Source organism: Campylobacter hyointestinalis subsp. lawsonii, assembly GCF_013372165.1.
Lineage (GTDB): Bacteria > Campylobacterota > Campylobacteria > Campylobacterales > Campylobacteraceae > Campylobacter > Campylobacter lawsonii.
Map to the genome: position 1 here is coordinate 1,726,960 of NZ_CP053828.1, position 57,671 is coordinate 1,784,630.

The 57,671-nt window shown below is 34.6% G+C and carries 56 protein-coding genes and 7 tRNA genes (2 of these 63 only partly in view); 30 read left to right on the forward strand and 33 right to left on the reverse strand.

What is annotated here, in order from left to right:
* The 5 genes from CHLWT_RS08930 to CHLWT_RS08950 all read left to right on the forward strand — a co-directional run.
* On the forward strand, window positions 1–403 hold the 3' portion of the coding sequence (locus tag CHLWT_RS08930; RefSeq protein ID WP_112000429.1) for a D-2-hydroxyacid dehydrogenase. It extends 545 nt beyond the left edge of the window; only the last 403 of its 948 coding nucleotides appear in the window; its start codon lies beyond the left edge, outside the window; the stop codon is at window positions 401–403.
* 3 nt (window positions 404–406) lie between these two features.
* Window positions 407–904 (forward strand): YajQ family cyclic di-GMP-binding protein, encoded by a 498-nt coding sequence (locus tag CHLWT_RS08935; RefSeq protein WP_059432994.1) that lies wholly within the window; start codon window positions 407–409, stop codon window positions 902–904.
* 9 nt (window positions 905–913) lie between these two features.
* A complete protein-coding gene (locus CHLWT_RS08940) occupies window positions 914–1,585 on the forward strand; it encodes a thioredoxin domain-containing protein (protein ID WP_111971041.1) in 672 nt (223 codons plus the stop codon).
* Window positions 1,586–1,665: 80 nt separating this feature from the next.
* The gene (locus tag CHLWT_RS08945; protein WP_112000430.1) at window positions 1,666–2,970 is read left to right on the forward strand and encodes a coproporphyrinogen III oxidase family protein; all 1,305 of its coding nucleotides are present in this window, start codon (window positions 1,666–1,668) and stop codon (window positions 2,968–2,970) included.
* A gap of 73 nt (window positions 2,971–3,043) precedes the next feature.
* Window positions 3,044–3,247 (forward strand): hypothetical protein, encoded by a 204-nt coding sequence (locus tag CHLWT_RS08950; protein WP_112000431.1) that lies wholly within the window; start codon window positions 3,044–3,046, stop codon window positions 3,245–3,247.
* Between the two features lie 87 nt (window positions 3,248–3,334).
* Here CHLWT_RS08950 and CHLWT_RS08955 read toward each other — a convergent pair whose 3' ends face one another.
* Genes CHLWT_RS08955 through CHLWT_RS08975 form a run of 5 tightly spaced genes read right to left on the reverse strand, consistent with a single transcriptional unit; the run spans window position 3,335 to window position 9,189 of the window.
* Window positions 3,335–5,044: an ATP-binding protein gene (locus CHLWT_RS08955; RefSeq protein ID WP_112000432.1), complete on the reverse strand. Its 1,710-nt coding sequence runs from the start codon at window positions 5,042–5,044 to the stop codon at window positions 3,335–3,337.
* Window positions 5,041–6,591, reverse strand: a complete 1,551-nt coding sequence (locus CHLWT_RS08960) for a fatty acid--CoA ligase (RefSeq protein WP_112000433.1) — start codon at window positions 6,589–6,591, stop codon at window positions 5,041–5,043. The genes CHLWT_RS08955 and CHLWT_RS08960 overlap by 4 nt, the downstream gene beginning before the upstream one ends.
* A 2-nt stretch (window positions 6,592–6,593) precedes the next feature.
* Window positions 6,594–7,871 (reverse strand): OmpP1/FadL family transporter, encoded by a 1,278-nt coding sequence (locus CHLWT_RS08965; RefSeq protein WP_112000434.1) that lies wholly within the window; start codon window positions 7,869–7,871, stop codon window positions 6,594–6,596.
* On the reverse strand, window positions 7,868–8,719 hold the full coding sequence (gene nfo / locus CHLWT_RS08970; RefSeq protein ID WP_111949283.1) for a deoxyribonuclease IV: 852 nt from the start codon (window positions 8,717–8,719) through the stop codon (window positions 7,868–7,870). The genes CHLWT_RS08965 and nfo overlap by 4 nt, the downstream gene beginning before the upstream one ends.
* The gene (locus CHLWT_RS08975; RefSeq protein ID WP_112000435.1) at window positions 8,716–9,189 is read right to left on the reverse strand and encodes a hypothetical protein; all 474 of its coding nucleotides are present in this window, start codon (window positions 9,187–9,189) and stop codon (window positions 8,716–8,718) included. The genes nfo and CHLWT_RS08975 overlap by 4 nt, the downstream gene beginning before the upstream one ends.
* Before the next feature lie 120 nt (window positions 9,190–9,309).
* Here CHLWT_RS08975 and CHLWT_RS08980 point away from each other — a divergent pair.
* Window positions 9,310–9,384, forward strand: a tRNA-Glu gene (locus CHLWT_RS08980).
* 50 nt (window positions 9,385–9,434) lie between these two features.
* On the opposite strand, the gene CHLWT_RS08985 is transcribed toward CHLWT_RS08980, so the two are convergent.
* The gene (locus CHLWT_RS08985) at window positions 9,435–10,211 is read right to left on the reverse strand and encodes a sulfite exporter TauE/SafE family protein (protein ID WP_111971049.1); all 777 of its coding nucleotides are present in this window, start codon (window positions 10,209–10,211) and stop codon (window positions 9,435–9,437) included.
* 174 nt (window positions 10,212–10,385) lie between these two features.
* On the opposite strand from CHLWT_RS08985, the gene CHLWT_RS08990 reads away from it, so the two are divergent.
* A complete protein-coding gene (locus CHLWT_RS08990; protein ID WP_063998860.1) occupies window positions 10,386–11,396 on the forward strand; it encodes an AI-2E family transporter in 1,011 nt (336 codons plus the stop codon).
* Between the two features lie 95 nt (window positions 11,397–11,491).
* Here the strand turns inward: CHLWT_RS08990 and CHLWT_RS08995 are convergent, their stop codons facing one another.
* A complete protein-coding gene (locus CHLWT_RS08995) occupies window positions 11,492–13,615 on the reverse strand; it encodes an autotransporter domain-containing protein (RefSeq protein ID WP_112000783.1) in 2,124 nt (707 codons plus the stop codon).
* Window positions 13,616–13,658: 43 nt separating this feature from the next.
* Window positions 13,659–15,029, reverse strand: a complete 1,371-nt coding sequence (locus tag CHLWT_RS09000; protein WP_112000782.1) for a S8 family peptidase — start codon at window positions 15,027–15,029, stop codon at window positions 13,659–13,661.
* A 194-nt stretch (window positions 15,030–15,223) separates the two neighbouring features.
* On the opposite strand from CHLWT_RS09000, the gene aspA reads away from it, so the two are divergent.
* The 9 genes from aspA (at window position 15,224) to CHLWT_RS09045 (ending at window position 28,764) form a co-directional block, all read left to right on the forward strand.
* On the forward strand, window positions 15,224–16,648 hold the full coding sequence (gene aspA, locus CHLWT_RS09005; RefSeq protein ID WP_112000781.1) for an aspartate ammonia-lyase: 1,425 nt from the start codon (window positions 15,224–15,226) through the stop codon (window positions 16,646–16,648).
* Between the two features lie 380 nt (window positions 16,649–17,028).
* Window positions 17,029–17,715: a hypothetical protein gene (locus CHLWT_RS09010; protein WP_111985363.1), complete on the forward strand. Its 687-nt coding sequence runs from the start codon at window positions 17,029–17,031 to the stop codon at window positions 17,713–17,715.
* Window positions 17,716–17,756: 41 nt separating this feature from the next.
* A complete protein-coding gene (locus CHLWT_RS09015) occupies window positions 17,757–19,742 on the forward strand; it encodes a motility associated factor glycosyltransferase family protein (RefSeq protein ID WP_112000043.1) in 1,986 nt (661 codons plus the stop codon).
* 424 nt (window positions 19,743–20,166) lie between these two features.
* Window positions 20,167–21,840: a dihydroxy-acid dehydratase gene (gene ilvD / locus CHLWT_RS09020; protein ID WP_112000044.1), complete on the forward strand. Its 1,674-nt coding sequence runs from the start codon at window positions 20,167–20,169 to the stop codon at window positions 21,838–21,840.
* A 73-nt stretch (window positions 21,841–21,913) separates the two neighbouring features.
* Window positions 21,914–23,389, forward strand: coding sequence for a hypothetical protein (locus CHLWT_RS09025; protein ID WP_112000045.1), 1,476 nt, complete (start codon window positions 21,914–21,916; stop codon window positions 23,387–23,389).
* Between the two features lie 127 nt (window positions 23,390–23,516).
* Window positions 23,517–25,193, forward strand: coding sequence for a CTP synthase (locus tag CHLWT_RS09030; RefSeq protein ID WP_112000046.1), 1,677 nt, complete (start codon window positions 23,517–23,519; stop codon window positions 25,191–25,193).
* The gene (recJ, locus tag CHLWT_RS09035; protein WP_176320886.1) at window positions 25,177–26,757 is read left to right on the forward strand and encodes a single-stranded-DNA-specific exonuclease RecJ; all 1,581 of its coding nucleotides are present in this window, start codon (window positions 25,177–25,179) and stop codon (window positions 26,755–26,757) included. Before CHLWT_RS09030 ends, recJ begins: the two co-directional genes overlap by 17 nt.
* A gap of 348 nt (window positions 26,758–27,105) precedes the next feature.
* Window positions 27,106–28,263 carry a Na+/H+ antiporter NhaA gene (nhaA, locus tag CHLWT_RS09040; RefSeq protein ID WP_112000047.1) on the forward strand — a complete coding sequence of 386 codons (1,158 nt, stop codon included), beginning with the start codon at window positions 27,106–27,108 and terminating at the stop codon, window positions 28,261–28,263.
* A gap of 9 nt (window positions 28,264–28,272) precedes the next feature.
* Window positions 28,273–28,764: a pyridoxamine 5'-phosphate oxidase family protein gene (locus CHLWT_RS09045; RefSeq protein ID WP_112000048.1), complete on the forward strand. Its 492-nt coding sequence runs from the start codon at window positions 28,273–28,275 to the stop codon at window positions 28,762–28,764.
* A gap of 57 nt (window positions 28,765–28,821) precedes the next feature.
* Here the strand turns inward: CHLWT_RS09045 and CHLWT_RS09050 are convergent.
* Window positions 28,822–28,898, reverse strand: a tRNA-Met gene (locus tag CHLWT_RS09050).
* 110 nt (window positions 28,899–29,008) lie between these two features.
* Between CHLWT_RS09050 and CHLWT_RS09055 the strand changes: the two genes are divergently transcribed.
* Window positions 29,009–29,770, forward strand: a complete 762-nt coding sequence (locus CHLWT_RS09055; protein ID WP_111985358.1) for a hypothetical protein — start codon at window positions 29,009–29,011, stop codon at window positions 29,768–29,770.
* Window positions 29,771–30,012: 242 nt separating this feature from the next.
* Here the strand turns inward: CHLWT_RS09055 and flgE are convergent, their stop codons facing one another.
* Entirely contained in the window at window positions 30,013–32,340 is a 2,328-nt protein-coding gene (gene flgE / locus CHLWT_RS09060) for a flagellar hook protein FlgE (protein WP_112000049.1), read from the reverse strand.
* A gap of 205 nt (window positions 32,341–32,545) precedes the next feature.
* On the opposite strand from flgE, the gene CHLWT_RS09065 reads away from it, so the two are divergent.
* Complete coding sequence (locus CHLWT_RS09065; RefSeq protein ID WP_111949687.1) at window positions 32,546–32,773, forward strand: hypothetical protein; 228 nt, start codon at window positions 32,546–32,548, stop codon at window positions 32,771–32,773.
* Window positions 32,774–33,055: 282 nt separating this feature from the next.
* Here CHLWT_RS09065 and CHLWT_RS09070 read toward each other — a convergent pair whose 3' ends face one another.
* The 4 genes from CHLWT_RS09070 to CHLWT_RS09085 are packed head-to-tail and all read right to left on the reverse strand — an operon-like array spanning window position 33,056 to window position 35,431.
* Complete coding sequence (locus CHLWT_RS09070; protein WP_244948776.1) at window positions 33,056–33,766, reverse strand: glucosaminidase domain-containing protein; 711 nt, start codon at window positions 33,764–33,766, stop codon at window positions 33,056–33,058.
* Window positions 33,747–34,487 carry a diaminopimelate epimerase gene (gene dapF / locus CHLWT_RS09075; RefSeq protein WP_111949689.1) on the reverse strand — a complete coding sequence of 247 codons (741 nt, stop codon included), beginning with the start codon at window positions 34,485–34,487 and terminating at the stop codon, window positions 33,747–33,749. Before dapF ends, CHLWT_RS09070 begins: the two co-directional genes overlap by 20 nt.
* Window positions 34,468–35,082 carry a dephospho-CoA kinase gene (gene coaE / locus CHLWT_RS09080; RefSeq protein WP_112000050.1) on the reverse strand — a complete coding sequence of 205 codons (615 nt, stop codon included), beginning with the start codon at window positions 35,080–35,082 and terminating at the stop codon, window positions 34,468–34,470. Before coaE ends, dapF begins: the two co-directional genes overlap by 20 nt.
* Complete coding sequence (locus CHLWT_RS09085) at window positions 35,072–35,431, reverse strand: Rid family detoxifying hydrolase (protein WP_112000051.1); 360 nt, start codon at window positions 35,429–35,431, stop codon at window positions 35,072–35,074. The genes coaE and CHLWT_RS09085 overlap by 11 nt, the downstream gene beginning before the upstream one ends.
* Before the next feature lie 92 nt (window positions 35,432–35,523).
* Here CHLWT_RS09085 and CHLWT_RS09090 point away from each other — a divergent pair, with 92 nt between their 5' ends.
* Both CHLWT_RS09090 and purM read left to right on the forward strand, forming a co-directional pair.
* Window positions 35,524–38,328, forward strand: coding sequence for an FAD-binding and (Fe-S)-binding domain-containing protein (locus CHLWT_RS09090; RefSeq protein ID WP_112000052.1), 2,805 nt, complete (start codon window positions 35,524–35,526; stop codon window positions 38,326–38,328).
* A gap of 42 nt (window positions 38,329–38,370) precedes the next feature.
* Entirely contained in the window at window positions 38,371–39,354 is a 984-nt protein-coding gene (purM, locus tag CHLWT_RS09095; protein WP_112000053.1) for a phosphoribosylformylglycinamidine cyclo-ligase, read from the forward strand.
* Window positions 39,355–39,561: 207 nt separating this feature from the next.
* Here the strand turns inward: purM and CHLWT_RS09100 are convergent, their stop codons facing one another.
* The 9 genes from CHLWT_RS09100 to CHLWT_RS09140 all read right to left on the reverse strand — a co-directional run bounded on the left by CHLWT_RS09100 (window position 39,562) and on the right by CHLWT_RS09140 (window position 46,002).
* Window positions 39,562–40,740, reverse strand: coding sequence for a replication-associated recombination protein A (locus CHLWT_RS09100; RefSeq protein WP_112000054.1), 1,179 nt, complete (start codon window positions 40,738–40,740; stop codon window positions 39,562–39,564).
* Between the two features lies 1 nt (window position 40,741).
* On the reverse strand, window positions 40,742–41,632 hold the full coding sequence (locus CHLWT_RS09105) for a DMT family transporter (protein WP_111971213.1): 891 nt from the start codon (window positions 41,630–41,632) through the stop codon (window positions 40,742–40,744).
* Between the two features lie 50 nt (window positions 41,633–41,682).
* Complete coding sequence (tpx, locus tag CHLWT_RS09110; protein ID WP_112000055.1) at window positions 41,683–42,207, reverse strand: thiol peroxidase; 525 nt, start codon at window positions 42,205–42,207, stop codon at window positions 41,683–41,685.
* Between the two features lie 115 nt (window positions 42,208–42,322).
* Entirely contained in the window at window positions 42,323–42,739 is a 417-nt protein-coding gene (locus CHLWT_RS09115; RefSeq protein ID WP_112000087.1) for an RDD family protein, read from the reverse strand.
* Between the two features lie 30 nt (window positions 42,740–42,769).
* On the reverse strand, window positions 42,770–43,378 hold the full coding sequence (gene pyrE, locus CHLWT_RS09120; RefSeq protein WP_111971214.1) for an orotate phosphoribosyltransferase: 609 nt from the start codon (window positions 43,376–43,378) through the stop codon (window positions 42,770–42,772).
* 2 nt (window positions 43,379–43,380) lie between these two features.
* Window positions 43,381–43,938, reverse strand: coding sequence for a ribosome recycling factor (gene frr, locus CHLWT_RS09125; RefSeq protein ID WP_063998915.1), 558 nt, complete (start codon window positions 43,936–43,938; stop codon window positions 43,381–43,383).
* A gap of 2 nt (window positions 43,939–43,940) precedes the next feature.
* A complete protein-coding gene (locus tag CHLWT_RS09130; RefSeq protein WP_112000056.1) occupies window positions 43,941–44,849 on the reverse strand; it encodes a polysaccharide deacetylase family protein in 909 nt (302 codons plus the stop codon).
* Between the two features lie 38 nt (window positions 44,850–44,887).
* Window positions 44,888–45,223, reverse strand: coding sequence for a preprotein translocase subunit SecG (gene secG, locus CHLWT_RS09135; RefSeq protein WP_063998917.1), 336 nt, complete (start codon window positions 45,221–45,223; stop codon window positions 44,888–44,890).
* A 98-nt stretch (window positions 45,224–45,321) separates the two neighbouring features.
* Complete coding sequence (locus tag CHLWT_RS09140) at window positions 45,322–46,002, reverse strand: Bax inhibitor-1/YccA family protein (protein WP_111949709.1); 681 nt, start codon at window positions 46,000–46,002, stop codon at window positions 45,322–45,324.
* A gap of 185 nt (window positions 46,003–46,187) precedes the next feature.
* Between CHLWT_RS09140 and CHLWT_RS09145 the strand changes: the two genes are divergently transcribed.
* Genes CHLWT_RS09145 through CHLWT_RS09160 form a run of 4 tightly spaced genes read left to right on the forward strand, consistent with a single transcriptional unit; the run spans window position 46,188 to window position 48,855 of the window.
* Window positions 46,188–46,862 carry an NAD(P)H-dependent oxidoreductase gene (locus CHLWT_RS09145; protein ID WP_211360605.1) on the forward strand — a complete coding sequence of 225 codons (675 nt, stop codon included), beginning with the start codon at window positions 46,188–46,190 and terminating at the stop codon, window positions 46,860–46,862.
* A 31-nt stretch (window positions 46,863–46,893) separates the two neighbouring features.
* Window positions 46,894–47,778 (forward strand): carboxymuconolactone decarboxylase family protein, encoded by an 885-nt coding sequence (locus CHLWT_RS09150; RefSeq protein ID WP_244948777.1) that lies wholly within the window; start codon window positions 46,894–46,896, stop codon window positions 47,776–47,778.
* A gap of 9 nt (window positions 47,779–47,787) precedes the next feature.
* The gene (locus CHLWT_RS09155) at window positions 47,788–48,282 is read left to right on the forward strand and encodes a cupin domain-containing protein (RefSeq protein ID WP_112000057.1); all 495 of its coding nucleotides are present in this window, start codon (window positions 47,788–47,790) and stop codon (window positions 48,280–48,282) included.
* 9 nt (window positions 48,283–48,291) lie between these two features.
* The gene (locus CHLWT_RS09160; protein WP_112000058.1) at window positions 48,292–48,855 is read left to right on the forward strand and encodes an NAD(P)H-dependent oxidoreductase; all 564 of its coding nucleotides are present in this window, start codon (window positions 48,292–48,294) and stop codon (window positions 48,853–48,855) included.
* A 199-nt stretch (window positions 48,856–49,054) separates the two neighbouring features.
* Here the strand turns inward: CHLWT_RS09160 and CHLWT_RS09165 are convergent.
* Window positions 49,055–49,130, reverse strand: a tRNA-Ala gene (locus CHLWT_RS09165).
* 140 nt (window positions 49,131–49,270) lie between these two features.
* Between CHLWT_RS09165 and CHLWT_RS09170 the strand changes: the two genes are divergently transcribed.
* From CHLWT_RS09170 to CHLWT_RS09190, 6 genes are all read left to right on the forward strand, one after another.
* Window positions 49,271–49,345, forward strand: a tRNA-Gly gene (locus CHLWT_RS09170).
* A 10-nt stretch (window positions 49,346–49,355) separates the two neighbouring features.
* Window positions 49,356–49,442 (forward strand) — tRNA-Leu (locus tag CHLWT_RS09175).
* Window positions 49,443–49,466: 24 nt separating this feature from the next.
* Window positions 49,467–49,540 (forward strand) — tRNA-Cys (locus CHLWT_RS09180).
* A gap of 18 nt (window positions 49,541–49,558) precedes the next feature.
* Entirely contained in the window at window positions 49,559–49,690 is a 132-nt protein-coding gene (locus tag CHLWT_RS09615; protein ID WP_256365423.1) for a hypothetical protein, read from the forward strand.
* 17 nt (window positions 49,691–49,707) lie between these two features.
* A tRNA-Ser gene (locus CHLWT_RS09185) sits at window positions 49,708–49,795 on the forward strand.
* Window positions 49,796–50,062: 267 nt separating this feature from the next.
* The gene (locus tag CHLWT_RS09190) at window positions 50,063–50,644 is read left to right on the forward strand and encodes an NAD(P)H-dependent oxidoreductase (RefSeq protein WP_112000059.1); all 582 of its coding nucleotides are present in this window, start codon (window positions 50,063–50,065) and stop codon (window positions 50,642–50,644) included.
* A gap of 53 nt (window positions 50,645–50,697) precedes the next feature.
* Here the strand turns inward: CHLWT_RS09190 and CHLWT_RS09195 are convergent, their stop codons facing one another.
* The 9 genes from CHLWT_RS09195 to CHLWT_RS09235 form a co-directional block, all read right to left on the reverse strand.
* On the reverse strand, window positions 50,698–51,174 hold the full coding sequence (locus CHLWT_RS09195; protein ID WP_112000060.1) for a flavodoxin: 477 nt from the start codon (window positions 51,172–51,174) through the stop codon (window positions 50,698–50,700).
* 9 nt (window positions 51,175–51,183) lie between these two features.
* On the reverse strand, window positions 51,184–52,191 hold the full coding sequence (locus CHLWT_RS09200; protein WP_112000061.1) for an SDR family oxidoreductase: 1,008 nt from the start codon (window positions 52,189–52,191) through the stop codon (window positions 51,184–51,186).
* Window positions 52,192–52,270: 79 nt separating this feature from the next.
* A complete protein-coding gene (locus CHLWT_RS09205; RefSeq protein WP_112000062.1) occupies window positions 52,271–53,569 on the reverse strand; it encodes an NTP/NDP exchange transporter in 1,299 nt (432 codons plus the stop codon).
* Window positions 53,566–54,411 carry an aldo/keto reductase gene (locus CHLWT_RS09210; protein WP_112000063.1) on the reverse strand — a complete coding sequence of 282 codons (846 nt, stop codon included), beginning with the start codon at window positions 54,409–54,411 and terminating at the stop codon, window positions 53,566–53,568. The genes CHLWT_RS09205 and CHLWT_RS09210 overlap by 4 nt, the downstream gene beginning before the upstream one ends.
* Window positions 54,412–54,642: 231 nt before the next feature.
* Window positions 54,643–55,077: a MerR family transcriptional regulator gene (locus tag CHLWT_RS09215; RefSeq protein WP_112000064.1), complete on the reverse strand. Its 435-nt coding sequence runs from the start codon at window positions 55,075–55,077 to the stop codon at window positions 54,643–54,645.
* A gap of 10 nt (window positions 55,078–55,087) precedes the next feature.
* The gene (gene thyX / locus CHLWT_RS09220; RefSeq protein WP_111950011.1) at window positions 55,088–55,708 is read right to left on the reverse strand and encodes an FAD-dependent thymidylate synthase; all 621 of its coding nucleotides are present in this window, start codon (window positions 55,706–55,708) and stop codon (window positions 55,088–55,090) included.
* 31 nt (window positions 55,709–55,739) lie between these two features.
* The gene (locus tag CHLWT_RS09225) at window positions 55,740–56,339 is read right to left on the reverse strand and encodes a nitroreductase family protein (protein ID WP_059432522.1); all 600 of its coding nucleotides are present in this window, start codon (window positions 56,337–56,339) and stop codon (window positions 55,740–55,742) included.
* 12 nt (window positions 56,340–56,351) lie between these two features.
* Window positions 56,352–56,867 carry a pyridoxamine 5'-phosphate oxidase family protein gene (locus CHLWT_RS09230; RefSeq protein WP_112000065.1) on the reverse strand — a complete coding sequence of 172 codons (516 nt, stop codon included), beginning with the start codon at window positions 56,865–56,867 and terminating at the stop codon, window positions 56,352–56,354.
* An 80-nt stretch (window positions 56,868–56,947) separates the two neighbouring features.
* Window positions 56,948–57,671, reverse strand: partial view of a DNA cytosine methyltransferase gene (locus tag CHLWT_RS09235; RefSeq protein WP_112000090.1) — the 3' portion only. 233 nt of this gene lie beyond the right edge of the window; 724 of the gene's 957 nt are visible here — the last part of the coding sequence; its start codon lies off the right edge, out of view; it ends in the stop codon at window positions 56,948–56,950.

Here is a 57,671-nt window from a genome sequence, read left to right on the forward strand (position 1 = left end):
AACTAGCGGTTTAAATCAAAATAATGAATTCAAACAAGTAAGCTTTGATGAAGCTTTAAAATCAGATATCATAAGCATACATTCCCCATTAAATGAAAACACAAAGGGACTTTTTGATGAAAAAGCCTTATCAAATTTAAAAGATGGTGCTACTCTTATGAACTATGGCAGAGGCGGGATAGTAGATGAAACAGCAGTGGCAAAACTCATCGATGAGCGTGAAATTTACTTTGCAAGTGATGTTTTAGAAACTGAACCTATGAAAAAAAATCATCCATTTTTGAATGTCAAAAACAGACACAGACTTCTCATCACGCCTCATATCGCTTGGGCTAGTGTAGAGGCTAGGAAAAGACTATTAAATTTAATAGTAAAAAATATCAAAGATTTTATAAAAGGATGATTTATGGCTGACGAACATAGTTTTGATATAAGTGCAAGTGTTGATCTTATGGAGGTCAAAAACGCTTTGGAAATCGCTAAAAAAGAGGTTGGTTCTAGATTTGACTTTAAAGGACTAAAAGCTGAGATAGAGTTAAATGAAAAAGACAAAACCATAACTTTACTTAGCTCAAGCGACAACAAGATCGATGCTTTAAAAGATATAGTTTTAAGCAAACTCATAAAGCGTGATATTCCGCCTGTAGCCATTAGTGAAGAAAAAAGAGAGAGTGCAAGTGGAGCAAATACAAAATGCACTTTAAAGCTCAATGATACGATAGATAAAGAGAGTGCAAAGACCATAACAAAGGCGATAAAAGATTCAAAGATTAAAGTGAGCGCTAGTATCAGAGGCGAAGAGATAAGAGTTGTAAGTAAGAGCATAGATGATCTTCAAGCAACTATAAAACTTGTAAAAGAGCTTGGGTTAAATTTACCACTTAGCTTTAAAAACTTAAAATAAAGGATTAAAATGCTTAAATTTAAAAAATTAGTAGTCGTAAGTTTGCTTACTCTTAGCACTACTTTAAGTGCGATCACAGAGGGCGTAGAATATACAAAATTAAAAGGTAGTGAGATTATACAAGGTGCTGATGATAAAATCATAGAGCTTTTTAGCTACGCTTGTATTCACTGCTATAACCATTTTAAAATTGGTACATTAAAGTTTGTATCAGAGTTTTTGCCAGAGTTTAAATACGAAGAGTGGCAAGTAAAGCAGATGGGAGAATTTGGCTATCAAATAGCTGAGGTTTTAGCGTATGCAAAAATGATCGATGAGAAAAATTTTATAAACAACTCGCTAAATGAAAAGTCGGCTTATCATCAAGTTATGAAAGCGTATTTTGAAGGATATTTTAAATATAGACAAAGATGGGGCACTCAAGAAGCATTTTATGAAGTTGGTGCAAACGCCATAAAAGAAGCTACTAAAACAGATGTGAGCGTACAAGATATACTAGACTATGCTAGTAGTGAAAAAGGCAAGAGCTTTGTAAAAAGATTTGATGATGGGTTAGCTATAGCTAAGATCAGCGGAACTCCTGCTTTTGTAGTAAAAGGAAAATATTTAGTAAATTTAGAAAAAGTAAATAGTCAAGAAGAATTAGTCGAAATCATAAAAGCTTTGGTAAAGTTAGACTAAATTTTCTCAATTTTCATCTTATTAATTCTAATATGATATTATTAAAATTTATATTTAATAATAGATAAAGGATTAATGAGATGAGTTTTTTAAGTTTTATTCAAAACTCAAGCGTAAAATACGCTGCTCTTTCCATGCAAAAATCATTATATAATGAGCTTAATATCGACATTTTAACTAACGATTTTCAAAAAATTCCAAATCCGGATAAAAAATATATGCTATACGCGCATATCCCCTTTTGCCATACTTTTTGTCCGTATTGTTCATTTCATAAATACGCTTATGATGAGGAAGCGGCTAAAAAATACTTTGCAAGCTTAAGGCTTGAAATGACTGCGATGAAAGACGCAGGATATGACTTTGGCTCTATGTATGTTGGTGGCGGAACTACTTTGATAAACGAAGACGAGCTTATAAAAACACTTGAGCACGCTAAAAATCTTTTTAATATAAAAGATATCTCTGCAGAAACAGATCCAAATCACATAGCAGCTGAAAATCTCACTCGTTTTAAAGGACTCATTGATAGGCTTAGTATCGGTGTTCAGAGTTTTAACGATGATATCTTAAAAAAGGTTGCAAGATATGATAAATTCGGTTCATCAAAAGAGCTACAAGAAAAACTAAGCGCAGCCATAGGCATACTTCCAGTTACTAGTTTGGATCTTATTTTTAATTTCCCTTTTCAAACCAAGGAGCTTCTTTTAAACGATATTACTATTGCAAAAAGCTTGGATCCTGAGCAGATCACATTTTATCCTTTGATGAAATCAAATTTAACAAAAGATAAGATAGCCGCCAGTCTTGGTGTAAGCAATAACGACTTTGAACGTGAATTTTACGAGCTGATACGTGCTGAGTTTAAAGAGTATTGTCCTAATAACGCTTGGTCTTTTTCAAAAAATAGCCTAAGTCTAAAAGATGAATATGTAAGTAGCAACCACGAATATGTCGGTGTTGGAAGTGGAGCTTTTAGCTTTTTAGATGGCGAGCTAGTTATAAATGCTTTCAACCTTGATGATTATAGTGAGCGTATTAACGCAAAAGCAAGTGCTACGATAGCTAAATGTAAATTTAAATATAAAGAAAGACTAAAATATCTATTTTTAACCGAACTTTTTGACGGAAAGATAGATGTGGATAAATTTAATGCGGCTTGCGGTGCGAATTTAAAAACTGCATTATTTAAAGAAATTCTACTTTTGAAGCTTACAAATGCTATCAAAATAAACGGAAATTTTATAGAATTAACCGAGTTTGGACGTTATATCTTTGTTGTTTTGATGAAAGAGTTTTATATCGGTATGGACACCGTTAGAGCTATTTTTAGAGATGAAGCGAAACTAAAAAAATCTAAAAAATTAAGAGTTATGGCTAGCTGATCGGTCTGTTTTGTTTGAGATAAATTTAACAAAATAAAGTATAAAATATAAATAATATCACAAAGGTTTAAATTTGAAAAAAGCTACTTTGATCTGTCTGCTTGGGATAGTTATGGCGTTTGGCGGTGATTATGAAGATGGTTTTGTAGCCTTTGAAAATAACGACTATAAAAAAGCAGCTAAGCACTTTAAACTTGCTTGTGATGGTGGAGATGTGATAAGCTGCAACGAACTCGGCGTTATGAATAGAATAAAGCATAGAATATCCTATCTATAGGCAAATTTACCGCCACCTTTTTAAGTCATACATAAAGAGCTTGTCATATAAATAAGATAAGTAAATGATACTAAGGTCGCTTAATTTTTATAAAAGTCCGACTTTTTTATCTTCTCCAAAAGATGAGCTTAGCTCTCTTTTTATCTCTTTTTCAAAAGCTTCCATAGTAAAGATTCCCTCATCATCGCAAGCCACTTTAAGAGCAGTATTTTTTAGCACAAGAACTATTTGGGCTCCGCTTAGTTCAAATTTAGCCAACTCTTCTAAACTAAAATCTTCTTCAAAACTAGCATTTTGCGGGATGATCTTTTGCCAAATTTTTAGCCTTGCTGCTAGATCTGGTTTTTTAAATTCTATCTTATAATCAAATCTTCTCGAAAATGCGTGATCCAAACTTTGCATAAAATTCGTAGTCGCGACAAGAACACCTTCAAATTTTTCTATCTGTTCTAAAAAAATATTTTGCATTTGGTTATGCATTTTATCGCTTCCACTACTAGAGTCCGTGCGCGTTGATAAAAATTGATCGGCTTCATTTAGCAGTAAGACCGGTTCTGTTTTTGTTTTTGCGCAGATTTCTTTATATGTATCAAAGATCTTACGGACGTTTTGCTCACTTTCGCCTACGTATTTGCTTAGTATTTTTGAGCAGTCAAAGCTAAGAATTTGTTTTTTGAGACTTTTTGCAAGACTTAAGGCGCTCATTGTTTTGCCAGTTCCAGGACTTCCGTAAAATATGACTTTAACCGATACGCTTTTTTGACTCTTTATGCCCCAACTATTTAGCCTATTTATTACTTTTTTATCCGTTTGTTTTAGGATATTATCTAATAGCTCTTTGGTTTGATCGTTTAAAACTACGTCGTTTAAGTCGCTGCTTGGCTCGATAAGTTCGAATATATCGCTCTTGCTTACCATCGTTTCTAGCTTAAGTTTTCTTCTTTTTTTAGAGTTTTGAGGATGCATGATTAGTTGTAATATATCTTCATTTATAAAAAAACTCCTGCTTACGCTTCCAAAAGCATTTAAAACTTCGTCATAATCGATAAGCGCGTTTTCAAGTAAATTTGAGCCTTCTTCAAGCAAGCTTCTGTTTTTCATCCGCTCCATATCGTCTTTGCTGACTAAGCTTACTAGCGTATTTAGATCTCTTAGCGTTTCAAACTCACCACTATACTCCTCTTTTAAAAGCGCTAGAAATATTATCTGCTCTTTTTCATTGAGACTATTTTCTTTAAAAATTTGCTCACAGGCTAGATGAATTTTACTGATCTTTAGGCGATCTTCGATGATACTTTCTAAATTTTTTATTTTTTTATCTAGTTTTGATTTGGCGTTTTGGCTGTGATTATTTAACCTTTTTTGATAAAGCTCTACTCGTAAAAACTCATCTTTTAGGTATTCTAAGTGATCATTATATGGCTCATTAGCAGGCATTAAATTTATAGTTTTTCCATCTTCAAGTAGTCTTAAAAATTGTTCGCTTAACTCTATTTCGTTATAAAGCATACTTAGCTTAGATGATTTTTGTTTGACGTTTTCTTTTAAAAATGAAAAATTATGTACCAAATAGCCCATATCGATCAGATTTTTTATCTGAGATATGTATTCTAAATATTTTAAATTTTCTTCTTTAAAAATAGCATTAAGCACGTCAAATACAGTAGCTGAGCTAACTCCATTTATGTAGTGATTTGTCATGTACTGCAAGATTTTGATCTCATCTTTATCGCATTCTAAAATCGTGAAAATCTCCGAATTTGTATTATTTTCTAAAAAATCTTTTAGATATTTCAATTTATTTTGCCTTTGATATTTTCTTTCAGAACTCTTTTTAAAACTTTGCCAGCTGCATTTTTTGGTAATTCATCTGCGAAATAAACATGTTTTGGTATCTTGAAATTTGCAAGATGATTTTTTAAAAAAGCCTTGACTTTAGCTTCGCTTAAGACCATATCTTCTTTTAGCTGTATAAACGCAACCACGTCTTCATCTTCGTTTTCGTCTTTTATGCCGATCACCGCACACGCCTGAACTTCTTCTATTTTGTAGATGAGCTCTTCGATCTCTCTAGGATATATATTTTGTCCTTTAGAGATGATGAGATCTTTTAAGCGATCTACTATATATAAAAATCCATCGCTATCTACTTTTCCAAGATCTCCTGTCCTTAGCCAGCCATTTATGATCACTTCATCAGTAGCCGTAGGATTATTTAAATATCCTTGCATGACGTTATCACCTTTTACGATGATCTCTCCAACTTCCCCTGTTTTTACTTCTATCATTTCATCATCTACTATTTTTACGTCAAATTTTGGAAGCGGAAGCCCTACACTTGAGACTTTTTTATTTTCGGGACGATTTACACTTACTAGCGGTGAGCACTCGCTAAGCCCGTATCCTTCAAGAAGTTTGGCACGTGGAAAAATTCGCTCAAAATCTTCTATGGTTTGACGAGCCAGCGGAGCTGAGCCACATACAAAATATCTTATGGCGTTAAACCATTTAAAATACCACGGAATTTTGGCTTTTGCCATAGCGCTGTAAATAGCAGGAACTCCTAAAAATACGGTTACTCTTTTGAGCAAAGTCTGTTTTAAAACATTTGGAAATGGAAATACGGATTTAACGATAACTTCACCACTTGCACTATATATAGGCATTATAACCATAACAGTAAGCGTAAAGCTATGAAACATAGGAAGATAAACGATAAACCTATCTTTGTGAGTTATGCTAAATATCTCATTTATGCCAAGTATGTTTGAAAATACGTTTTTATAGCTGATAACTGCACCTTTTGGATGGCCAGTAGTTCCTGAAGTATAGATGATGCTAGCAGTGTCTTCAAGCTTGACGGGTGAAACAAAATCTTTATCTATGGCTTTATAAAAAGCGTCTTTGAAACTTTGATAAGCACTATTTTTAAATTCACTATTTTTAAATTCACCGATCACAACTACTTTTAAAGATGACATCTCTAAGCCATCTATCTCTTTTAAATGAGAGTTTGAGACTATCAGCATTTTAGCTTGACAATCATTTAGTATATATCTAAATTCATCTTTTTTTAAAAAAGTGTTTATGGGAACGGGGATCGCTCCTATGGCTGTGATGGCAAAAAACGATATGACAAATTCTTCGCAGTTTGTCACTATCATAGCTACTTTGTCATTTTTAGCTATTTGATTATCTCGTAAAAAAGTTATGGTTTGATCTACTTTTAATTTTAATTCTTTATAAGATAGTTTTGCTTTTTCTGAGAAAATCGCTATATTTTTAGGATGTAAAGAAGCTGAGCTATTAAGCATCTCATAGTAGTTGTTAAATTTATATTCCATAATCAAAACCTATATTTTATGCCTAAATTTACTAGTTGAGCATCGCCGTTTTTCATATTTCCAACGACATTGTTAAACGAATTTGCTAGATCGCTTTTGTCTATATGTCTATCTTTTCTATCTTGATATAAGTAACCAAAAGCAAGCTCGATATCTTCATTAAATTTATAATTAAATCCAAGCGAATACACATAAGCAGAAGTATCAGGAAGCTCAAATCCTATCAATTTTGGATCGCTTGGACTTTCATCATAAGCAAAACCGCCCATTAATCTAAATTTGGTATTTATATCCCAAACTACGCCAAATCTGTAGGTGTTTGAGTCTTTCCAGTTTTTTTCCACGGGACGATCAAATACGGCTGAAGCTGGGATAGTAGTTCCACCGTAATTAAAATCAAATCTTTCTAGTTTTGACCAGTATGTTCTCTCATAAGCAGTAAGTAAAGTCACATCTTTAATCTTATATGAAAGTGCTAAGATCAAAGTAGCAGGAAGCGGTATGCTGACATCTACGTGTCCATCGTACGAGCCATTAAACGGCGGTATAGCAGGAGTTGATTTTGAAGTTATCTTTGCGTTGCCTTCTAAATTTAGATCTACTTTTGAGCGGTAAGTAGCTGCTAGACTAAGCTCGTCAGTAGGTTTATAAGTTATGGCGGCGTTCCAACCAAAATTTATATCATCGCCATCAATCTCTCTATGAGCATCTAAGTTTATGACTCCACCGCCTATACTGCCATTTGGATTTGTTTCTGCTTTGCCAGTCGCATAAATGACTCTAAATCCACCGCCTATGCTAATCTCATCAGTAACTCTATAGGCTACGCTAGGATTTAGTTCAAAAACCTTGAGCGAAAAAAGCTTTGCGGTTGATGCGGGGTATTTATCATTCCAGCTTATGGATAGTCCAGCAGGTACTACAAAACTAAGTCCAAAGCGCCAGTTTGTAATGTATTCAGGCGATACGAAATGAAAGGTAGGAACTAAAAAGTCTGAGCTTTTAGAAGTTGTATGGTAGTTGTTAGCATTTAAAACATCAGGACTAAATGAGTGCTTTGCTAAATGGATATACGTAAATGAGTTTTCAAAATAATGTCTAATATCCTCAACATACATCATATTTGCTGGGTTGTAATAAGCAGCATCTGGGCCAAAGCTAGAAGCGATGTTTGATGCTCCTAAAGCTACAGCATCACTACTTTGCTCTGGTATCTTATAGCCTGCTGCTTGCAAGTAGCAAACCACGCCTACTAGAACAGCTATTTTTTTATAAATCATCTATATCCTTTTATCAAATTTCTTAAATGCTCTATCTCATCTTTCCATATGCTATCATCTATAGTTTCTAAGATAAGTGGTATCTCATCTATCCTATCATCGTTCATAATATTTTCAAAACTGCTCCACCCAAGATATCCTTTTCCTAGGCTTTCGTGACGATCTTTTTTTGAGCCAAGATCGCATTTGCTATCATTTATATGCATTCCTTTTAGATACTCAAAACCTATCAAGTTTTCAAACTCGCCCATAGTTTTTGCATAGCTTTGTTTATCTTTGATGTCGTATCCTGCGGCAAAAAGATGACAAGTATCTATGCAAACGCCTATTCTATTTTTATCAGCCGTGTTTTTTATGAGGTAGGCGAGATGTTCGAATTTATACCCCATATTTGAGCCTTGACCAGCTGTATTTTCTATGACTAAAGTGATATTTTGCGAATGCTCTAAGATATAGTTTATGGAATTTGCTATGTTCTTTAAACATTGTATTTCACTTATCAAATTTAGATGAGAGCCGGGGTGAAAGTTTATCATCTCAAGTCCTAGAGCCCCCAAGCGTTCTATCTCATCTAAAAATGCATCTATGCTTTTTTGTCTTTGCTGAGTCTCTGGATGACCTAGATTTATAAGATAACTATTGTGCGGAAGTATGTGTTTGGTATTGATATTTGATATTTTTAAATTTAGTTTAAATGCTTCTATATCTTCATTTGCTAGTGGTTTTGCACTCCATTGCCTTTGATTTTTTACAAATAACGCAAACGCATCAGCACCAATTTTTGCGGCGTTTAACGGAGCATTTTGCACTCCGCCACTAGCACTTACGTGCGCTCCGATTTTCTTCAATTAAGCTCTTTCATTACTATTTTTATACCATTTTTTTGGTCTGTGAAACGGACTTCGCCACCACAAATTTTGTATTCTACTGAAATATTTCTTAGATTTTGTTCAAAGCCGCAGTCTGTTTTTACTAAGTTTTTGCCATCATATATCGCTCTAGCTTCTAAAATATCTTCTAGCAAATCCTCATAATGAGCATTTAAAAAGAACTTTTTATTAAATTCGGTTTTATTTTCACAAGCGTTATTTATGCAAATTTTATCTTTGATATTTAAATTTAAAATGCTTTTTCCGCTATTATAAATTTGTATGTTTGTGTAATTTTTGTAAAAATGTATAAATCCAGCGTCATTTACCTTTAAAATCTTTGATTTTATGAGTAAAGATATGCTTTTTGAATGATCTACCTTAGGCGTAGCACAGCTAGTAAAAAATCCTATAATAAATATGAAAAACAATGATTTAAATTTAAACAACATTCAGCCTTTTTAAATTTTTGCAGAATTATACAGCAAAATGTTAAATTTTATGTATTTTTAAGTATTTATTAAGTGAATAAGAAGTATAATCACACTTCCAAAAAACAAACCGCAAGTGGCCCCTTCGTCTAGCGGTTAGGACATCGCCCTTTCACGGCGGTAACACGAGTTCGAGTCTCGTAGGGGTCACCAAGATTTATTCTTTTTATTTTTATCCTAAAACACTTTATATTTTACTTTAATTAAAAACTTAGAATTTCTAGTTTTCTTAATAACCCTATAAATGTAAGTATTATTGATAGTAGATAAACTCCAAGAAGTACTTTTTTGTGAGCTTTTACTTGCATTTTTTCTATGATTTTTATACCTATAATGACTCCTATCATAGATGATATGCCAACGCTAATGCCTGCATTTACTATATCTTTATTTATAACACCAGAACTTATGAAAGAAATGGTACCAGAAAGCGATGCGAATATCACAAAAAATAGAGATATCGGTACGACTTTTTTACTATCAAACCCTAGAGTATATCCCAAAATAGGAGCTATAAGCAATCCACCGCCGATACCTAAAGATATGGCAAAAACACCAGTTAAAGTTCCTGCGCCTATCAAAATAAGGCGTTTTTGTAGTTCATTTCTTTTGGTTTGAATAACTACGTTTTTTATGCCAAATGCGTATTTTAAGAAAAATATTATACTCAAACATAAAAATACACTAGTCAATGCTACATCTGAAAATAGCCTTACTATAGTTCCGCTAAAACTAGCACCTACTAATCCTCCTAGCCCTACTAATATACCATCATTTATATTTAAATTTCTCTTTTTGTAGTTCATAAAAGAGCCAAATACCGACGAAAACATCATCTGAAAAACAGAAATCGCTATGGCATTATGAGAGCTCATACCTACACTTAACATAAATGGCACGATGATCATACCTCCGCCGATCCCAAAAAGCCCAGAAAAGATACCAGCAACAATTCCGATGAATATATAAGAAAATTCCATTATTTTTCACTTTTTTAAATTTAAAAAGCTGATTTTACAGCATAAATACAAATTGTTTGCTTAGATTTTATGAAAATATTTTATAATACTAGAATTGTTTTTAAATTTATAATTTTAGGTTTTGGCTTATTAAGTCAAATATAGAGCATTTTTAGAATTTCTCAAGGATTAAATTTGAAATATCAGCTTATTTTGATTTCCATAGCTAGTTTTGTCATCATTGTAGCGGGACTTAGCGCAGCATCATCTATAGTTGTGCCTTTTTTATTGGCGGTTTTTATCGCTATTATCGTATCTCCTATGCTTGATTTTATGGCTAGACTAAAAATAGGGCGAACTTTGGCCTTTGTGGTGATTATCCTAGCTTTTGTTCTTGTGTTATGGTTTTTAGGAAATGTTATCGCCACTGCGTTAAATGGTTTTAGCGCCGCACTTCCTGAATATCAAGTAAAACTCTCAAACTTCATCGATGAGACTATAGCTTGGCTAAATTCCTATGAGATTATTAAGATAAATAGTTTTGTGATAGATAGCATAGATACAAACAAGATCTTTTCTACCACAAGCACTATTTTAAGGCAAACTAGTGAGATAGTTACAAAGTCATTTTTGGTGTTCTTACTAGTGATTTTTATGCTTGTTGAAACTCAGGTTTTTAAAGACAAAGTAGAGTATTTTTCTAAAAAACATAGTCTAACACATAATATAGTAAATAATTTTATATCAAATTTAAAAAGATATCTAGCTATAAAAACCATATCTTCTATCGCTACTGGTCTTATTTTATGGGGTTTTTTGGTTTATTTTAATATTCCTTACGCGCCACTTTGGGTCACTCTTGCTTTTATACTAAATTATATACCTACTATAGGTTCTATCATAGCTGCAGTTCCTGCTATTTTGATATCGCTTTTGGTAAATGATTTTGGCGATACGCTGTGGCTAAGCCTGGTTTATCTAGTCGTAAATATCGCTATAGGCAACTTCATAGAGCCTAAATTTCTAGGTTCTGGGCTTGGAATTTCGACACTTGTTGTCATACTTAGCCTACTTTTTTGGGGATTTGTGCTTGGGATCGGCGGAATGTTTTTAGCCGTTCCTCTTACTATGAGTATCAAAATAGCCCTAAATGAAAATCCAAAAACCAAATTCCTAGCAATACTACTTAGCAACAAAGCGGATTAGCAAAATATTTACAATCATTCATAAGCTATAATATTTTAGATTATGAATGATTTTATAGATTACCAACTAAACAATATATCTCTTTAAAATAGATTTTAAAATCTTTTTCCAAACATAGTCATTAAATTTATATTATTAGCATCTTCTATATATTCAGATAGTATCCCAACGCTAATGAAATATCCATTTTTAAATGATGTTTTTGAATTTATACCTACGCTAATAACATCTTTATTTAGTTTTTGATCGCTACTTATTTTTGCAAGCGATGGAAAATCCACAAAACTATAGCTGTTTTTGAGCTTTTTACCGCTAATTCTACGCTCATACAAACTATATAACGATATATCAGTCGTATTTTCGCTATGCTTTAGCTTGTAAGTGCCGTATAGCCCTCCTGTTATGCTGGTGCTAAAATGAGATATTTTTTCATATTCTGTGGCAAATAAAGAGCCTGATTCTCTAAATTTATCTTGAAACATGTATGAACCACTAGTATAAACTAGCGGTGTTAGTGTAAAGTTATCACTAACTACAAAATCTTTAGATAAGCCTAGTTGAAGTGAGGCTGTTTTTGTATCGTAATCACTTGATAAATTTGAGTTAGTTCCTATTATTTGTCTATTGATTTTGTTATCACCAAAACCAAAACCAGCTCCACTTAAAAACTTAGCAATTCCAAAATCATAAATATAATTGGCTCCTAAATTTATATATTTGCTTTCAAAATTTCCTGGGTTATCATTAAAATTTAATTTAGTCTTAACGAAATTTATATTGAATATAGCTTGGGAATTTGGGGTTGGATTACCTCCAAATGCTAGGTCAAACCCATAAGCATCGCCTTTATAATTATCAGCTTTAATTTTTTTATATTTAGGAGATAGATACCAAATAAACGATTTTGCTTCTTCGATTAGTCCCATATCATAGACAAAATCAGATGAAGTAATGCCGTTATAAGCAAGGTATGTAGGGGACTGTTTAAAGTGGGCAATATTATCTATAGTATTAAACATAACCGGATTGATAGCTAGCATCATATTTGATTGGTTAAAAGACTCTTGTTGAGAAAAAACGTGTGGGGCAATATCTGCGATTAAATTTGAATCTATCGATTTTACTGCTTGATTGAAAGTTGTTTGATCGCCATTTTCTATCTTAGTAAAGAAGTCTTGATAAGCAGAGTTAAGATCTCCTTCTCTTATATCTGATAAAGCGCCATTATATACACCTTTTTTAATGGTAGGAGTAACCACAATATAATCTTTGCTGTTTTGATCAGGATTGCTAGGATTTGTTTGAGTATTTAATTCATCTTTTTTGCTATTTTCTTCACTATTATCATAATTTTTAGTTTCATCTTGTTTTTCTGTTTGATCATCGCTAATAGGTTGTTTTTCTGTTTGATCATCAATATAACCTTTGCTGTTTTGATCAGGATTACTAGGATTTGTTTGAGTATTTAAATCATCTTTTTTGCTATTTTCTTCACTACTATCATAATTTCCAGCATTATCTTGTTTTTCTGTTTGATCATCGCTAACAGGAGACGTTGTAATGGTTTTATTTATAGTTTGTTTATCTAAATTATTAAGAGATATTTTAAAAGAAATTGCATTATTTTCTTTTACTTCTATGCTTGTAAAATTATTTATATAATTAGCCAAATCTCCCAAATCTATCTTATATTCTTTATCTATGGTATAGTATTTTTCTAATGGGTTGTATTGAAGTGTTCCGCCTTGTATATCGTAATTATTAGCTATAAGCTTTGAGTTATCATCATTACCAAAGTCTAAGATAAGCTTTGCACTCCCTGTTTGAGTATATTTTCCGCTTACTACTAAATCGCTTAAATCCTCATTTCCAGGACGAATGATTGAGTTATCGTTGGTTAAATTTTGTTTAATCACTCCATTACCGCTTAGAATTGAGCCGTTATTGACATAGACACTTCCAGCGATTTGTGCTGTTTTGCTATCTTTGCTTAGTAGTCTTATACCACCAGCATTTATAATAGTAGCACCCTCATAGCTATTAGTACCACTTAGGGTTAAAACCCCACTGCCTGATTTGATAAGTCCTACATTTAGATTATCTAATTTTTTAGGCAAATTATCAGCTTCAAGGTTATGAGTATTAGCTTCCCATTTTCTTTGGCTTATATCATTGCTAAACTCAGCATCATTTCCCTTAGTATCTAGCGAATAATACACCGCAGTTTCGCCATACTGACTACTTACATCTGCATCGCTTAATCTATTTGCGTCTAAGATTCCTATACCTTATTAAAGCCTTATCAATATCCAAAATTCCTTGACCAAATAGATCCTCTTTCGTAACCTTTTGAACCCATGGATAGTCATCATCATCGATAGCAGCCATACCGCTCATACGATCATATTTCCAATTTATACCAAAATATCCGGAATTTAATAAATCCTTCTCAACGGCTTTTTGATCTATACTACCATCTTCTTTTTTTGGAATTTCGCTATCTACATAAAATATTGTGTATCTCTTTGAGCTAGAGCAAAGAACTTTACCATCACAAAGAGTTTTTCCGGTAGTAGTCTCTTTTAAAACAATTTTAGGTCCTATATAGTCTTTATTAGCAGTAGAGAGCAAGGTATCGGCTATCTGTTTGCCGCTCATAAATGGAAATTTTTGAGCTACTAAGGCAGCAGCACCAGTCACCACAGGGGCTGCCATAGATGTACCGCTAGAGACTCTATATAGATTTTTATCTGAACGATTAGTTAGAGGATCAGTCACATCATAACTAGCATTTACGCTATTGATGTTTGTCCCGGGTGCTGCTAAACTAAAGTTATAAACACCTTTTAATCCATTAGAATATGTAGTAGGAGCACTCAAATAATCAAATTTATCATCTCTTTTTGTGGTTACTATAAATTTACCATCACTATCCTTGCTAACTTGTGCGCTATCTAGGGCTGTTACTACTATTATAGATCTAATATCTTCATCATAATATGGAGCTAAAGCCATGATACCAGGAGATATGATCCCCTCATTACCAGAGGCAAAAACGCTAAGAATTTGCTTCTCTTTAGATAGCTTTATAAGATCACTTGCAGTTGAATCTCTTTGAATTAACGGGATATAATCATTTGGATTATTAGCATTTTTTAGAAATAAAATCGATGAACTAGTGAGCGAATTTAATCCAGATAGCGGATAAACCGTAGCATTCCAACTATTATTAATAGCTGCGATATTTTTATCCTTAAAATACTCATATACATTTGGGGCTGTAAATTTAGATGAACCAGTATTATGCCCTGTTATCTGAACGCCATAAGCCTTGGCGTCTGTAGCGATTCCGCCTATTTTGCCATCGGGCTTAGCTAGTATAATCCCAGCTACATGGCTACCATGAGTATCAACTGAAAAATCCGGCTCATAATCACTACCTCTATACTCAGAATAAATTTGATCCACAATCCGCCCAGATAAGTTAGGGTGATCTTTATTTATCGCACTATCTATAACCCCAACAAATACGCCATCACCAGTTACGCTCTTGTCATTATAATTAATAAGCTCAAAATCTGTAACACCAAACAGATATATAGGAATAATAAGTAATAATTTAATGGATTTCATAAATTTGCCTTAATTGCTTTATATTAATTATTATATAATAATTAATTTTATAAAAATATAAAAAATAATTATAATCTTTAAGCAGAAGCTCTTAATATTTAATTAGATAAAACAAAATATTTTTAAGTTGGATTTAATAGTTCATAGCTACAATTTTAATTAAATTTATTCATTTTAATAGTTAAGGAGACTTTATGAATACTAGAAAAGAGCACGATTTTATCGGTGAATTAGAAATTGCCGATAATGTTTATTATGGAGTTCAAACATTTAGAGCAGTTGAAAATTTCAACATTACTCACGAACGTATTTGCAATTTTCCAAATTTTATAGTAGCACTTGCTCAAGTTAAAAAAGCAGCGGCACTTGCAAATTTCGATCTTGGCTTGCTTGATGCAAAGATCAAAAATGCTATTTGTGAAGCTTGCGATCAAGTAATGAGCGGTAAATATAACGATCAATTCGTTGTAGATATGATACAAGGTGGCGCAGGAACAAGTACAAATATGAACGCAAACGAAGTTATAGCAAACATCGCGCTTGAGATTATGGGACACAAAAAAGGCGAGTATGAGTACTGCCATCCAAACGATCACGTAAATCTAAGCCAAAGCACAAACGACGCTTATCCTACAGCTTTAAGAGTTGCTATTTATGAAAGACTTTGTGAGCTAACTGAAGCTATGCATATCTTAAAAGATAGCTTTGATAAAAAAGCAGAGGAGTTTAAAGACGTTTTAAAAATGGGTAGAACTCAACTTCAAGACGCAGTTCCTATGACTTTGGGTCAAGAGTTTAAAACTTTTGCTATCATGCTTGGCGAAGACATCGACCGCGTAAGAGAAGCTAGAAACTTAGTACGCGAGATAAACCTAGGCGGAACAGCTATCGGTACAGGTATCAACTCTCATCCTGACTATCCAAAAGTAGTCGAGACAAAACTTCAAGAAGTAACAAAACGTCCATTTATCACTGCTGGTAACCTTATAGAAGCTACTCAAGACACAGGCGCTTATGTTCAAATTTCAGGTGTTTTAAAAAGAGTTAGTACAAAACTAAGTAAAATTTGTAACGACTTAAGACTTCTAAGCAGTGGTCCAAGATGCGGACTAAATGAGATAAACTTACCAAAAATGCAACCAGGCTCAAGCATTATGCCAGGTAAAGTAAATCCTGTTATCCCTGAAGTAGTAAATCAAGTTTGTTTTGCAGTCATCGGCAATGACGTAACTGTAACTCTAGCTAGTGAAGGCGGACAACTTCAACTAAACGTATTTGAACCAGTTATCGCCTATAGCCTGTTTAACTCTATCGCAATGCTTAAAAAAGCTTGTCGTACTTTGGCTACAAAATGCGTTGATGGCATCACTGCAAATGAGAAAATTTGTTCTGATTTCGTTTATAACTCAATCGGTATCGTTACAGCATTTAACCCATATATCGGCTATGAAAACAGCGCTAGCATAGCAAAAGAAGCTTTAAGCACAGGAAAAAGCGTAGCAACTATCGCACTTGAAAGAGGACTTTTAACAGAGGATCAAATAAATGATATTTTACGTCCGGAAAATATGCTAAATCCTCACATGACAAATGAAGATAAAAACAAATTTAAAAAATAAAATTTTCGCAAAAATAACCTCAAATGGTTATTTTTCGGCGAAAATTTGGAGTGGCAAACAAAAACCTAAATTTAATCCGCGATAGATAACTTTAGTGCGTTTCCAAAACCAGCGAATGCGACGGCTTTAGCCGAGGTTTCTGTGAAAGTGCCAAACTTTGGTCGCAAAGACCGGTTTTACCGGTCTGCGAAGTCAAAAATTTAATCCGCTTTAGCCGGATAGATAACTTTAGTATTTGGTTCTTTAGGGGCGACTTGTTGCCCCGCTAAAAGAACATAAAAAAGGGCTTTGCTTTAGCAAAGTCAAAAATATTTACTATACCGTTAAAAGTAGATTAAATTATGCCGATTTCACATTTAAATTTAATTCAAGGTAAGAATATGAAAATCTTAAGCTTAGCAAGTATGCTATCAATCCAGTCCCCAAATTTATCAGACAAATTCAAAAATGACGATATCTTAGTCATCAGTCCTTTAAAAGACACGCTTTTAAATGCAGAGTTTATCAAGTGCGAAATAGGAAGTGTAAGCTATGCTCTAGCTCTGATATGCCAAAATTTACTTAATGATGAGTTTTTTGATGAGCTTGACACAGGGTATTTAAGCGGTGAGAGCAACATAGGCGAAGAAGAAATTTCTAGCATTTGCGAATTTATTAAAGATATCAAATTTTGCATAGTAAGCGATGAGATATTTGCGAAAAATCCTAGCCAAACTAAAGAGATGTTAAATTTACTAAGCACCAAATTTGGTTTTGATCTTCTAAATTTAAACGGCGAGAAAATCACGCTTAAGGGTGAGCTTGATGAGCTTGATGAGCTTGATAGTTTTGATGGCGCAGTTGTATTTACTCACTCTAAATTTGACGAGTTTAGAGGCGGTAAGTTTTTTGCTATGGCTTCAAAACTTCGTGATGGCTCAGAAGTAGTCTTAAAAACAAAACAAAAAGAGATAAAAACTAAATTTAATTTAGATAACGATATGCAAGGCACTATCGCTATGCTTGGAAGTAGCGGTTTAGAGTATGGATTTGAGATAGTTTCATATATAGATTTAAAGAAAATTTAGTTTTATACCGATATAAAAACAATTTATTCTAGGAGTGGTTTATGAATATTCAAGAAAAAAATGCAAAAGAATTCGACAAATTACAAAAAATTCTAGCAAAAAAGATAACTTCAGATCAAGATATAAACATTTTTACAAAAAATATAACAGCCATTATGAGTATAAACGCCAAGTTAGCAAAGTTGCTTTTAAATTTTAAAGAAAACACAGAATTTGGTGCATTTATGGGAAAAGATCCCCTTGATCTAAATATCATAAATCAAAAAAATCTAAACTATATGTTCGAACACCCAAAAGATGATGTAACAAATCAGATAAAAGAATTTGAAGATAAGTATGCACGTTATCAAACTCTATTTTTTTATGGACTTGGTAATGGTATATTTTATCGCTCTATTTTGGCAAATCCTAGCCATCAGCGTATCGTCGTATTTGAACCTGAGCTTGAAATTATATTTATCGTACTAAATTTGCTTGATTTTTCAAAAGAAATTTATAACGAAACTTTTATCTTATTCTATACAAAGATTATTAAGCCTACAGAAATTTACGTCGTATCTCATTACGATAATGTTTTTTTAAATATTAGAAATTACGAATACCACATTTACAACAAATTTTACGAACAAGATATCTACAAAAAAGACGTTATACGCATAAACAAACTTATAACCCAAAATATGAAACAATGTCTTTTAGAGTGCGGAAATGACTCCTCAGATAGTTTAATAGGCATTAAACATGTCTTGCATAATATACCAGAAATTTACTCAAACTACTCATTAAGAACTATAGCTATTAAAAGACGTAAAAAAAACAGATACGCAATCATAGTCTCAACAGGCCCATCTCTTTATAAACAGCTTGATCTGCTTAAAAAAATAGAGCCTTATGCTCTTATCATAAGCATAGACGCCTCATATCCGATCTTAAAAAAACACGGCATAAAGCCTGATTATGTTGTCTCATTAGAAAGAGTCGAGCCTACTTCAAAATTCTTTGAAGAAAAGGTTAGTAAATTTGATGATGACATTATATTTATCACCTCTTCGCTCACTCATCAAAAAACCATTGAAAACTTACAAGGCAGACGGACTTGCTACCCTTTTAGACCTTTATCTTTTGAGCAATCCTTACAAGATAGGGTAGTAGGATATGCAGGAAGCGGTCCAAGTGCCGCACACTTAGGTGTAGATCTTGCTTTTTGGCTACAAGCTAGAGATATAATATTCATAGGTCAAGACCTTGCATTTGGTAAAGACGGCACTAGCCATTCAAAAGGTCATATATATAAATCAACTGAAATCGATCCAGAAACTAGCGATATTATCGAGACGGCTAAGGCTTATGGCGGTAAAGGCGATGTAAAAACTACTAAGGTATGGAATTTATTTAGAAATTATTTTGAGCATCAGTTTGCTATGACAAAAAGAGATGGCACTTGGTGTGTCTATAACTGCACCGAGGGCGGCGCTAGGATAGAGGGCACCATAGAAAAGCCATTTAAAGATCTAGCAGATGAAATTTTAAGCAATAATCAATTAAAAATCATTACGCCAGTTGATAAAATTTCGCCTAAAATCACAGAAAAAAACATTCAAAAAGTTAGCAATAAAGTAAAGAAATTTATTAAAGTGGGCTTAAAAATTCAAAAACAATGCGAAAAGATTTTTAAAGTTTTGGCAAAAGAAGTAGAAAAAGCTAAAAAGCTTAAAACTTTAGGCAAAGAAGACAAGATAAATTATGACAAACTTCAAGAGATATCTTTTAAAGTAGATGAGTTTAAATTAAATTTAAATGATCCTATATTTTTAGATGTATATTATGGCTATTGCGGACAATTTCTCATTCATCAAGAGATGGAATTTGCGCAGATTGCAGTAAGGAATGTAAAAACCGAGCAAGAAAAAGATGACAAACTACTTGAGTGGGTTAGTGTTCAAGGATATTGGCTATTTAGCCTAGCTGGTAGTATTGATACTCTGATAAATGCCATAAAAGACTCATCAAAAGAGTGGTTAAAGTAAAGTAGATATTTTTGATGTCATAGCTGAGCATAAGCAGCCAACATTATTTGATGAATAAAATATAATATATTTTTCTATTTAATCACAAAAGAGAATTATTTGAATTTTAATATAAAATTATATTAATTTTATCGTTTTTTGCACGTTATGTTTTTTAAGGTATCAGCGGCATTATTTACTAGATTTGTTGTGTTTTTAGATATAGCTTCTAATTCTTGCTTTGTAGTGTTGGCCGTTTGTATTATGAAAAAAGCGTTAAGCGTAGTATAAAAATTCAAAAAATAAATTTAAATTTATAAGAAATATTTAATATAGAATTTTTACATATCGTTTTATCGCCTAGACAAAGCTTGTGTATTTTTAATTTTTTTAAATAAATTTTGGCTACAATGCAGACAAAAATACAAAAGTAAAAGGATGCAATATGCGAAGTGATATCATAAAAGACGGCTACACAAGGACTCCACACCGCTCACTTTTAAGAGCGACTGGGCTTAAAGATGAGGATTTTGATAAGCCTTTTATAGGCGTGGCAAATAGCTTTATAGAGATAATTCCGGGGCATTTTTTCTTAGATAAATACTCCAAAATCCTAAAAGATGAAATTCGCAAAAACGGCTGCGTGCCTTTTGAGTTTAACTGCATCGGCGTAGATGATGGTATCGCTATGGGGCATGGCGGTATGCTCTACTCACTTCCTAGCCGTGAGATAATAGCAAATTCAGTTGAAACCGTGATGAATGCTCACGCACTTGACGCACTAGTGTGTATGCCAAACTGCGATAAGATCGTTCCTGGAATGCTTATGGGGGCTTTAAGAGTAAATGTCCCAACTATATTCATAAGCGGTGGGCCAATGGCTGCTGGAGTTGGGCTTAGAGGTGAGGCCTTGGATCTAAATTCAGCTTTTGAAGCTGTTGGGGCGTATGAGACAAAGCAAATAGATGAAAAAGAGCTTAAACATATAGAGTGTAACGCCTGTCCTGGTGGGGGTAGCTGTTCTGGGATGTTTACTGCAAACTCTATGAATACCCTTTGTGAAGCGATGGGCGTGGCATTAGAGGGCAATGGCACTATTTTGGCTCTTACCAAAGAACGAGAAGAACTCATCAGAAAAGCAGCGCGCAGGATCTGTGAGATCGCCCTTGATGAGCGCTATAAAATCAAAAATATCATCAACGAAAAAACGATAAAAAACGCAATGGTAGTAGATATGGCAATGGGTGGTAGCTCAAATACAATTTTACATATGTTAGCTATTAGCCGTGAAGCTGGCGCACCACTAGATATAGCAAAATTAAATGATATTAGTCGCAGTGTCCCACATATAGCCAAAATCGCCCCGAGCCTACCTAGCGTACATATGGAAGATATTGCTAAAGCTGGTGGGCTAAGTGCGGTTATAAATGAGATAGCTAAATTCGATGATAAACTGCTAAATTTAGATGCCCTTACCATAAGTGGTGAGAGCTTAGGCGATAGGGTCAAAAATGCTGAAATTTTGGATCAAAATATCATTCACACAGTCAAAAATGCCTACTCAAAAGTCGGCGGACTAGCTATTTTATTTGGCAATTTAGCCGAGCAAGGTTGCGTGATAAAAACTGCTGGTATCATCGGCGGCAGACAATTTAGCGGAAAAGCGGTCTGCTTTAACTCTCAAGATGAAGCCATAAATGGCATTTCAAGCGGAAAAGTTCAAAAAGGCGATGTGGTTGTTTTAAGATACGAAGGGCCAAAAGGAGGCCCTGGAATGCAAGAGATGCTAAGCCCAACTAGCCTTATAGTGGGGCGTGGGCTTGGGGCTGATGTAGCCTTAATCACTGATGGCAGATTTAGCGGAGCGACAAGGGGACTTAGCATAGGGCATGTAAGCCCTGAAGCAGCTGAGGGCGGTATGATAGGGCTATTAAAAGATGGCGATATCATCGATATTGATGTAGATAAATACAGCATAAATGTTCGCTTAAGCGACGATGAGATCAACGCTAGAAAAAAAGAGTGGAAATACGCTGGCAAAAAGGTAGATAGTCGCTGGTTAAGACAATACCAAAAGCTAGTTACAAATGCAAGTAATGGAGCGATTTTGGAAGCGTGAAAACTAAAAATTTCATAAAAAATAATGATTTTTTATGGCTCTAAAATTTAGCTAAGCCGCACAAGGAAAAATAATGACTGATTTAGAACTAATAAATAAAGAAATTTTAGATTTAAATAATGTTTTAGATGCTGTTTGTAATCTAAGCAAAAGAATAGATGAAAATATTGATTTATTTAATAAATTTGAAAAATCTAAATTTAAAACTTCTAAAATTTTAAAAAATAATATTACAAGTGGAATCAAGGAAATTCTACTTGTAATAGATGAGTATAAAATCGATTTTCTGAGTCCAGAAGCCTTAGACCAAAAGAAAAAAGAACTACTAAGACAAATAGAACTTTTAAAAAATCAGCAAAATTTATTAGAACAAAAAGAAAAAGTAAATAGTTTTCAAGAGTCAAAAAGGCTAAAAAATACCTTTTTAGAAAATGAAGTTTTGCTTTATGAAAAAAGCAATTTTTATACAAAAGAAAGCGCAAGTTTTCATTTGACAAATATTTTTTTACTTTACTTATTGAATCTTTGGAATTTTATACATAAAAATCTTTTAAGCTCTTCTGCTATTTTTATTTTCATCGGATTTGCAAGCGTTTTGCCATATTTCATAGAAGAAAATTTACCAATAGCAGAAGTAAGCAATATTTATTTAGTCTATGCCGGAATTTGGGGAGCTATTATATTTATATATCTATTTTTATTTTTAATGCCTTATTTGTATTCCAATTTTTATCTTTACAAAATAAATGTCAAAAAAACTATTTCAGTAAAAATAATATTATCCTTAGTAATACTTTCAATGATGATATTTTTTTTGGTATTAAATAATTTGTCATCTTTACCAAAAAATTTTAGCGAATTTTTAGAACAAAATATAGAAATCATAAAAATCATCTCAGATAAAATTATTAATTTGCTATATATATACATGATCGCCCATGTAATTATTGCTATTATGTTTTTAGCTAAAAAAGAAATTACAGCTAGTCCTTTAATTTGTATAGCTTTTGTATTTGAGCTTTTATATTTAATGATTTTTATAAAAAATCCAACTTTTCTTGTATTTTTGAGTTTTGTAATAATTTTGTTATTAAGCCTTGCTTTTGCAAATTATAAATTTGATTATAAAATTGCTATAACTATAGGATTATTTTTTACTGGATTATCTTTTTTTATTATAGCGCCAAATATCGCACGCATTGCTCATATAGCAAACTATCACGATGATTTCTGGATAGAAAATAAATTTATAATCGATCTAAATATCACGACTGATAAATATATGTGCAACAATGAAGAACAAACCAAAAAACAAACACAAAACAAAGATAAAAACGAGACTAAAAAAGAGCAAAATATAGAGCAAGAAGATATATTTGATAAACAAATCTACAGTTGCATAAAATACGTTGATGAAAATGAAACCAAATTTAAAAATTTACTTGTTCGCACAAAAACCGACGATAGGTATTATTTAAGAGCTATTTTTAAAGAAAATAATAAAAGCATCAAATCAGTTGATTTTAGCATTCCTAGAAATAAAAACTAAAAAAATTTAAAATAAATGGTCTAATAATTTATAAATTTTTTATTAAATTATTAGACAAAACCAAATTTACCATACCATAAAAAAACTTTTGATATAATCCCCAGATTAAAATCAATAGGAAAAAGTAATGGATCAATCGAAACAAAATCATTCGCAAGACGATGTTTCTTCAAAGCAAACAAAGTATATTTTTGTAACCGGTGGCGTTTTATCAAGCCTTGGAAAAGGTATCGCCGCTGCTAGTATCGCCACGCTCTTAAAAAACGTAGGATTGAAAGTCAGCATACTAAAAGCTGATCCGTATATAAACGTAGATCCTGGCACAATGAGTCCGCTTGAACACGGCGAAGTTTTTGTTACTGATGATGGAGCCGAAACCGATCTAGACCTAGGACATTACGAAAGATTTTTAGATGAGAGTTTAAGCCAAAAAAACAACTTCACAACAGGAAGAGTTTATAGCTCAGTTATAGAAAAAGAACGCCGCGGCGACTACCTTGGTAAAACTATTCAAGTCATACCACATATCGTCGGTGAGATAGTTGAGCGCATAAAAAAAGCTGGAGAGGGAAAAGATATCCTTATAGTCGAGATCGGAGGGACGGTAGGAGATATAGAAGGGCTTCCGTTTTTAGAGGCAATTCGTGCTCTAAGAAGTGAAGTAGGACGCAAAAACGGGATGTTTATACACTTGACTTTGGTGCCTTACATAAAAGTTGCAGGTGAGTTAAAAACAAAACCTACTCAGCATAGTGTCGGCGAACTACGTCGCATAGGCATCAGTCCTGATATGATAATATGTCGTTCAGAAATTCCGCTTAATCGTGAGCTAAAAGATAAAATAGCAAGTAGTTGTGGAGTTGAGCGAAACTCTGTTATAGAAAGCCCAGATCTTAGTAGCATTTATCAAGTCCCACTTAGCTTTTTAAAACAAGATATTTTAACACCTATCGCAGAAGTTTTAGATCTTGGAGAGCTTAAACCTGATATGGAAAAATGGGATAATCTAGTAAAAAGAGTCATAGCACCTAGCGATAGCGTAACCATAGCATTTGTCGGAAAGTACATAGATTTAAAAGAGAGCTACAAAAGCCTTACTGAAAGCATTATCCACGCCGGAGCAAATTTAGATGCTAGAGTAAATATAAAATGGTGCGATAGTGAAAAAATCGATGAAAACAACGTAAATGAGACGCTAAAAGACGTAGATGCAGTGCTAGTTGCTGGTGGATTTGGCCCACGTGGCGTACTTGGTAAGATGCAAGCTATCAAATACGCTAGAGAAAATAAAATACCATATCTAGGCATCTGCCTTGGTATGCAGCTTAGTCTGATAGAATTTGCTAGAAATGTTCTAAATTTAGAAGATGCTGATTCGATCGAGTTTAAAGAAGACTGCAAAAATCCTATAATCTATCTCATAGATAGCTTCATAGACGCAAGCGGTAAAAAACAACTTCGCACGCACAAAAGCCCACTAGGTGGCACTATGCGACTTGGAAGCTATAAATGTGATATATTGCCAAATTCGCTTTTAAGTAGAGTTTATAACGGAGCAAAAAGCATAAAAGAGCGTCATAGACACAGATATGAAGCTAATCCAGCTTTTAGAGAAGCTTTTGAAAAAAACGGACTTATAGTAAGTGGCGAGAGCGATGGGCTAATAGAAGCAGTCGAACTAAAAGATCATCCGTTTTTCTTAGGTGTGCAGTTTCACCCTGAATTTACATCTCGTCTAACAAACCCAAATCCCGCAATTTTAGGTTTCATAAAAGCTGGAATTGAAAATAAAAATGTTAGATAAAAATGAAATTAGGAATCTGCTTAGCAAAAGATTTGAAAGTGATCTACACAAGAAACTTTCAGAGATTCCTTTACCTTGCGAACTCAAAGATACCTATAAAGCCGCTGAGCGTATAAAAACTGCCGTGCTTGGCGGTGAGCTTATAGCTATAGTTGGGGATTATGATGTTGATGGCGTAGTCAGCACCGCCATAATGGCAGAGTTTTTCACAGATATCGGCGCTGATTTTATCATAAAAATCCCAAATAGATTTAAAGATGGATATGGCTTAAACGCCGATATCATAAATGAGCTAGAAAACGTAGGACTTATAATAACCGTAGATAATGGTATAAGCGCACACGAAGCAGCAGAGCTTTGTAGCACAAAGGGTATTGATCTTATCATCACAGATCATCACATACCACCGCCGATCTTGCCAAAAGCATATGCTATCATAAATCCAAAACAGCCAGAATGCACATTTCCAAATATCGAAATTTGTGGCGCTCAAGTTGCTTGGTATCTAGTCGGTGCTTTAAAAGAAGTATGCAACATCAAAAACTACGATATGGGTAAATTCTTAGATCTCTTAGCTATTGCTATCATAGCTGATATGATGGAGCTTAGGGATTTAAATCGTATATTAGTAAGACTTGGCATAGGCAAGATAAACTCAAGCAAACGCCCTTGTTTTGAAGCCATAAAAGCATTTTATGGCAAAGATAAATTTGAATTTGATGATATAAGTTTTCTTATATCTCCGCTTATAAATTCAGCCGGAAGAATGGATGATGCAAGTATATCATTTAAATTCTTGCGTAGTAAAACATTAGAAGAAGCAAACTGCTACTTTGATATGATACTTGATTTTAATAACTCTAGAAAAGAAGAGGAAAAAGCACTTTTTGAATCTTCCATAAAAGAGATAGACGATAATGAAGATATCATCGTTACTTGGGGCGATGAATGGCACGAGGGCGTCATAGGCATAGTCGCATCGCGTCTTGCTAAACGCTATAAAAAACCAGCTATAGTATTTAGCATCGATGGATGCAAGGCAAAAGGAAGTGCAAGAAGTGTTGGTAAATTTGATATCTTAGCGTTGATAGCCTCACAAGAAAAGCTTTTATGCGGTTTTGGAGGACATAAGGGTGCAGCAGGACTTGTCATAGATACAGATAAACTAGAGGTCTTCAAACACGCCATAAATAACTCATGTTTTTTACAAGATCTTTATGATTTTAGCGGAAATGATGAGGTTTTAGGTGAGATAGATCACAACTCTATTGATTATGAGCTTTTAGAGATCTTAGAATACTTTGAGCCTTATGGTCAAAAAAACCCACGTCCGCTTTTTGAGCTGAGAAACGCAAAAGTGAAAAATATCAAATTTATAGGCAAAGACGAAAATCATCTAAAAATAATCGTTCAAAAAGACAACAAATCATATGAAGCGATATTTTTCAACTACGACTACGCTCCAAAAGTCGGAAATGTCATAGATATGCTAGTTTCGATCTCAAAAAACTCATTTAGAGGGCTTATCACACCTCAACTTCTTGTAAAAGAAATTTACACGTAGCTTCTTTTTTTGAAGCTACATTTAGATATTAAAAAATATATTTTATGCTAATTTTATATTGTAAATTTACAATTTGCTACACATAGATATTGCCTATATAAAAACTTCATAAAAAGCCTAAAAATAGATATTTAAAGAGTAAATTTAAAACACAAAATAGCTATTTTCTACAAAATATAAATATTTTACAAAGCAAATTCGAAGTAATTTTTAAATGAAGTTGGTATAATAATTACTCAAAAATAACCTAGAAGAGTTTAAACATAATAGACTAAATCAGCCTTATTTATGTTTGAGCTTACCTAGATCGAAGTTGTATTTTGTTTGATGATTTAAATAGGAGAGCGTATGAATTTAATCTTAAAATTTGTAAAGCACGAGTCTTTTGGCGGTGTTTTACTAATCATATCTACAGTCTTAGCGCTGATCTTCCAAAACGGCTTTTTAAGCGAATTTTATAGAGAAATACTAAGAGCTGAGTTTAGTATAGGTTTTCGCGATTTTAACCTTTCTAAACCGCTTATTTTATGGGTAAATGACGGACTTATGGCGATATTTTTCTTTGTCGTCGGACTTGAGCTTAAGCGAGAAGTGATAGATGGCGAACTATCAAAACCATCTCAAATAGCACTTCCTACCATAGCCGCACTTGGCGGAGTTATCTTGCCTGCGCTTATATTTTGGTTTTTTAACCATTCAGACGAATTTGCTATTCGTGGTTGGGCGATACCTACTGCAACAGACATAGCTTTTGCTCTTGGAATTTTACTCTTACTAGGCAAAAGAGTTCCATCAAGCCTAAAGATATTTTTACTAACTCTTGCTATCATAGATGACCTATGTGCCATTATCATCATCGCATTATTTTACACAAGCACTCTCTCATTTAGCGCATTTTTGATAGCCGCTATCTGTCTTTTTGCTCTTGGCATACTAAACTATTTCAAAGTCGGTATAAAATCGATCTATATCCTAATAACGATAGTTCTTTGGATAAGCGTTTTAAAAAGCGGAGTTCATGCCACTATAGCAGGAGTAGTAGCGGCGTTTTTCATACCTTTAAAAGACAAAGACGGCAGAAATTTTTTAGAAGAGTTAGAGCACGATTGGCACGGGATCACAAGCTACATCATACTTCCGGTTTTTGCCTTTGTAAATGCAGGAGTTGGACTTAGCGGAGTTCATATAAATCAGCTTTTAAATTCAGTTAGTCTTGGTATCTTCTTTGGATTATTTATAGGAAAACAAGTCGGAGTATTTTTATTTAGCTTTATATTTATAAAATTAGGATTTGCAAAACTGCCAGAGGGCTCGACGTGGAAGCAGTTTTATGGCGTTTGCATACTAACAGGTATAGGATTTACGATGAGTTTATTTGTGGATTCTTTAGCTTACAACGACAGCGCCGCGTTTTTCCACGCCGATAAACTTGCTATCTTACTATCTTCATTTACTGCAGGGGTTATAGGCTTTATTTATTTATATATCTTTTCTAAAAAAGATTAAAGAGTTAAAATGCAAAATTTAGATAGCATTCAAAACGAAATGGACGCTTTTATAAATTCATTTAAGAGCCTTTTTATAGCTAGTTTTAGCTCACATCCAGTAGCTTCTTACGCTCCATTTATCAAAGAAAACGATAGTTTTTATATCTGCATTTCTAGCGTGGCTGAGCATTTTGAAGCTATTAGATCAAATAGCGATCAAATTTCTATAATGTTTTTAGAAGATGAAGGTATCACAAGCACCATTTTTGCTAGAAAAAGAGCAAGTTTTAGAGTAAAAGCCATCTTTGAAGATGAGTTTAGAGACGAACTATTTGATAAATTTAAAGCCAAATTTAAAGATGAGCCGGTTTTGGAAATGATTAAAAATATGCTTGATTTTCATATCATAAAGCTTGAAGTGATGAGTGGTAAATTTATAAAAGGCTTTGGAATGGCATATAGCACAGACGGGCTAAAAGTCGTAAGCCACATAACAAAATCTCACATAAAAAATATCTAAATTTAAAACAAATTTAAATTTCAAACAGGATAAAATCGAAGTAAATTTAAATAGATATGGTGCCTAGGGGGAGACTCGAACTCCCGACCTCCGGCTTATGAGACCAGCGCTCTAGCCAGCTGAGCTACCGAGGCATCAAAAGAAAATGGATTATATCAAAATTAAGCTTATATTAAAATTAATATTTTTAAATCCAAATTCATCTTTTTAAGGTAAAATAGCAGTAAATTTTTAAAGGATCAATATGAAAAATTTTCTTACTAGCCTAGGAACAGGGATTTTGTTTTTGATACTTTTTGTAGCAGGAGCATTTTTCAATGAGTTTTTAACAGCAGAAAAAAGCTTTAATGCGAACAAAAGTATCAATTTTTCAAGAGACATAGAGGTCTCAAAGCCTATCATACCAAATTTATTTGTATCTGAGCCAAATTTCGTAGCAACTGAAATTTTAGCAAATAAAACATCTCTAAATTCAGATGAAAAGGCACAAATTTCAAAGCTATTTTCTATGATTATAGATAGAGTTCAAAAAGACGGGATTTGCGTAGGCGGAAGCTACTTAGTAGAGCCAAGGATCAGCCATAAAGACGAAAGCATAGTCGGACAAAAGCTAAGCGCAAAACTTACTTGTAAATTTACAAAAGACAAATTTCTGCTTTATAATGAGCTTTTAAATGATATAGAATCTATCTTAAAAAATAGCGATCTTGTATCTGTTTCAATGCCTTTGCTAGTAGCACTAGCAGACCCAAAAGAGATTCAAAAAAATGAAGAAGAGCTATACGATGAGCTTTTAGCTAAATCGCTCAAACTTGCTAATCACTACTCACAGACATTAGGTAAAAACTGCTCGGTTTCAAATTTAAATTTGATCTCGCTAAATCCCTTGCCAAGAACGATGCAGTTAAACAGCGCAAAACAAAGCTCTCAGATAGACTTAACACTTCCTATAATCAAAGATGAAATTCAAAAAGCAAGTGCGAATGTGGTTTATGTTTGTAAATAAAGAAAACTAGTGGCGAAGTAAAATCGCTTTAGTAAAACTCACAGGGAAGCTAGTGGCGACGAACTAAGATATATATGGCAAAATTCACAGAGACAGACGAATACGCAAAATCGCCACTAGTTAAAGATTTCAACGACAAATAAAGCAACAAGTAAAGCTTTTAGTAAAATATAGTAAAAATTTCAACAACAAATAAAACTATAAGAAAAGCATATCAAAAAGGGGCTTAGAGCCCCTAAAAATCATTGTTTAAGTTGTAAAAGAGTATTTAGCATTTGGTCGCTTGTGGTTATGGTTTTAGAGTTTGCTTGATAGCCTCTTTGGACGATGATGAGCTGAGTAAGAGAGCGAGATAGATCGACGTTACTCATCTCAAGGCTACTAGCATTTACCTTACCGCGACCTGCTGTTTGAGCAGAGCCGATGACTGGATCGCCTGAGTTTGCAGTTTGGATAAACACATTTCCACCCATACTCTCCAAGCCTTCGTTATTTGTAAAACTAGCAAGAGATAGTTGAGCTAGTCCAAAGCTTCTACCATTTGTAAATGAGCCTATTATCGTTCCGCTTTCATCTATCCTAGTTCCGCTAAGTGTTCCTGCTGCATAACCATCTTGAGCTATATTGTCTGTGCTTGACTTTCTATTGTTGCTTGTCATACCATTAAAATCACCGCTTTTACCAAAATTTAACTCTATATTTTGTCCTGGCTCACTTCCGTTATTTGCAGTAAATGTAAGAGCTGTAGGATTAAACCCTAGTAAGCTACCATCTGGTTTAAATTTGATGGTTCCTGTTATCACATTTGTAGGGGCATCATCTCTTAGCTTAGCAGGTTCTGGCACTTGTATCACCATAGACCATTCAGTTCCATTTTCAGCACTATATCCTGTTTTGGCAAAATCTACCTTGATCTCATGTTTTGAGCCAAGACTATCAAATATCTCTATAGTAGAGCTATGAGTAGACATATAAACAGCATTTGAAGTTTTATTTCCAGTTCCGCTGCTTAGTCCGCCACTTAAGGCTTTAAAGGCATCTGCTAACTTCGTGTTTTCATTTATATTATTTGCTGCATCAGAGTATCCTGTGATAGTTAGATACATATTTTTATCATTTACATTTGTTTCAGCATTAGTAGCGTTTTTTCCTCCAGTAGCGTCGATGGTGTCTTCAATAACTTGAGGAAGTTGATTTCCATTTGGCCTTTTATCCTCATCATTAAATGCATCACCAGCAGGGTTTTTGATGACAAACTGCCCTTTTTCGTTTATAGTTATCTCAACGCCATCGTTTCTATCATTTTCGGTTATGGCGTCTTGACCTTGACCATTTTGTGTTTTACCCGTATATTTTACATGGAGTCTAGCATCAGTTTGCATAGCTCTTCTTAGATCTTCAGTTGTATGCACAACCCTTGCTATTTTGTCATCATATCCATGCTGAGCTGTGCTTTGGGCTGCACTATAGGTGTATTTATAAGCGGTGATGACGTTTGTATTTTGCATACCAGCGCCGTTTTGACCATTTATAGCGATTTTTATATTTTTCATAGAGTCTGTTGTACCCTCTGAGTTTTTGTTTATCAGCGTTATATCTCCACCATTTAGACTAGCATTTACTCCTGTTTTGGGTGTGTATTCATTTATCTTAGCTACTATCTCATCAGCTTTAGTTACTGTAGTAGTTGGGATAGGGATACCATTTAGAGTGATGCCAAATTGTGCATTATTATTCTGGATATTTGGTTTAAAAGTATATTTCGCATCGGCGTAGCTTACCCACATACCTTGACCCTCTCTTAGGTTAAAGCCCTCTCCTGCATCGTTAAACAAAACGCCAAGATCTACGCCTCTTTCTTGTAGCTTCATCTGTTTATTTTTATCCACATAGAATCTATCATCATTTGTATCATTTTCTACATGTATTTCGCCATCATTCATAATATCGTTTCCATTTAGGTCTAACCAGCCGTTTTTAGAATCCAAAGAGTAGATAGGTGACTTTTGAGTGCCTATATTGTCGCCTGAATTTAGATTTCCTTTTAGTTTGATCTCACTTGTAGGATTTGCAGGCATACCAAGACCTGGTTCGATTTGAATGTTTTTAACAGGGCTAGTTGGGTCGATGATGCCTGTATCTTCATCTCTGAGCCAACCTTGAGCTATATAGCCATTTTTATCGACGAAATTTCCTAAGCTATCAAAACTAAAATCCCCATTTCTAGTAAAATACTTAGTATTTCCGCCATCAGGCGAAACTATGAAAAAGCCATCGCCTTGTATGGCTACGTCGGTGTTTTTATCAGTTGTTTGGATAGAGCCTTGTTTAAATATCTTTGTTACGGCATTTATCTGAGTTCCTAAGCCTATTTGCATAGGGTTTTTACCGCCTAGTTCGCCTTGAGGAGCGGTGGCGACTTTGTCTGTTTGGCTAACAAGATCTGCAAAACTAACTCTGCTGTATTTAAAACCTACGGTATTTACATTTGCTATGTTGTTACCCTCGACGTCCATAGCTATCTGATGAGCTTGAAGTCCTGTAACTCCAGCCCAAAGTGATCTCATCATCTTTTATCCTTTATCAGCTTTTTAATGGTTGTGCCAATTAAAAATGAAATTTGTAAAAGTATAAGCAAAAAATATTCCAAAATTTAAAAAGCGGTTTAAAAAGGTGGTTGGCTAAATTTGGCGATGATGAAGAAATTATAGTCTTTTTAAAATATGATATAATTATGGGGCAGAATTTGGTATGATAAAAATATAGGGTAAATTGATGTCAAAACTAGATGAAAAAAAAGAGAGATTAGGGCTTCTTAAATTTTGGCTCGGAGTAATAGTCGGTTCTTTTTTGGCTAATGTTGCTTGGTTGGCTACGAACTATAATAAGACTGAAAATTTAATAATTGTAGGTTCGATTTTGGCTATAATTTTTTTAGCTGTTTCTTTTGTTTTTATTAATAAGAAAATTGCTAAAATATTAAAAGAGATAGGAGATTTATGATGATTACTTATGTCGTTTTTGGTGTGATAGTGCTTGGATTTGGTGCTATATCCTACACTGCAATTAAAACCGCTATTGATACTTGATTTAGTCAATTAATAAGGTGTATGCTCTAATAGACACTATAATTAAAAATTCAAAAAATGAGTTATAAGAATAATTTTTGCTAAAATTTGTATAGTTTGGCGTGAATTTTTGTTTCTCGGTGACATTTTGCCGTTTTGGTTTTTCTTGCTATTCTTGTATTAAATTTGCTTTGCTTGGTCTTAGCTTGTCGCCATATTAAATTCTATCAAATTTAGTTAGGTCATAAAGCCTTATGGTTTTTTCTAGTTGTTTTACGTAAATTTTACCCATAGCAGAGTATGACTCCATAGTTTTTGCAGCATCAAGCCCTGTGTAGATAAACTCATTTTGATGAAATTTAAGTCTATTTTCGCGAAACTTTGCGTATGCTGGATGTGAGTTTAAATTTAAAACATATGCATCAACTGCATCGTTTGGGCTGTTGAAAATCTTTATCTTATGCGTTTTGTTCTCATCTCTATTTAGTGGCACAAGTCCTTTACCGCCCCAAGTCCAGTGCCCATAAAGGTTATTTGCCTCTTTAGCAAAACGGCTCTTTCCCCAGCCACTCTCAACTGCTGCTTGAGCGATAGCTAGTGAAACAGGAACGACGTCTAGTTTGCTTATGTATTCGCTAGGATCAAAGATTTTTTGGATTTTATAAGTCTTAGCTATGCTAAAAAGCCTATCTAAATTTGATAAATTTAGATCTCTAAATGATTTTTCATATATCAAATTTAGATAATTTAGGGCAAATTCTCTACTGCGTAAAGTGTTTTGGTTGGCATCTTGAACCATCTTGTTTATGAGTTTTGGAAATTCTATTTTTTGCTCTTTTATGCTTAGTTTATAGTAGTATTCTTCAAGTCCGCCAAAAAGCGGTAAAGCTAGTAAAATAAGAAAAAATTTAATAAATCGTCGTATCAAAACAGTGCTTCACCATTCCTTTAAAATAGATAATATCATCATCAAATCTAAGCCAAAGATCTTCGCCACTTTTTGGATTTACTTGTAGGCTTTTGCCAAATATTTTGGTATCAAATCCGGCGTAAAAAGAGGCCGCCATACCTGTGCCACAAGCGTTTGTTTCATTTTCTACACCACGCTCAAAAGTCCTAACTTTCAAGCTTTTACTATCAAATTTAGCGAAATTTACGTTGGCGTTATATTTTTGTCTCATATTAGCACAGATTTGTAAATCAAACTTATCTAAATTTGTAACAAAGGTTACTAAATGTGGAACACCAGTATCATAAAAATGCCACTTAAAACCACTTTCTATAAAAGGCTCTTTTAGCTTCTTTGGGCTAGTTAATGCGACTTCAACTAAGCTATTTTCTATACTTGCTTTTATGACACCCGCTCCTGTTAGAAATCTGCATTTATCATCGCAAAGTCCGTTATTTCTCGCATAAAGCGCGGCCGCTCTTGAGCCGTTTCCGCACATATTAGCAGTGCTTCCGTCGCTGTTGTAAAACTCCCATTTAAAATCATTTTGAGTATCGGGCAAAAGCACGATAAGACCATCTGCCCCAACTCCGCTAAAACGATCACAAAGCTTCCTAGCTAGCAAACTTCTGTCTTTGGCTACAAATGTATGAAAAATCACAAAATCATTTCCACTGGCGTTATATTTTGAGAGTTGCATATCTTTCCTTTAGTTTTCTTATGAAATTATCTACTTCTAAATTTAAATGTTTTAGATCTTTATCGTTATTTATGATGAAATTTGCTTTTTGCTTTTTAACTTCGATGTCAAGCTGACAATCTAGCCTTTGTAAGGTCTCTTTTTTGCTAAGTTTATCGCGACTCATAACTCGCTTTATCAAGGTATCTTTTGGGGCATAGACAAGTAAAACATTGCTAAAATCATAGCCTTGTTTTTCAAAAAAAAGCGGTATATCTACAAAATATGGCAAACCTTTGCTTTCTAAATTTAAAGCTTCTTTGTAAATTTTATCTCTTATGAGCGGATGAAGGATATCTTCTAAAAGCTTTAGTTTTGACTTATCGCCAAAGACCAAAGCCCCTAGCTTTTTGCGATCGACTTTAGATCCACAAACAAACTCTTTGCCAAATGTTTGCTCTATGGTCGGTGCATTTTCATCAAGTATTTGATGCGAAATTTGATCCGCATCAATCACGCTAAAACCATAAAGTTTTAGTAAATTTATAAATGTGCTTTTTCCTGAGCCTATAGAGCCGGTTATGACATAAGCGTTAGTAAATTTATTAGCTTTTATGAGCGATTACCTCAACTTCAAGTTTTACGCCTTTTGGCAAGTCTTTTACCGCTACAGCACTTCTTGCTGGGTAAGGCTTCTCAAAATAAGTAGCGTATATCTCATTTACAGCGCTAAAATCATTTATATCGCTTAAAAATACGGTAGTTTTAACAACGTTTTTATAGCTTAAGCCAACTTCATTTAGTAGTCCGCCGACATTTTTCAAAGCTTGATGAGCTTGAGCTTCAAGGCTTGTAGGTATCTCATTTGTAGCTGGGTCTATAGGGATTTGACCTGAACAAAAAACAAGATCTCCTACTACTCTATACGCACTATATGGTCCGATTGCTTTTGGATAATTTGACATTTTATTTCCTTAAATGAAGTTTGGCTATATTAGCATAAAATAAGTTCAAATTTGCTAAAATCAGCCAAATTTTAGCTACAAAAGGATCTATTATGCAAGATTATGAAGGGTTTTATAAGGCCGCTTTTAAGCTCTTTGATGGTAGAGTTTATAAAGACTATTTACGCCGATTTTGCTATGGTGTGGAGGCCTCTTGCTACTCATATATACCAAAGCTAGTTTTGATGCTAAAAAGCGAAAGTGAGATTATAAAGGCTTTTGAGCTATCTCGCAAATTTAACACTCCACTATGTTTTAGGGGTGCCGGGACTAGTCTAAGCGGTCAAAGCTCATGCGATACGGTGCTAGTTTGTTTGGATTTTAGCTGGGATCATATGAAGGTTAGTAGAGATGCTAACTCTATAAATTTAGGTTGTGGGGTTATCGGCGAAAATGCAAATAAAGCCCTAAAACCACTAGGCAAAAAGATAGGTCCTGATCCTGCTACTATCGCTGCGGCGCAAATTGGTGGAATTGTCAATAACAATTCAAGCGGAATGTGCTGTGGGGTCAAGCAAAACTCATATAACACGCTAAAATCCATTAGAGTAATTTTAGGTGATGGAACTATCCTTGATAGCTCTGACGGCTTAAGTGTGGCTAGTTTTAGAAATAGCCACAAAGATTTAATAGAGCAAATTCTAAATTTACGCTCTCAAATCCTAGCTGATACTGAGCTTTGTGAGCTTATAAGGCGAAAATATAAGATCAAAAACACAACTGGCTATAGCATTAATGCCCTTTTAGATTATAGTGACCCGATTGATATTATCACTCATCTATTTATCGGTAGTGAGGGGACTTTGGGTTTTGTAAGTAGCGTAGAATTAGAGTGCGTGGATGATGAGAAATTCAAAGCTTGTGCGCTTTTGTTTTATGATGATATCTTAAAAGCGGCTAAGGTTGTGGAGATTTTGGCTAAATTTGAAAATGAGATTTCTAGTGCGGAGATTATGGATTATGGCTCACTTAAGGCCGCTTCTAAATTTAAAGGCGTGAGCGAGATTTTGCCTGATATTAAAGATGGTGAAGTCTGTATTTTAATCCAGAGCCAAAACAACTCTCAAGATAGATTAAATGAGCAAATTCAAAATATAAAAGATGCGATAAAAGACTATCCAACTAGTCAAGAGATGAAATTTAGCTTTGATGAGAGTGAATTTGCTAATTGGTGGAAGATTAGAAAAGGGATATTTCCTATCGCTGCTACGGCTAAAAGGCCTGGAAGTAGCGTAATCACTGAAGATATATGCTTTGAGATTAAAGATCTTGGAGAGGGGATTAAAAGTCTTCAAGAGCTATTTAAAAAGCATGGATTTGAAGATAGCGCTATAATTTTTGGCCACGCATTAGCGGGTAATTTACACTTTATAATCACGCCTGATTTAAACCAAAATAGCGAATTTGAGAGTTTTGCGAATTTGGTTGAAGATATGTCTTTGATGGTTTCAAATTTCGGTGGAAGTATCAAGGCTGAGCATGGCACCGGTAGAATGGTAGCGCCATTTGTAGAGCTAGAGTGGGGAGCAAAAGCTTATGCCATAAATAGAAAAATCAAAGAGATTTTTGACCCACACACTCTAATAAACCCTGATGTAATCATCACAGATGACAAAGAGATATACAAAAAAAATATCAAGCAATCAGCCATTATAGGAAATGAATTTGATGATTGTGTGGAGTGTGGATTTTGTGAGAAAAACTGCCCATCTAATAAGCTAACTCTAAGCCCACGCCAAAGAATAGCCCTAAAAAGAGAGATGCAAAGACTAGGGGCTTTGAGCGATAAAGCTAGCAAAAAGCTACTAAAAGAGCTAAAAGATGGAGCCAAATACTTCTTAAATGAGAGTTGCGCTGCCTGTTCTATGTGCGAAGAGCTATGCCCTGTTGGACTAAATACGGCAAATTTAGCCCTAAATGAGAGAGTGTCTAACGCAAGTGATACAAGCAAAAAGATCGCTCAACTAGCAAATTCAAATTTCACCACCACGCTAAATGGCGCCAAATTCGCTCTTGCAGCGGCGAATTTATTAAACACAGATATGATAAGAAAGCTATCATTTAAAGCAAATGAGATTATCAAAACTCCTGTTTTAAGAGAGTATCTTCCACGCAAAAATAGCTATAAATTGATGGATAAAAACTATGGATTTAATGAAAGTGTGGTATATTTTTCAAGCTGCTTAAATAGATCTTTTGCCCCAAATCAAAATTTAAATGACAAACGCCCTATCCAAGAGGTTTTTGAGTCTTTGTGTAAAAAAGCCAAGATAAATGTGATATATCCAAATGAGATTAATGATATGTGCTGTGGGAAAGTTTTTACCAATTATCCAGATACAAAAGAGCTAAATAGAGCTAAAAATATCGATATCTTAAAAGTCGTTACAAATGATGGTAAATATCCTGTGGTGATAGATCACGGCGCTTGCTCTTATGAGCTGATAAAATCGCTTAAAGATAGATTTGAAATTTATGATTTGAGCGAGTATCTACTAAAATTCATCGCCCCAAAACTCACTATTTCTAAAGCCAACTACGCTATAGGGCTATACACAATGTGTGCTAGTAAAAAGCTAGGATTAGATAGCACTATGAGTAGCCTAGCTAGGATCTGTACTAATGGGCAAATTTTGATTGATGAGAAGACGGCATGTTGCGGATTTGCTGGGTATAAAGGGTTTTTTACCCCGAAATTAAATTTACACGCTACAATGAAATTCAAAAGATTTTACCAAAATAGCGCAGTCAATATCGGCTTTAGCAACTCTAGCACCTGTGAAATCGGGCTAAGCGAGGCAAGTGGATTTAGCTGGCAGCATATCGCCTATTTGCTAGATAGCGTTAGTCAAAAATAAGTTCAAATTTGCTAAAATGATGAAATTCAAAAGAGGTGAAAAATGATAAGTTATAAAGATGCTGGTGTGGATATTGATGCTGGAAATAGCTTTGTTGAGGGGATTAAGCCCTTTGTCAAATCAACTCTAACTCCAAATGTAATAGGCGGTATCGGCTCATTTTCTGGGGCTTTCAGGCTTCCAACTGGATATAATAAACCAACTCTTCTAGCCGCAACTGATGGCGTAGGGACAAAGCTTCGCCTAGCTATAGATAGTGGCAAACTTGATAGCGTTGGTATTGATTTAGTAGCGATGTGTGTAAATGATCTTATATGTAATTTTGCTACGCCTATGTTTTTTTTGGATTACTACGCAACTGGCAAATTAGATATAAACTCGGCCAAAGAAGTGGTAAGCGGAATTGCTAAAGGCTGCGTAATAGCCAAATGCGCTCTAATAGGTGGCGAAACGGCTGAAATGCCTAGTATGTATAGTTCTGGGGATTTTGATCTAGCGGGATTTGCTGTGGGCGTGGCTGAAGAAGATGAGATCGATAGGAGTAAATTTGTAAATGAAGGCGATATTTTAATCGCACTTCCAAGCTCAGGACTTCACTCAAATGGCTTTTCACTAGCAAGGGCGGTGATCAAAAAAGAGAAGTTAAATTTGGGTAGTGAATTTGATGGTAAGACACTTTTAGAAACGCTTTTAGAGCCTACTAGAATTTATGTAGATGAGTTTTTACGCCTTAAAGATAGCATAAACGCAATGGCTCATATCACAGGTGGCGGTATAGTCGAAAATCTCCCTAGAGTCTTGCCAAATGGACTTGGCGCAAAGATCCAAAGAAGTGCTATCAAAACGCCAAAAATCTTTGAATTGATCGCCAAAAGCGTAGAGCAAAGCGAGATGGATAGGACATTTAACTGCGGTGTCGGTATGGTGTTAGTCGTACCAAAACAAAATGTTGATCTTGTGCTAAGCACAAGTGATGGCTATGTGATCGGCGAAGTCGTGAAACAAAGTGGCGTACAACTATGCTAAACATAAAGAAGCCATACTTGTATCTATGACTAAAATGTGCTAGTTTGAAATAGATAAATGAAAACTACATTTATAAAAATGCCTTTCCTTTTGCTATCTGATAAGAGATTTTAAGCTTGAAAATTATTTGAAATTATTTAAAACTCTTTAAAAACTAGGTATAAATTTGGATTAGCTTTAAAACTATTTAAAAGCTAGATATAAAGCTTATTTGGATTTAATCTTTTCTAGCCACTCATCAATCGTCTTTTCAAAACCAACTCCACCGCTCTTGTAGAATTTGAGCTTTTTACTCATATATTCTTGCTCTACCCACCCGCCAAAATCATGTGGATAGAGATAATCTTTCTTTTGTGGATCACTATTTATGAGATATTTTGGAATTTGTAGCGGTTCATTTTGCTTGACGTAGTCTAGTGCATCGTTTATGGCTTTATAGCTTGAGTTTGACTTTGGCGAACTTGCTAGATATACCGCACATTGAGAGAGTAAGATCCGCGCTTCTGGATAACCTATCTTGCTAACTGCCAACATTGTGTTAGTTGCTAAATTTAAAGCGTTTGGATTTGCATTTCCTATATCTTCACTAGAAAATATCACTAAACGTCTAGCTATAAAAGTCGGATCTTCGCCACCATTTATAAGCCTTGCTAAATAGTATAAACTAGCGTCTATATCGCTTCCTCTAAGGCTTTTTATCATAGCACTTGTTAGCTCATAATGAGTGTCGCTACTACTAGCACCTTCGACTTGACTTTGTGATCTAAGAACGACTAACGTATCTAAACTAATATTATTTTCTATAGTTAGTGCAAAATCAAGCAAATTTAAAAGACTTCGCCCATCGCCCAAACTACTGCTTATAAGATAATTTATCGCTTCATCAGATATCTCAAATTTAAGTTCGTTTTGAACTAATGCCAAAAGCTTTGTTAGATCATCTCTGCTTAATGGCTTAAACTCAAATATCATAGTGCGTGAGCGAATTCCGCTACTAACTACAAATTTTGGATTTTCTGTAGTAGCGCCCATTATTATGCATTTTGCCGTTTCCATCGGCACTAGAAGTGTTTCTTGCTGAGTTTTACTAAGGCGGTGAAATTCGTCTATAAAAATAAGCGGTTTATACAAACTCCCATCAAATTTGGTTATTATCTTTCGTATATCTTCACTCTTTAAATTTGCTCCATCAAGCTCGAAAAATTCATACTGCATCTCTTTAGCTATGACTTTTGCCATAGTAGTCTTTCCGCATCCAGCACTACCAAAAAATAGGCTATGAGGAATTCTACCAGCTTTTATAAATTTAGAAAAAACTTCCACTATCTCTTTTTGCCCTACTACAGAGCTTAAATTTTTCGGTCGAAATTTAGTAGCTAGATCCATACTAGTCCTTTTTTGATAGCAAAATAACACAAAGCATAATAAACGCAAATCCAACATAATCCAAAAAAACAAAGCTAGTTCCTAACCAAACGAAGCTAAAAAATGCAGCCGCAACCGGCTCTATACAAGCTATCAAACTAGCTTTTGAAGCGCCTATAATGCCAACTCCAGTCATATAAAAGCTAAATGCCATCACAGTTCCAAATAAAATCACTCCACTAACTGCAAGGTATCCTCCAAGATCCCTAACACCATCAAGCTCCCAAACGCGCATATAAATACTAAGAACCACTCCACCTATGATGAGTCCCCAACCAAGTATCAAAGATATAGGAAAGTTTTTATTTAAAGTTTTTGGTGCGAGATTATAGACCACTACGCATAAAGCACTTATAAAACAGAATAGTAAAGCCTTTTGACTGATAACGAGTTTTTCAAAACTTCCGTGAGTAGCTAACAAAAATACTCCAAAAATAGCCAAACTAAGCGCAAGTAACTCTTTTAAGTATGGCAATCTTTTTTCTATGATACAAACGATCGCTAGTATAAAAACAGGAGCTGTGTATTGAATAACTGTCGCAACTGCTGCGTTTGATAGCTCAATAGAGTAAAAGTAACTATACTGAGTAAGCATAAGTCCGATTATGGCATAGATCAAAATTTGAAGTATGTTTTTTAAATTTTTAAACGGAAGAAAGATAATTTTTGGATTTTTTATGATATAAACTGAAAGTAAAATAATACCAGATATCAGCAACCTATATGGAACTAACCAGTCTGAGCTGATGCCTTTTTGTTTGAAAAGATACTCACCGCAAGCACCGCTAAAACCCCACAAAATACCACCGAAAAGCGTAATGAAAACGCCAAAAAGATAGCTTCTATTTTTCATTACGCTATTATATCAGATTTTATAGCCTTTGACTGATACCTAAAATTTAATTAATGACAGCCACAACCACAGCTACTACTCAAAGCCGCTATTATCGCTTCGTAATTTGGCTCAGTTGTAATCTCGCTAACTATCTCTTTATAGACCACTACGCCATCTTTGTCTAGCACGAAAACAGCCCTAGCCAAAAGTCCAGCAAGCGGACTATCTTTTAATAAAAGTCCATAAGCTTTTGCAAATTTAGCACCTCTAAAATCGCTACCAACTCTTAAATTTTCTATACCTTCAGTCGCACAAAATCTTCCCATAGCAAATGGCAAATCCATAGAGATAACATTTACACTAACTCCGTTTTTACCGGCAAGTTTCTCATTAAATTTTCTAGTCTCTGTTGCACAAACTCCAGTATCTAGTGAAGGTACGGCTATCAAAACTTGAAATTTTCCATTAGCTCCACCAACTTCAAAAGAAGAGAGATCTTTACCTACTAATTCTACCACCGGTGCTTTTTGTCCGACATTTATGGTATCTCCTTCTAAGCTTACAGGAGTTCCTTTGAAAGTTACGTTTGACATTTTTATCCTTTGTTTAAAATTTTCATTATTATATCAAAATAGGATAAATCAACTCTTAATACTTAAATTTAAATTTTTCAGTAAAGCTAGTATTATACGTTTAAATTTAAACAGCTTACGCCTCTTTTTTAGATACGGGTATAGTGTCACTCAAGATATCGTGCAGATTTCTTTTGTCTTTTCTGAAAAAACAAAATAGAGATCCACCAAAAATAAACGTAACAATAAAAAAGAAATATCTAAGCATATAAATGATAAATCCTGCTTTTTTACCGCTTAAATTTATGATATAAATATTTTGAGATCTATATCCTGGACTTTGAGCATTAAAAGTAAAAAATAGGCTTTGGATGCTGCCAAAAACCACCCAAACACCAAAGATGGCAAGCTGGTTGTGTTGAAAATCGTTCTTGCCATCTAAAATAAAATACGTAGTCACATACAAAAGCGGTATGGCTATTAGAAACATATCGACTATAAAAGCCTTTACACGGCTAATAATAGGCGCCGGTATGGCTTTTTGTTTTTGCATATTTTTCATTTAAATTTACTAAAATTCAAACTAATTGCCACGACTTCCAGGCTTAATAGCCTTGCTTCCAGTTTTACAAAGAGGACAAGCACTAGGCTCATATATCTCAAATTCAAAATTTCCAAGAGCAAAAAGTGGCTTATCAAACGGCAATTTACAGCTAGCTTTTGCTTCGTTATTTAAATTTGCAACCTTACAAAAACCGCGATTTGCAAGTGCAGCAAACCCAACAACCACACCGCCGTTTTCTTCTATGATCTTTGCACTTTCTAAAGCTGATCCGCCAGTCGTGATGATATCTTCGCAAATGATAAATCTCTCGCCTTTGCTGACATTAAAACCACGTCTTAAACTCATGACTTTCTCAACTCTTTCAGTAAAGATAAATCTCTTTTTACCTGCACGTGCAAGCTCATAACCTGCTAAAATTCCGCCTAGTGCTGGAGAACAAACGCTGTCAAACAAAACCCCAGCTTTTTCTATCACTCTAAAAAGCTCATCTGCTAATTTACCAGCCAAAATAGGATCTTCAAGCACCTTTGCACTTTGGAGATAATACTCTGAATGATTTCCGCTACTTAGCAAAAAATGCCCTTTTAGATACGCCTTTGCATCACGATAAATTTCTTCTAAATTCATAATCAAACCTTTAAAAGCTCAGCCTCTTTTTCTTTGACGATCTGATCCACTTTTGCGATATAACTATCTGTTATCTTTTGAACCTCGTCATAACCTTTTTTTATCTCATCTTCACTTACTAGCTTATCTTTTTCTATCTTTTTAACTTCGTCATTTGCATCTTTTCTGATATTTCTTATGGCGACTTTCGCCTTTTCGCCCATAGATTTTGCCTCTTTTGCATTTTTTTGTCTATCTTCTGTAGTCATCGGAGGAAAAAATAGCTTAACGCTTTCGCCATCATTGTTCGGATTGACACCGATATTTGCAGCTTGTATCGCAGAAGCTATGGTTTTTAGCATACTTTTTTCCCAAGGAGTGATAGAAATAGTGCTAGCATCTGTAGTAAGGACTGTAGCAACTTGATTTAACGCAGTAGGACTACCATAATAATCAACATAGATATGATCTACTATATTTATGCTTACTTTGCCTGTTCTAAGTGTGCCAAAATCACGTTTTAAAGCCTCTAATGCTTTATCGCAGTAAGCTTTTTGATTGTTATAAATTTCATTTAACATTTTTATTCCTTTACTATGAGTTGTGTTGCAGTTTTGTGTTTGTCTGTTATTATTATTCTAACTCGTCTTTTGTCTATCTTTTCAGAGATTTCTTCATCGATCACGCCGTTATTTACTTTTACTTTTCTAGTTCCAAGTCCGGTTATATATAAGTAAGCTTCGGTCGTATTTTCGTCTATTTTAGCCACTACTTTATCTAAGATATTGTTTTTTGGATATGTTAAAGGTAAGATAAAATCAGCTTTTAAAAATTTACTTGATAATATGGCTTTTAAATTTGTTCCGTTCATCGAAGGAATTCTATCTAAGCTTAAGAGATCCGCATCTTCGCCTATGGCGCCAGAGTCTTGGTTAAATGCGCCATCAAATTTATATTCTTTTATCAATCTTTTAACATCAGCATCATACTCGCCATATGGATAGCTAAAATATTTCGGTTTAAATCCTAGTTCGTTTTCAAATGCTTTTATACCTTGCTCAAAGTCGTATTTAAGCTCTTCATCTCCTAAACTAGCCATATTAAGATGAGAATAGCTATGATAAGCCACAGATGCGCCAGGATATTTTTGTATCTCTTTTATATCTTCAAAGGTCAAAAAATCCCCGTATTTTTTAGCTGAAGCTTCTACGTATATAAAAAGAGTAAAAGGATAACCAAATTCCTTAAAAATCTCAAATCCATTTTTATAAAAGCTCTTGTATCCATCATCTATAGTAAGAGCTATCCAGTTATCAGGAACTGGTTTTTTGTCTTTGACATATTCTACTAACTTGTCTAAAGGAACTATCTCATAACCTTGATCTTTGAAAAATTGAAACTGCTTACGAAGATTTTGTGATGAAATATTTGTACTTGGATATCTGCTATCATCAAATCTATGATAAATGAGCACATGCCCATCAGCAAACATCGAGCGCATTAAAATTAGTAAAAATAGTAATGACCGCATTATTGAGCTGGTGCAACGGGTGCCTCTGGTGCTACTGGAGCCTCTGTTGTAGCTGGTGCTGGTACTATGGATTCTTTAAACTCATCAGTATTTACGACTGAATTTCTTAAGCTTTGGTTATAAGCATAGCCAAGAGCCAATGTGTTTAATATAAACAATAACCCCATAAAAAATGTAAATTTTGCTAGAAATCCCGCAGGGCCTTTTGCGCCAAATAGGCTTTCATTGCTTCCGCTATATGCACCAAGACCGATCGAAGAACTTTTTTGAAGTAAAATAGCTATTGTTATGATAACGGCTAGTATAAATTGTAGAACTAATAAAACTGAACTCACAAATATCCTTTTAGTAGATTATTAACTCGTGATTATAGCAGTAAATATATAAAATTTAGTTAAAAAGTGCCGCTGTTAAAAAGCGACACTTTGAAAAACTACTCGTTTTTACTAAATATACCAAGAAGTTGAAGTAGCGAAATAAATAAATTTAGTATATCAAGATACAAAGCAACTGCTGCTAAAACAGGACTATCATATCCACCGCGAATTATCATTTGAGTATCATAAAGTATATACGCACTAAAAAGTATAGCTCCGATAGCCGCTACAATAGTCGCTAAAATAGCACTTTGGAAAAATAAATTTAGTAAGCTTGCAACCACTACAACTATCAAAGTTATAAATAGCATTTTGCCCATAGCCGAAAAGTCTTTTTTTGTGTTAAACGCAAAAACAGTTAAACCACCAAAAGCAACGCTAGTCATCAAAAATGCTTGAGTGATAATGTGTCCCATACCAGCGCCAATATAAGTATTTAGCACAGGGCCAAGAGTAAGACCGCTTACAAACGTAAATCCAAAAAGCATTACCAAAGCCAAAGTAGGATTTTTCCTAGAAAACATAAGTCCAAAAAGTAGTGCAAACTCTACTATAAGAAGCATCCAGCTAAATGACTTAACATAATCAACACCGATATAAGCTCCCGCAGTTGCTGCTAAAAGTGATGCTGTAAGAAGTTTATAAGTCTGTTTTACAAATTCAGCTCTAGCGGTTTGAACACTGCTTGATTCTTCTACGCCAACATCTTGAGTATAATTTCTGTCATATAAACTCATTTTGTCTCCTTTTAAATTTTTGGCGAGTTTATCCAAAAATGATAAATATATAATAAATTTTGTTTTATGTTTATAAAACAAAATTTAAAAAATAATTCACTATATAAATTTAAAAAATTTAGCAAATACTCTTGACATACACCTACTGTTATGCTTTATAATTTTTCAAAATAGCAAAGGAAAAAATGAATCATCGCAAAAACTTCATCAAAAAAACAGCGACTTTAGGTGCTTTTATAAGCTTTGGAGGTATAAACTCACTTTTTGCAAATCAAAAGGATCTATCTATGCAACAAAAAGTTTTGATCGTTTCAGGACATACAAATTTACAAGGCGATTCAGTAGCAAATAAAAATATCATAACAAATTTAAAAGAGCTGTTGCCCTCATCTACCATAATAGATTTGGGAAGTATGGATTATAAATTTGACGTAAAAAAAAAAGAACAGCAACTACTTTTAGATCACGATATTATCGTTATGCAATTTCCACTATTTTGGTATTCGTGGCCCTCAACTATGCAAAAATGGGTAGAGGACGTCTTTACTCACGGCTTTTCTCACGGAAACACCGGAAATAAACTAAAAGGAAAAAAGATTTTATTTTCTCTTACGACTGGAGCAGGCGAAGAAGCATATAGCAAAAACGGATTTATGAAACATGAAATAGGCGAATTTCTATACCCTATGGACGCTGTGGCAAATTTAGCCCAAATGCAAAATTTAGGTTTTGTCTGTACATATGGAGTTAGTTACTCTATGCGCTCATCTAAAAAAGATGAAATTCAAAGAAAAGCAAATGAACACGCCAAACGCGTAGTAGAAGCTCTACGATCATTTGAGCTTACTCAAAACGTCTAGCAAATTTAAATAAATTTATAAAGGAGAACGAATGCAAAGTCGCAGAAATTTTATGAAAAATGGAGCTATTATCGCAGCTGGTGGTATGGCGCTTGGTGCGGATACACTAAATGCAGCACAAAATACAGGAGCACAAATGAAAACAGATACTATACGAAATCTCACCCCAAAAGCTAAAGAAAACTTTATCGCTTTTTTAAAAACCACAGAACTACCAGTTGGATACAGTGATCCAGAATTTATAAGCAATTATATAAATTTCGCTTTTGATGAGAGTTTAGAAAAATCAGGCATAGATCATAAAACCGCGGTTTTGATCATTATGGCTAGCTTGGTGGCAAGTGGCGGAGAAAACGAGTACGAACATATGGTAAATGCAGCTTTAAACTTAGGAGTAGATACAGTAAGCATAAAAGAGACCTTATACCACACTACTCCTTATGCAGGCATAGGAAAAACAGCGCAATTTACCAGAGCGATGAACGCGGTCTTTACTAAAAGAGGTATAGATACAAAGCAAAAATCGCAACAAACCGTCTCTAAAGACGATCGATACGAAAAAGGCTTACAAGCACAAATTGATATATTTGGCGAGAGAATGAGAAACCACAAAGACTCATATACTCCAGACACTAGACATTTTGCCGACTTTCTAAGCGCTAATTGCTTTGGGGATTATTACACTAGAACCGGTTTGGATTTGAAATTTAGAGAACTACTTACGTTTGTGATACTAGCGAGTCTTGGTGGAGTGGAATCACAACTAAAAGCTCATATCACAGGAAATATAAGATTAGGCAACGATAGAGTAAAACTCATATCAGTAGTCACACTTTTGGTGCCTTACATAGGCTATCCACGCTCACTAAATGCACTAAGTGCGATAAACGAAACCGCGCCATATAAAGAAAAATAAGGAGATAAAATGAAAAAATTGCTATCAAGTTTAACCATCTTAACACTTTTAGGAGAAACAATTATGGCTGATGAGGCTAAAAATTTCAAACAACCTTTTGAGCTTGGAGAAATAAATCCATACAGTAAATTTTTTACCGGCACAACATATCTAAATAACTTAGACGATGGAAAAAGCGGTAGAAAAGTAAATATATCTAACGTAACTTTCGAGCCTTGCAGTCGCACAGACTGGCACTATCACACAGCAGGACAAGCTCTAGTAGTTACAGCAGGAAGCGGAATTTATAAAAGCGCTGGTAAAGTAGCTAGGATAATCGAACTAGGAGACATAGTCAAGATAGATCCAAATGAAAAACATTTTCACGCCGGCGGAGCTACTACGTGGATGGCTCATTTATCGATCATGGATGCTAAAGACAATAAAACAGTTTGGTTAGAAAAAGTAAGTGATGAAGAGTATAAGGCTGCTGCTAAAGAAGCAACTAAACAGTCAAATGATTAAAGGATAGATATGAAAAAACTACTTTTAGGGCTTATGCTGATCTTTGGTGCTGCTTTTGGGGAAGATGCGCCGGTAAAAACACTCATCATCGCTTCTAATCCCTATAAAGAAACAAGCACATTTTTTAAAGGACTTAAAGAAGCGGCACAAACTGTCGGCAACGTGACTATTCGTGATTTGGAAGAAATTTATGGTTATGACACGCGATTTATCGACGGTGAAAAAGAGCGCCAGATCACACGCGAACATGAGCGGATCGTGTTTTTATTTCCGACTCACTGGTTTAACATCACACCTATGATGAAGGCCTATCTAAATGAAACGTGGGGAAGCGTCGGTCCAGGGCTATGGCAAGGCAAAGAAATGTTAGTAGTTTCTACGGCTGCTGGAGGAGCGTCTACATACGGTAAAAACGGACGTATAGGAATGGAATTAGCGGACGTATTTACACCTATGAAAGCAAGCGCACTACATTGTGGTATGACGTATCTACCGCCGCTTGTATTTCAAGGAGTGAGCCACTCGCAACTACCAAAATATCAAGAAGCATTTATAGAAAGGCTGAGTAAATAGCCAAAAAATCATAGATAGATGATACTTAATGGTATTTGGATTATTAAATTTATAGCCAAATACCATTTTGATATTCTTTTGATATTTATTCTCTTGGATAAATTTATATATCTTATAGAAATTTAAAGAGGTTAAATTTGCGATATTTAAATAAATATTTTTAATGTTAAGTTATAAATTTGATATCTTAAGTGATTAATGGTGGAGTTAAGCGGGATCGAACCGCCGACCTCTTGAATGCCATTCAAGCGCTCTCCCAGCTGAGCTATAACCCCAAAAAATATGCAGAATTTAAAATGCGTTTGAAATATTACCAGCTTTTTACTTAGATTTTTTTGAAATCGCCCAAAAAATTAATAATTTCAAATAAATTTTTAAGGTTTCTTTTGATATTATTTCAACTCTTAAAAAATTTGCGGGAATAGCTCAGGGGTAGAGCACAACCTTGCCAAGGTTGGGGTCGCGAGTTCGAATCTCGTTTCCCGCTCCATTTTTTATCTGCCCAGGTGGTGGAATGGTAGACACAAGGGACTTAAAATCCCTCGGATATTTTTTCCGTGCCGGTTCAAGTCCGGCTCTGGGCACCACCAAAATTTAGCATTTGTTTGCACGGCGACATGGCCAAGTGGTAAGGCAGAAGCCTGCAAAGCTTTTACCCCCAGTTCGAATCTGGGTGTCGCCTCCAAAACATTTAGGAGTTTTTATGCGTTACTTTATTATGACGCTTATGATAACTGCATTTTTTGGTTGTTCTAATACTTGGCACGGCATAAAAGAAGATTCAAATAATGCCTACCAATGGTCAAAAGAAAAGATACACAAAGCTACAGAATAGCTTAAATTTACTTCACTCGGGAGATGGCTGAGTGGTCGAAAGCGGCGGTCTTGAAAACCGTTGAGGTGAAAGCCTCCAGGGGTTCGAATCCCTTTCTCCCGGCCACTTATTTTAGATATGCTTCATACGAACAATCAAATTTATATAAATTTAGAAATATTTTATGACAAAAAAATAAAAAATATCATTTTATTTTTATACTTTCTAGCGATCTATGCTTTAACCAAGCTTTGAAAAATGTTTAGATACCATAAACACAAAAGCCACTTATGAGCAATCATAAGACGTATCTATAGCCGTTTTAAATTACAGATCGATTATAAATTTAAAAACTAGCATTATAATGTTGTTAATTTTTAAACAAGGATAACTATGAAAAATGTATTATTGATAAATGGTGCAAAGATATTTGGAAGCTCAAAAGGCGTGTTAAATGCAACTTTACAAAATGAAGCAAAAACTACTTTACTAAATTTAGGCATAAATGTGCAAGAAACCAAAATCGATGACGGCTATGATGTAAAAACAGAACTACAAAAGATAGCAGATGCTGATGCGATCATCTGGCAAATGCCTGGCTGGTGGATGGGTGAGCCTTGGATAGTTAAAAAATACATAGATGAAGTTTTTAGCGCTGGTTATGGAGTTTTATACGCCAATGACGGCAGAAGTAGAAAAGATGAATCAGCCAAATACGGCTCAGGCGGTCTAGCTACTAGCAAAAAATATATGTTTAGTCTTACTTGGAACGCTCCTCTTGAAGCATTTACAAAAAAAGATCATTTTTTTGGCGGTGTAGGCGTTGATGGCGTGTATCTGCACCTTCACAAAGCGCATGAGTTTTTAGGAATGAAAGCTTTACCTACATTCATCTGCAACGATGTCGTTAAAGATCCGCAAGTCCAGCTGTATTTACAAAACTATCGCAAACATTTAGAAAAAATATTCGGCTAAATTTAGCCAAATAAAGGCTTATAACTCTTGTTATAAGCCTAAATTTAAATAGTTCAAATACCTAAGCTCTCCAGCCATTTTTTTATGTTAGCACTATTTGTACTTGAGCTTAGCACTTTTGCGTCTTTGAAATTTGCATTGCAAGATTTTTTCAAAATTTCCACGCTCTGCCCTAAACCGCTTCCACCAGAAGTAGCAAAAACCACTATATTTTTACCACTCCACTCAAAGCTCTCTAAAAATGTCTGTATAATGCGTGGCGCTTCGTACCACCATATCGGAAATCCTATGAAAACGCTATCATAGCCGTCTAAATTCGGTTTTAAATTTGATATAGACGGACGAGAATCAGGATTTCTCATCTCCACGCTTGAGCGACTGTTTGAGTCATGCCAGTCAAGATCTAAAGAAGTGTATTTTTGAGTAGGTATTATCTCGTAGATATCGCCGCCACTTACTTCTGCTATAGTTTTTGCAAGACGCATAGTTTGTCCGCTTGCTGAAAAATAAGCTACTAATACTTTGTTCATTTCTTTCTCCTATCTAGTGCTAAATGCACTTTCTGCTGAGTTTTCAAAGTCTGCCGCGCTTCTGGCGTAATGCTCCGTATTTTTCATATCTTCTTCTAACCAAGCTATTTTATTTCTAGCAGAACTAAACGCTGCTGCACCTAAAAATAGGCTAAATGGCGGCTCTTGCATTCTTGAGACGTTATACAAAATCTCTGCAAATTTAGCTGGATTGCCAGCTTGTTTGCCGCTATAGTTTTTCGCGTGTGCTTCAAAAGCTTCTCTTTTTGCGTCATAATCGCCGATCTTATCTCTGCTTAACTGCATGCTAGCACCTAAAAACTCTGTTCTAAAGCCTGCTGGCATTATATTTACGCTGTGAATCCCAAAGTCTTTAAGATCTAGCAAAAGCCCCTCACTAAATGCACTCAAAGCAAATTTACTCATACAATATGGCGTAGAATTATTTGTAACTCTAAATCCACCTATCGAGCTAAGATTAAATATCCTAGCTCTCACATTTTGTGCATTTCCACCCTCGCTAATGGCTTGTGGACGCATTAGCTTCAAGGCGTGTTTTGCTACAAGAAACGGTGCGAAAACATTTACTTCAAACTGCGCCCTAAGATCTTCTTCGCTTGTCTCTTCAACAAAGCCAAGAAGCCCATATCCAGCGTTATTTACTACATTATCAAGTCTGCCGAATTTAGACTTTATAGCAGCGATATTTGCTTCTATATTTTCACTCATTTTCTCGCCAAATTTAAGCTCTAAAGGCAAGAAATTCTCGCTCTCTTTTCCTAGTTTGTCTATGATATTTTTTAAATTTCTGCTAGTTCCTGCGACTTTATCTCCTTTGCTTAAGAGATATTTTGCCAAAGCAAGTCCTAGGCCGCCGCTTGCTGCAGTTATATACCAAACTTGAGTATTCATTTTATTTTCCTTACTTTTATCATATGTTTTTGCATTTAAATTTGATCCTAAAGCTACCACACCAACCGCCAAAGCAGCACCTTTTAAGAACGCTCTTCTTTTCACATTTCACTCCTTTTATTATTTTTTTGCATTGTGACCATTTTTTACGGCTTTTATCGCTTCTTAGATAAATTTACGAATTTCATATATTTTCCTTTGTAAATTCATCTTTTTCATATCTCTTACCAAGATAAACTCCAAGACTTCCCCAGATAAACGATATCAAAGCGCCGACAAATAAAACAGCAGTTATACTGATCTTTGCTATAGCTCCCTCAAGCGCAGCGCTCATAGAATCCCCGGCTCTATATACCACCGTATCAAAGAAATTTTTGACTTTATACTTGCTTTCGCTATCAAGTGGCACGAAAAGCATTTCTCTACCTGGTTTTACAAGTGCATACTCGCCTATGCGTCTTATGCTCATCACAAGCACCAAAACCCCAAAAACAGGATAAAATGCAAGCAAAACAAATCCCAAAGCAACTACAAAACCAAGCGTACCTAAAAGCCATTTGATACCAAAAAACTGAACTATTTTTGAAGTTATGAAAATTTGTATCGCAAAACTTGAAAGTTGAACTATAAAATCGATATTTGCAAACGCTGCCGCCCTTGCTTCCCTGCTCTCAAACATGCCAGAGATTATCCTTGCTTGTTCCATATACAAAAATGTTGAAACGCTAGTAAGTAGCAGTATGAATCCTAGCAGAGCCAGTAGATAACGCGACTTTATGATCAAGAAAAATCCCACAAATGGATTTTTAGAACCGATAGGTTTGTCAAATCTATCTTTTATACTTACAAAACCGCTTTGTAAATTTAGCGTTTCTAAACCAAGAGCTTCTTTGATAAGTAAATTTTTTAGCGCTATAGAGATGCCAAGACAAATTATAGAGATAAAGATAAAGCTAGGAAGATCTATAAATTTACTCAAAACCGATACGAAAAATGCTCCAAAAATCCCGCCTAAACTAGCTCCAGCCGAGATAATTCCAAATAATCTAGCACTTCTTTCTTTGCTAAAAACATCAGCTAGCAAACTCCAAGCGGTGCTGACCACAAAAATGTTAAAAACGCTCACCCAGATATAAAAGCTTCTAGCAACGATCAAGTAAGCTTCACTGCCCTGAGGAATTTGATGTAAAAGGGCGAAAAAGCCTATCAAATTTAGCGCAAAAAAACCAAAAATAAAGTCTGTATAAAGCTTGCGTTTTATCATTCCACTTAAAATCATAGCCAAAATAGATCCTACTATCGTGGCTATAAAAGTTCCTAAAAACAGCCATTTTAGCTCACCAGTTCCGCCACTTATACCCAAAGCTTCTCTAATAGGTCTTAGCAAAGAGTAGCTAACAAACAAGCTAAAGATAAAAAGCACGGCTATAAATAAGAACTTGCCCTCGCCTTTTTTTAGACTTAGAATTTGATTTAAGCTCATCTAACAAGCCCGTTTAAAAATTTGACTTTCTCGGGATCTCGGTGATCGAAAAACAGACTTTTTCCGCTATCTAACCCAGCCATTAAACTCATATCGCTTTCATCTAAGCTAAAATCAAATACGCTGATATTTTCTATCATCCTTTCTTTGCGGACTGTTTTTGGGATGACGATTATACCCCTTTGTATCAGCCATCTTAGTATCACTTGAGCATTTGTTTTACCATACTTTTTACCTATACTCGCTATAGTCTGGTTACTAAACATTCCACTTTTTCCCTCTCCAAAAGGCGCCCATGACTCCATTGCTACACCAAATTCGCTCATAACATTTTTAGCGTATTCTTGTGAGTGCATAGGATTGCACTCGATTTGATTGATAGCTGGTTTTATCTCGTTATTTAGACAAAAATCCACAAGTCTATCTGGGTAAAAGTTGCTAACGCCTATGGCTCTTATCTTACCTTCTTTATATAGTTTGCTCATCGCTCTCCAAGCTCCATAAACATCACCAAAAGGCTGGTGTATAAGATACAAGTCTAGATAATCAAGACCTAGTTTTTTAAGCGAAACATCAAAAGCTTTTAAAGCCCTATCTTCATTTGCATCACTTATCCAAAGCTTTGTCGTGATGAAAAGCTCTTCTCTTTTGATGCCGCTTGATTTTATCGCCGCACCAACTGCTTCTTCGTTGAAATACGACTGAGCTATATCAATAGATCTATAACCTACGCTAAATGCGTCTTCTACGCATCTTTGACACTCTTTAAGATCATTTATCTGATACACACCATAGCCTAAAATAGGCATCAAAACATCGTTGTTTAATCTAACTGTTTGCATAATATCTCCTTTATTTTGTGAAAAAAGCATTTGCTAAGTCAAGCTCAAAACGCCCAGCAAACCGCTAGCTTCTTTTATAAATTCGCGTCTTGTTTTCACTCTATCTCCTTGGTTTAATGTTGATAGCATTATAAAGCCTAACACTAGGTATTTGTCAAGGGGAAAAATATTTGAAATTTAATTTTGAATTTAAAAGAGAAGTAGGAATTTAGCTTATTTAAATTCCTGTATTTATCTAGCAGACTTTTTTTTAAGGGTCATTACGCCCTCATAATCCTTGCTTACTGGATTGATCGTATCTTCATCACTGACTATCATATTTTTATAATAACTTATTTTATAATCAAGTTTCTTATCTATCTCTTCTAGTTTTTTTATCTCAGATTTGACGAGTGCTTGTTGGTCTTCTATCATTTTTAATCTAAGAGCTGCACTACTTTTGCCTTTTTGGGCTAAGGTTATGTAATGTTTGATTTTTTCTATGCTCATACCAGTTTTTCTAAAACAATCCACCCACATAACCCACTCAATATCTCTATCGCTGAAATAATTCACGCCGTTTTTGTCACGCTCAACAAAGGGAAAAAGCCCTTTTGATAGCCAAAATCTAATAGTCCTAGATGAAATCCCTGTTTGTTTTTCTACTTCTATGATAGTTTTTGCCATTTTTGTCGCTTTATTCTGGTTTTGTAAGGCAATTTTCGTAAATAAATTTATGCTCATCTGGCAAATTTTGGTGTATTAAATTTGCTAGATCTCTTATCTCCCATAAGGCGGATTTTGAGCTTCTAAGGCTTAAGAAATTCTGCAAACTTCTAGCATTTATACTCCAACTAAGCTCTGTTTTATAGCTCTCTGGAAGGCAGTATTTTGCTATATCTAAGCTTGTGTTTTGGTTTAGAATTTGGCGTAAGTTTTCAAGTGCGTTTATACTTGCGTTATCGACAAATTCATTGCCAGTTAGTACTAAATACCTACTTGCGTTATCAAAGTCATTAGGCTTAAACTCACTTTCATTTTTTAGCTCTTTTAGCGTATAGCGTGTGGATTTTACGCTTAGACTTGCTATTCGGTGACGGGCTAACTCTTGTAAGCAAGCTCTACTAATGCCTTTTATGTAGAAGTTGTAAAATAGATGCTCTAGCGTGCTTGCGTGTTTGAGTTTATTACCTACTCGATCGATTAAAGCTAGATCTATTTCGCCGCCATTATCGCCTTTATCAAAGCTCTGCCAACAAGTGCGGATCGCATTTGAACAGACCCAAAGCGGAGTGAAATTTAGTAGTCTTACTTCCATAAAGCTCCTTTTTAGCAATTTATCAAATTTATTATTTGTAGATTACGACTTGATCTAGGCTTTGTCTTATTTTTGGAGGGACGCTCTCATCGCTATATCCTAAAGCTACGACTAAAACGGGTTTGAAATTTTCTCCTAAATTAACAAATTTAGTCAATTTTTGGCTATCAAATCCAGCTATTATACAGCTTTTAATATTCAAATCCTCGGCTATATTGACTAAATTTGCACAAGCCATATAGCACTGAAAAGTAGCATAAGTCATTATCTCATCGCTAGTTTGTGGATCAAAGCGAGCTGCGAAGTAATCCATAGCTTTTTGAAGACGCTCAGGCGTGCGTGGTCTTCTATCTACTTGTTGTCTTAGAAAATCGCAATTTCCTTTAAGATCATTTCTAGCGATAATAATGATCGCATGCGAGCACTCTTTTACTTGCTTTTGTGAGTTGCAAACTTCGCTAAGTTCTGCTAGATCGCTTTCTTTACTCACGACCATAAATTTCCACGGCTCAAGTCCGCACGAGCTTGGTGTAAGCCTAACTAGATCTAGTATTTCTTTGATATTTTCATCTTTGATTTTTTGATTCGTGAAGTTGCGACACGAAAAACGCTCTTGCATGATACGCTTCATAGTATTGATCCTTTATTTAATAATCTTTGCTTTAGCACTCAAACATTTTATCTTTAATTCGTAAATGCTAGTTATATCAAGTAAGCCATATGCCGCTGTTTTGAAATAATCCATATAGTCAGGTGTGTATTTTCTACACAATAACTCCAAAGCTTTTATCTTTTGGCTCTCATTAGTAACTTCATAAGCCTTGGTTTTGGCTATGGCACTTAGATACTCAGTAGTAAAAATATTACTTCCAAGCTTACTAGCGCTGTCTTTGATACTCTCACAAAACTCATAGCTAGGCGTAGGCACTCTGTTTTGGCTAACGGCGACTAGCTCCACATTTTTACCATCTTTATATAATCTAGCTTTTGAGCCAGTTTTTGCTCCGTGGATATAGATACTCATACCATCTCTAGCTATAGAGATAGGAATACTAAATATCTCATTATTTTCATCTATACAGCTAAGAGTCGCATACTGACACTCATCTATAATCTTCAAGGCAATCTCTTGATCTAATTCACGATCACTTCGACGCATAATTATACTATTTATTAAATTTCTTGTTCGAAAAAATCAGCATCTATTTTATAAATTTTCTTCATTGCTGCTCCTTAAAACTATTTTAAATATGGCAAATTCCATTTGATTTTTTTAATATCTATCTTTTTAAGTCCAAAAAATTCTCTAAATTCATTTGCTATAAAAAATGCAAAAAGAGGAGCTACTGCATTTCCTATATGAGCGTAACAAGCTGAATTTGAGCCTAAAAATATAAAATCATCTGGGAAACTTTGAAGTCTAGCACATTCTCGCACACTCAAACGACGTTTTAAATTTGGATGTGGATGAATTACGGCTCCACCGCTTCTACTGCCACGCCCCGTTATTGTTGGGCTTGGTTTTTGCCAGTCTAAAATTCGGTTTCCTACATAGCCATTTATTTTTACGCCGTGTGCCGAGCCTGTATGATTTGGCACATTTTCGTCAAAATTTTCAGACAAATCACCGATTGCATCAAAAAGAGTAAATTTTTTCTCAAATGGCTTTGGAAAATTTATTTCGCCTTTTACATCATTTCTAACGCCCAAAATTATCACTCTACGGCGATTTTGTGCTACCAAAAAATCACTTGCGTTTAAAATTTTAAATTTAACTCTATAGCCGCAATCTTTAAAAGATTTTAAAATTGCATTTTCAAAATTTTCGGCAAATTTTTCGCCAGCTTTTATGCCAACGACATTCTCAACCAAAAAACATTTCGGCTGTTTTGCCTTTAAAACTCTTGCATATTGCAAATAAAGCGAGTTATATTTGCTGTTTAAATCTCGATTTTTACCATTT

Bases quoted from the DNA above. Each gene is read 5' to 3' on its own strand.
- CHLWT_RS08935 (WP_059432994.1), top strand. From the start codon at position 407: ATGGCTGACGAACATAGTTTTGATATAAGTGCAAGTGTTGATCTTATG.
- CHLWT_RS09215 (WP_112000064.1), bottom strand. From the start codon at position 55,077: ATGGCAAAAACTATCATAGAAGTAGAAAAACAAACAGGGATTTCATCT.
- CHLWT_RS09100 (WP_112000054.1), bottom strand. From the start codon at position 40,740: ATGGATCTAGCTACTAAATTTCGACCGAAAAATTTAAGCTCTGTAGTA.
- CHLWT_RS08960 (WP_112000433.1), bottom strand. From the start codon at position 6,591: ATGGAATATAAATTTAACAACTACTATGAGATGCTTAATAGCTCAGCT.
- CHLWT_RS09615 (WP_256365423.1), top strand. From the start codon at position 49,559: ATGCGTTACTTTATTATGACGCTTATGATAACTGCATTTTTTGGTTGT.
- tpx (WP_112000055.1), bottom strand. From the start codon at position 42,207: ATGTCAAACGTAACTTTCAAAGGAACTCCTGTAAGCTTAGAAGGAGAT.
- CHLWT_RS09015 (WP_112000043.1), top strand. From the start codon at position 17,757: ATGAATATTCAAGAAAAAAATGCAAAAGAATTCGACAAATTACAAAAA.
- CHLWT_RS09030 (WP_112000046.1), top strand. From the start codon at position 23,517: ATGGATCAATCGAAACAAAATCATTCGCAAGACGATGTTTCTTCAAAG.
- CHLWT_RS09085 (WP_112000051.1), bottom strand. From the start codon at position 35,431: ATGTCAAATTATCCAAAAGCAATCGGACCATATAGTGCGTATAGAGTA.
- CHLWT_RS09090 (WP_112000052.1), top strand. From the start codon at position 35,524: ATGCAAGATTATGAAGGGTTTTATAAGGCCGCTTTTAAGCTCTTTGAT.
- purM (WP_112000053.1), top strand. From the start codon at position 38,371: ATGATAAGTTATAAAGATGCTGGTGTGGATATTGATGCTGGAAATAGC.
- CHLWT_RS09210 (WP_112000063.1), bottom strand. From the start codon at position 54,411: ATGCAAACAGTTAGATTAAACAACGATGTTTTGATGCCTATTTTAGGC.
- ilvD (WP_112000044.1), top strand. From the start codon at position 20,167: ATGCGAAGTGATATCATAAAAGACGGCTACACAAGGACTCCACACCGC.
- CHLWT_RS09105 (WP_111971213.1), bottom strand. From the start codon at position 41,632: ATGAAAAATAGAAGCTATCTTTTTGGCGTTTTCATTACGCTTTTCGGT.
- CHLWT_RS09150 (WP_244948777.1), top strand. From the start codon at position 46,894: ATGCAAAGTCGCAGAAATTTTATGAAAAATGGAGCTATTATCGCAGCT.
- CHLWT_RS09190 (WP_112000059.1), top strand. From the start codon at position 50,063: ATGAAAAATGTATTATTGATAAATGGTGCAAAGATATTTGGAAGCTCA.
- pyrE (WP_111971214.1), bottom strand. From the start codon at position 43,378: ATGAATTTAGAAGAAATTTATCGTGATGCAAAGGCGTATCTAAAAGGG.
- CHLWT_RS09010 (WP_111985363.1), top strand. From the start codon at position 17,029: ATGAAAATCTTAAGCTTAGCAAGTATGCTATCAATCCAGTCCCCAAAT.
- flgE (WP_112000049.1), bottom strand. From the start codon at position 32,340: ATGATGAGATCACTTTGGGCTGGAGTTACAGGACTTCAAGCTCATCAG.
- nhaA (WP_112000047.1), top strand. From the start codon at position 27,106: ATGAATTTAATCTTAAAATTTGTAAAGCACGAGTCTTTTGGCGGTGTT.
- CHLWT_RS09065 (WP_111949687.1), top strand. From the start codon at position 32,546: ATGTCAAAACTAGATGAAAAAAAAGAGAGATTAGGGCTTCTTAAATTT.
- CHLWT_RS09160 (WP_112000058.1), top strand. From the start codon at position 48,292: ATGAAAAAACTACTTTTAGGGCTTATGCTGATCTTTGGTGCTGCTTTT.
- CHLWT_RS08985 (WP_111971049.1), bottom strand. From the start codon at position 10,211: ATGGAATTTTCTTATATATTCATCGGAATTGTTGCTGGTATCTTTTCT.
- dapF (WP_111949689.1), bottom strand. From the start codon at position 34,487: ATGCAACTCTCAAAATATAACGCCAGTGGAAATGATTTTGTGATTTTT.
- CHLWT_RS08965 (WP_112000434.1), bottom strand. From the start codon at position 7,871: ATGATTTATAAAAAAATAGCTGTTCTAGTAGGCGTGGTTTGCTACTTG.
- CHLWT_RS09025 (WP_112000045.1), top strand. From the start codon at position 21,914: ATGACTGATTTAGAACTAATAAATAAAGAAATTTTAGATTTAAATAAT.
- CHLWT_RS09045 (WP_112000048.1), top strand. From the start codon at position 28,273: ATGCAAAATTTAGATAGCATTCAAAACGAAATGGACGCTTTTATAAAT.
- CHLWT_RS08945 (WP_112000430.1), top strand. From the start codon at position 1,666: ATGAGTTTTTTAAGTTTTATTCAAAACTCAAGCGTAAAATACGCTGCT.
- CHLWT_RS09205 (WP_112000062.1), bottom strand. From the start codon at position 53,569: ATGAGCTTAAATCAAATTCTAAGTCTAAAAAAAGGCGAGGGCAAGTTC.
- CHLWT_RS09140 (WP_111949709.1), bottom strand. From the start codon at position 46,002: ATGAGTTTATATGACAGAAATTATACTCAAGATGTTGGCGTAGAAGAA.
- CHLWT_RS09055 (WP_111985358.1), top strand. From the start codon at position 29,009: ATGAAAAATTTTCTTACTAGCCTAGGAACAGGGATTTTGTTTTTGATA.
- frr (WP_063998915.1), bottom strand. From the start codon at position 43,938: ATGTTAAATGAAATTTATAACAATCAAAAAGCTTACTGCGATAAAGCA.
- thyX (WP_111950011.1), bottom strand. From the start codon at position 55,708: ATGGAAGTAAGACTACTAAATTTCACTCCGCTTTGGGTCTGTTCAAAT.
- CHLWT_RS08940 (WP_111971041.1), top strand. From the start codon at position 914: ATGCTTAAATTTAAAAAATTAGTAGTCGTAAGTTTGCTTACTCTTAGC.
- CHLWT_RS09155 (WP_112000057.1), top strand. From the start codon at position 47,788: ATGAAAAAATTGCTATCAAGTTTAACCATCTTAACACTTTTAGGAGAA.
- CHLWT_RS09115 (WP_112000087.1), bottom strand. From the start codon at position 42,739: ATGCAAAAACAAAAAGCCATACCGGCGCCTATTATTAGCCGTGTAAAG.
- CHLWT_RS09000 (WP_112000782.1), bottom strand. From the start codon at position 15,029: ATGAAATCCATTAAATTATTACTTATTATTCCTATATATCTGTTTGGT.
- aspA (WP_112000781.1), top strand. From the start codon at position 15,224: ATGAATACTAGAAAAGAGCACGATTTTATCGGTGAATTAGAAATTGCC.
- CHLWT_RS09145 (WP_211360605.1), top strand. From the start codon at position 46,188: ATGAATCATCGCAAAAACTTCATCAAAAAAACAGCGACTTTAGGTGCT.
- CHLWT_RS09130 (WP_112000056.1), bottom strand. From the start codon at position 44,849: ATGTTTGCTGATGGGCATGTGCTCATTTATCATAGATTTGATGATAGC.
- CHLWT_RS09225 (WP_059432522.1), bottom strand. From the start codon at position 56,339: ATGAAGCGTATCATGCAAGAGCGTTTTTCGTGTCGCAACTTCACGAAT.
- CHLWT_RS09230 (WP_112000065.1), bottom strand. From the start codon at position 56,867: ATGCGTCGAAGTGATCGTGAATTAGATCAAGAGATTGCCTTGAAGATT.
- CHLWT_RS09195 (WP_112000060.1), bottom strand. From the start codon at position 51,174: ATGAACAAAGTATTAGTAGCTTATTTTTCAGCAAGCGGACAAACTATG.